The sequence below is a fragment of the Rathayibacter sp. AY2B3 genome (assembly GCF_002931755.1).
Lineage (GTDB): Bacteria > Actinomycetota > Actinomycetes > Actinomycetales > Microbacteriaceae > Rathayibacter.
Window position 1 is genome coordinate 114122 of record NZ_PSUG01000001.1, and the last position, 57671, is coordinate 171792.

The window sequence follows — 57671 nt, forward strand, 5'->3', positions numbered from 1 at the left end:
CGGGACGGACGCGCCAGGGGGGATCGACGACGCCTCCCTGCAGAAGAAGGCGAAGGACCATCTCTGGATGCACTTCACGCGTCAGTCGACGATGGACTCCGGCGCAGGCGTGCCGATCATCACGCGCGGCGAGGGCCACCACATCTGGGACAGCACCGGGCGCAAGTACTTCGACGGCCTGTCCGGCCTCTTCGTCGTCAATGCCGGACACGGGCGGCGCCGACTGGCGGAAGCCGCGGCGAAGCAGGCGTCGGAGCTCTCCTTCTTCCCGCTCTGGTCCTACGCGACCCCCTCGGCGATCGAGCTGGCCGACCGGCTCGCCGACCACGCGCCGGGCGACCTGAACCGGGTCTTCTTCTCGACCGGCGGCGGCGAAGCGGTGGAGACGGCGTTCAAGCTCGCCAAGCACTACTGGAAGCTGCAGGGCAAGCCGGGCAAGCACAAGGTGATCTCCCGCTCGGTCGCGTATCACGGCACCCCCCAGGGAGCGCTCGCGATCACGGGCATCCCCGGGATGAAGTCGATGTTCGAGCCGCTGGTGCCGGGCGGCTTCCGCGTCCCCAACACCAACTTCTACCGGGCTCCCGAGCACGGCGACGACCTGGAGGCGTTCGGCCTGTGGGCGGCGAACCGCATCGAGGAGATGATCGAGTTCGAGGGGCCGGACACGGTGGCCGCCGTGTTCCTGGAGCCCGTGCAGAACTCGGGCGGCTGCTTCCCGCCCCCTCCCGGGTACTTCCAGAGGGTCCGCGAGATCTGCGACAAGCACGACGTGCTGCTGGTGTCCGATGAGGTGATCTGTGCGTTCGGCCGCATCGGGCACATGTTCGCCTGCGACGAGTACGGCTACGTGCCGGACATGATCACCTGCGCGAAGGGGATGACCAGCGGCTACTCCCCCATCGGCGCGACGATCGTCAGCGATCGGATCTACGAGCCCTTCCGCCACGGTCAGGTCGTCTTCCCGCACGGCTACACCTTCGGCGGCCATCCCGTCTCGGCCGCGGTCGCGCTCGAGAACCTCGACATCTTCGAGGAGGAGGGCCTGAACGAGCGCGTGCGCGAGAACTCCCCCGTCTTCCGGTCCACGCTCGAGAAGCTGCTCGACCTGCCGATCGTCGGCGACGTCCGGGGCGACGGCTACTTCTTCGGCATCGAGCTGGTGAAGGACAAGGCGACGAAGGAGACCTTCGACGAGGACGAGTCGGAGCGGCTGCTGCGCGGATTCCTCTCGAAGGGGCTCTTCGACGCGGGGCTGTACTGCCGGGCGGACGACCGAGGCGATCCCGTCGTGCAGCTGGCGCCGCCGCTCACCATCGGCCCGCGCGAGTTCGACGAGATCGAGCAGATCCTCCGGAGCGTCCTCACCGAGGCCTGGTCGCGGCTCTAGCACCCTCACGCGGCGCGCTCCCGCCGAGCGGCGGCGAGCGCGGCCGCGACTCGGCGTGCACCCGCGTGGTGCGGATCGAGCGCGACGGCCTCGTCGGCGAACCGCCCGGCATCCTCGGCACGGCCCTCGCCGGCGAGGAGCCGCGCGAGGAGGACGAGCACTCCGGCTCGCTCGCTCGCGGGTGCGACGACGGCGGCACGGCGGAGCAGCGGAGCGAGCGCTCCCGCCACGCCGGGGTCACCGCTCCGCGCCGACCGCAGCACGCGATCCGCACCGCGGCCGCGCTGCACGGCCACGATGAGCGCGGCCAGGCCCGCTGGCCGGACGTCGGGATCGGGACTGTCGAGAGCTCGCCGGACGAGGTCGTCGACACCGTGCAGCAGGACGTCGGGCAGTTCGGCCCGCGGGTGGCGGTCGAGGAGGCGATCGACCGCGGCGGCCACCGCTCGCGAGTCGTCCCGGTCACAGGCCTCGCGACCGGCATCGCGGCCGGACGACGGGAGCACGGCGACACGGAGGGCGAGGCCGGGGAGCCCGCGCGCACGCTCCTCGAGGGCGGCGACGAGACCCTCGCACGACTCCGGACCCGCCTCGCCGGGATGCACCAGCGCGAGTGCTCGCTGCACCCGCCCGAACCGGCCGAGCGCACCGAGGCAGGCCCGCGCGACGAGGGACGGATCAGCTCCCGTCAGTTCGAAGCGGAGCGAGCCGCTCGGCGCTCCGGAGCGGAACGGGACGAGCACGAGAGTCGCCTCCGACCTGTCCTGTCGGGACCCGTGAGCGGCAGGGAGCAGCGCGGCGTCGTCGGGCGGAGCCGGCACGCGCGAGGCGGGAGTGAGACGGAGGAGGAGCGCTGAGGAGGTCATGCCGCGATCCTGCCGACCACTGCACTCGCCGGGATCGACGCTCTCCCGTGATCATCAGAAGGATCCCGGGATCGACGCCTGTGGAGGGAGAGGTCGCGGCCGACACCGGATCACCGGCGCGCGGAGCACGCCCTCCGACCAGGGGTCCCTCCACAGGACCCGAGCCGCCGAGTTCTGCACCGGTGTCCGATTCCCGCCGGTCGGTCCGGAGTCCCGCGGATACTCTCGACGCATGAGAACGACTCCCCTCCACGTCCGACGGACGACGAGCCCCCTCGGCCGCATCGAGGTGGGCAGCGACGGCGATGCGATCGTCTCGCTCGCCATCGAGCAGGCCGGCCTGCTCCCGCACGAGCACCTCGCGGAATCGGATCTCCCGGTGCTCCTGCGGGCCGTCGAGCAGCTGGACGAGTACTTCGACGGGACCCGCCGCTCCTTCGATCTGCCGGTCGCTCTGCGCGGCACGCCCTTCCAGCTCGAGGTCTGGCAGCGGCTCCAGGCTCTGAGGTTCGGGGAGATCACCTCCTATGGCGCACTGGGCGCGGCCGCCGGTCGCCCCCGAGCGGGCCGGCCGATCGGCGGGGCGGTCGGCGCGAACCCGGTGCCGATCATCGTGGGCTGCCATCGCGTGCTCGCGAGCGACGGACGGATCACCGGCTTCAGCGCGGGCGAGGGCGTCGCCACGAAGGCCTGGCTTCTCGATCACGAGGGGATCCCCCACCGATGAGCACGGCCGACGGGCTCGTCGAGGGAGAGGACGGCCTTCTCCGCTGCGCCTGGAGCGGCGCGGATGCGGAGTACCGCCGCTACCACGACGAGGAATGGGGCACCCCGCTGCACGGGGATCGCCGACTGTTCGAGAAGATCTCCCTCGAGGCGTTCCAGTCCGGCCTCTCCTGGATCACGATCCTCCGCAAGCGGCCGCGGTTCCGCGAGGTCTTCGACGGCTTCGATCCGGCACTGGTCGCACGGTACGACGACGCCGATGTCGAGCGGCTGATGGAGGACAGCGGCATCATCCGGAACCGGGCGAAGATCATCGCCACCCGGGACAACGCCCGGGCCGTGCTCGCGCTCCTCGAGCAGGGCGGAGAGGGCGCGCTCGACAGGCTCGTGTGGTCCTTCCACGATCCGGACGACGAGGATCGGGTGGTCCGAGCCGCCGACGTCCCTGCGACGACGCCCGCGTCGACGGCGCTCGCGCGAGCGCTGAAGGCCGCCGGGCTCCGCTTCGTCGGACCGACCACCGCCTATGCCCTGATGCAGTCGGCCGGAGTCGTCGACGACCACCTCACCGGCTGCTGGCGCCGACGCTGACGCCTACGACTCCGGCACGACGAGGTCGAGCTCTCCCGTCTCCCGGTTCTCGGCGAGCAGGAACCCGCGCCCGGCTGCCCACGCCGAGAGCTCGCCGAGCGACTCCGTCGCCACCCGGTCCTCGGCCAGGGCCCTGACGAAGCGGCCCTTGCCCTGCTTGTTGAAGTGGTTCAGCGACCGGAGGGCACCGTCGGCTCCGCGCGAGCGGACACGGACGAAGAACCGCCCCTCGCCCGCAGGTACCGGTCCGAGCGCCGCGTACGCCTCGCTCCGCAGATCAAGGACGAGCCCGTCCAGCGCGCTCAGCACCCGCCCGGCCTCCGCCGCCCACCAGCGCTTGAGCGGCATCCCGGGGACGCGGGAATCGTGCGAGAGCCGGTACGCGGGGATCGAGTCCAGCGCCCGGATCGGCCCCCAGAGCGCGGACTGCACGATCGCCGTCCGGCCGAGCGTCTCCCGAGCACCGGAATCGAGGCTGCGCGCGTCGAGCGCATCGAAGAGCACCCCGTCGAAGCGGTCGACCGCGGGGAGGCCGACCGCCGTCGCGAGGGCGGCGTTGCGATCGATCTCGACGAGCTGGCGCGGACCGAGCTTCAGCGCCCGCGCCGAGAGCTCGCGGTCTCCGGCCAGGGCGATCAGCGCCTCCGCCAGCTCGCGCCGCTTCGCATGGAGCTCGGGGAAGGCGAGCGACTCGAGCACGAACGGCTCGTCGCCTCCGTCCCGCTTCGTCTCGGACGGTGGGAGCAGGACGTGCACAGGACTCCTTCGGACAAGAGGGGAGGACGGCACGACGGAGGGGCCGGACGATCGCGATGATCGTCCGGCCCCTCCGTGCCGCGGTGGGCGGCGGTGTACTAGACCAGCGAGGCCTGACGGGCGACCACGGTCACCACGTCGTTCTCGACGGACAGGAAGCCGTCGTCCGCCTGAGCGGTGAGACGCGTGCCGTCCAGGGCCGTGACGCGCACCTCGCCGGTGGCGAGGATCGCGAGCATCGGCTCGTGGCCGGCGAGGATGCCGATCTCGCCCTCGACGGTGCGAGCCGTGAGCTGCTTCGCCTCTCCGGACCACACCTCGGCGTTCGCGGACACGACGCTGACCTTCAGGGTCCCGGCCATGATCAGCCGTTCTCCTTCTGGATCTGGGTCCACTTCTCCTCGACGTCCGAGATCGAGCCGACGTTGAAGAACGCCTGCTCGGCCACGTGGTCGAACTCGCCCTTGGTGATCGCGTCGAACGACTCGATCGTGTCCTTCAGCGGGACGGTCGAACCCTCGACACCGGTGAACTTCTTCGCCATGTAGGTGTTCTGCGAGAGGAACTGCTGGATCCGGCGCGCACGCGACACCGTGATCTTGTCCTCCTCCGACAGCTCGTCGACACCGAGGATCGCGATGATCTCCTGCAGCTCCTTGTTCTTCTGCAGGATCTGCTTCACGTTCGTCGCCACGCGGTAGTGGTCGGCGCCCAGGTAGCGGGGGTCGAGGATGCGCGAGGTGGACGTGAGCGGGTCGACGGCCGGGTAGAGACCCTTCGACGCGATCTCGCGGGAGAGCTCGGTGGTCGCGTCGAGGTGGGCGAAGGTGGTCGCCGGCGCCGGGTCGGTGTAGTCGTCGGCGGGCACGTAGATCGCCTGCAGCGAGGTGATCGAGTGTCCGCGCGTCGAAGTGATGCGCTCCTGGAGCACACCCATCTCGTCGGCGAGGTTCGGCTGGTAGCCCACCGCGGAGGGCATGCGGCCCAGGAGGGTCGACACCTCCGAGCCGGCCTGCGTGAAGCGGAAGATGTTGTCGATGAAGAGCAGCACGTCCTGCTTCTGCACATCGCGGAAGTACTCCGCCATGGTCAGCGCCGACAGGGCGACGCGCAGACGCGTTCCCGGCGGCTCGTCCATCTGGCCGAAGACGAGCGCGGTCTTGTCGAAGACGCCCGCCTCCTCCATCTCGGCGATGAGGTCGTTGCCCTCACGAGTGCGCTCGCCTACGCCGGCGAACACGGACACTCCACCGTGGTCCTGCGCGACGCGCTGGATCATCTCCTGGATGAGGACGGTCTTGCCGACGCCCGCGCCGCCGAACAGGCCGATCTTGCCGCCCTGCACGTACGGGGTCAGCAGGTCGATGACCTTGATGCCGGTCTCGAACAGCTCGGTCTTGGACTCGAGCTGGTCGAACGCCGGCGGCTTGCGGTGGATGGGCCAGCGCTCGGTGATCTCGAACGACTCGCCGTTGATCTTCCCGTCGGCGTCGGCGTTGAGGACCTCGCCGATCACGTTGAAGACCTTGCCCTTGGTCACGTCGCCGACCGGCACCGAGATCGGCAGGCCGGTGTCGTGGACCTCCTGGCCGCGGACGAGTCCGTCGGTGGGGTTCAGGGAGATGGCGCGGACGAGGTCGTCGCCCAGGTGCTGCGCGACCTCGAAGGTCAGCTTGCTCGAGACGCCCTCGACCTCGACGTGCGTGTAGAGCGCGTTGTAGACCTCGGGGATCGCGTCGTGGGGGAACTCGATGTCAACGACGGGGCCGGTGACGCGGGCGATGCGGCCGATGGCCCCGCCCGACGTCCCGGTCGCCGCCTCAGGTGCGGTCAGTGTCATTGCTACTTCCTTCTGTGGTCTCACCGCTCCCGGAGGGCGGAGTCGAAACTGTGTGGAGCGGAGCCCTCTTACTTGGAGGAGGACAGGGCGTCGGCGCCGCCGACGATCTCGGCGATCTGCTGCGTGATCTCGGTCTGGCGGGCGTTGTTGGCGAGACGCGTGTAGGTCTTGATCAGCGTGTCCGCGTTGTCGCTCGCCGACTTCATGGCCTTCTGGCGCGCCGCGTGCTCCGAGGCCGCCGACTGCAGCATCGCGTTGAAGATGCGGCTCTCGACGTACACGGGCAGGAGGCGGTCGAGGACCGTCTCGGGGTCGGGCTCGAACTCGTAGAGCGGGTACAGCTCGCTGTTCTGCTCCTCGGCGCCCTCGACGACCTCGAGCGGCAGCAGCCGGACGACGGTCGGCTGCTGGGTGACCATGCTGACGAAGCGGTTGTAGACGAGGTGGATCTCATCCACGCCGCCCTCCTCGTCATCGAGGTTGTACGACTCGACGACCGCGTCCGCGATCTCCTTCGCCGTCTCGAACACGGGCTGGTCGGTGCCGCCCGTCCAGACGCGGACGCTGGCCCGCTTCCGGAACGAGAAGTACGCGTTCGCCTTGCGGCCGACCAGGTAGAAGACGACCTCCTTGCCCTCGCTGCGCAGCAGCGCGGCCAGCTCCTCGGCCTCCTTGAGCACGCTCGAGGAGAAGGCGCCGGCGAGGCCGCGATCGGAGGTGAAGATGACGATCGCGGCCGTGTCCAGCTTCTCGCGCTCGGTCGTGAGCGGGTGCTCCACGTTCGAGTAGGTCGCGACAGCGGACACGGCGCGCGTGATCGCGTTCGAGTAGGGCGCCGCGGCAGCGACGCGGTTCTGCGCCTTCTGGATGCGCGAGGCCGAGATCAGCTCCATGGCCCGAGTGATCTTCTTGGTCGTCTGGGCCGAGCGGATCTTCGACCGGTAGACCCGGAGTTGCGCTCCCATGTGTCTCCTGTTGTCCTAAAAGTGGCGAATCGTCGGGGTGCCGCTGGTCAGCGACGGCCCTTGACGATCTTCTCCTGGCCGACCTCGTCGGCCGCGATGGCCTGGTGCTCCTCGCGCCCGACCGAGGCGAGCGGCTTGCCCTCACCGGTCTGGAACTCGAGCTTGAAGCCGTCGACGGCACGGTTGAGCTCGGCGACGGTGTCGTCGGAGAGCACGTTGGTGTCGCGGAGGGTGTTCAGCACCTGGGTGTTGCGGCCCAGGTAGTCCAGGAGCTCGCGCTCGAAGCGCAGCACGTCGGGGACCGGGACCTCGTCGAGCTTGCCGTTCGTTCCGGCCCAGATCGAGACGACCTGCTCCTCGACGGGGTACGGCGAGTACTGCGGCTGCTTGAGCAGCTCGGTGAGGCGGGCACCGCGGGCGAGCTGGCGGCGCGACGCGGCGTCGAGGTCGGAGGCGAACATCGCGAAGGCCTCGAGCGAGCGGTACTGCGCCAGCTCGAGCTTCAGCGTGCCGGAGACCTTCTTGATCGACTTGACCTGCGCGTCGCCGCCGACCCGCGAGACCGAGATGCCCACGTCGACCGCGGGACGCTGGTTGGCGTTGAAGAGGTCGGACTGGAGGAAGATCTGGCCGTCGGTGATCGAGATCACGTTGGTCGGGATGTAGGCCGAGACGTCGTTCGCCTTGGTCTCGATGATCGGGAGACCGGTCATCGAGCCGGCGCCGAGCTCGTCGGACAGCTTCGCGCAGCGCTCCAGCAGACGGGAGTGCAGGTAGAAGACGTCACCGGGGTACGCCTCGCGTCCCGGCGGGCGGCGCAGGAGGAGCGACACGGCGCGGTAGGCCTCGGCCTGCTTCGACAGGTCGTCGAAGATGATCAGGACGTGCTTGCCGCCGTACATCCAGTGCTGGCCGATGGCCGAGCCGGTGTAGGGGGCGAGGTACTTGAAGCCGGCGGGGTCGGAGGCGGGGGACGCGACGATGGTCGTGTACTCCATCGCTCCGGCGTCCTCGAGCGCGCCCTTCACCGAGGCGATGGTCGAGCCCTTCTGGCCGATGGCGACGTAGATGCAGCGGACCTGCTTGTTCGTGTCGCCCGACTCCCAGTTGGCCTTCTGGTTGATGATCGTGTCGATCGCGATGGCCGTCTTGCCGGTCTGGCGGTCGCCGATGATGAGCTGGCGCTGGCCGCGGCCGACCGGGATCATCGCGTCGATGGCCTTGATGCCGGTCTGCAGCGGCTCGTGGACCGACTTGCGCGACATGACGCCGGGAGCCTGGAGCTCGAGGGCGCGGCGGCCCTCGGAGGCGATCTCGCCGAGTCCGTCGATCGGGTTGCCGAGCGGGTCGACGACGCGACCGAGGTAGCCGTCGCCGACGGGGACCGAGAGGACCTCGCCGGTGCGGGTGACCTCCATGCCCTCCTCGATGCCGGAGAACTCGCCGAGGACGACGACGCCGATCTCGTTCTCGTCGAGGTTCTGGGCCAGGCCCAGGACGCCGTTGGAGAAGCGGATGAGCTCGTTGGCCATGACGCCGGGGAGGCCCTCGACGTGGGCGATGCCGTCGGCGGCGTCGATGACGTAGCCGACCTCGGTGGTGGAGGCCTTGCCCGGCTCGTACGACGAGACGAAGTCCTTCAGCGCGTCGCGGATCTCATCCGGGCTGATGGTGATATCTGCCATGGGAATTCCTATTCGTTGGGTCCGTGCGAGCCGAAGAGGTCGTCGGGGCCTGACCTGGATGGTGCGGGGGTCGAGGGCAGTGCCCTCTGAGGATACGTGCGCCCGTCAGGACGCGAGCTGGAGCTTCAGGTCGGACAGCCGTGCGGAGACGGTTCCGTCGATGACCTCGTCGCCGACGTGCAGGCGCATCCCACCCAGGAGGGAGGGATCGACCACGACGTTGACGGAGACCGGTCGGCTGTACTGGCGCGTGAGCGCCGAGCGGAGCCGGTCGAGCTGCTCGGGAGCGATCGGTGCGGCGACCGAGACCGTGGCGAGGATGAATCCGCCCTGGTCGGCCACCACGCCGGCGGCGAAGCGGACGAGCTCCGGGATGCGGCGACCGCGCGGGTGCGCGATCAGCTGCCGGAGGATCGCCAGCGTCTCGGCCGCGGCCTTGCCCTCGAGGAGGCGCTGCACGAGCGCGACCTTCGAGTCGGCGGCGGCGAGCTTGCTGCCGAGCGCGAGCTCGAGCTGGGCGTCGGAGGCGACGACCTCGCCGAAGGAGTGGAGCTCCTTCTCGAGGTTGACGCCCTCCGGAGCGGAGGACGCGATCGCGCGGACCCCGACCTCCTCGACCCCGGCGACCATGTCGCTCGGGCTCGACCAGCGGTGACCGACGATCACGGTGAGCAGGCGCTTGGCCGGCTCGCCGAAGGGACCGAACACGCGGGCGACGAGAGCCTGCTTGCTGCTCGAGTCGGCGCTCGGGTCGGCGAGGGCCGCGCGCAGCTGCGCCTGGCCGTCGATGACCCGAGCGGCCTCGAAGAGCTGCTGGGCCGTGTCGAGGGACGCCTGACCGGCGAGGGCGGAGAGCTCCGCCTTCGCCGATGCGAGTGCCTGCCTGGACGCGCTGCCCATCAGTTGTTCGCCTTCTCCGAGGCCTCGAGGTCGGCGAGGAAGCGGTCCACGATCGCGGACGCCTTCGCGTCGTCGTTGAGGCTCTCGCCGATCACGCCGGAGGCGAGGTCGATGGCGAGGGTTCCGACTTCGGAGCGGAGCGAGACCACGGCGGCCTGACGGTCCGCCTCGATCTGGGCGTGCGCGTTGTGGAGGATGCGCTCGGCCTCGACCTGCGCCTGCTCCTTCTTCGCCGCCACGATCGCGTTGCCGTCGGCGTTCGCCTTCTCGCGGATCACTCCGGCCTCGGCGCGCGCCTCTGCCAGCTGAGCGGTGTACTTCTCGAGGGCCGCCTCGGCCTGTCGCTGGGCCTCGTCGGCCTTCGCGATGTTCCCCTCGATCGCAGCGGACCGCGCATCGAGCATCTTCTGCAGGCGCGGCAGGACCAGCCTCCAGAAGAAGAACAGCAGGATGAGGAAGATCACCCCCGACCAGAAGAAGTCGTAGAACTCCGGGATCAGAATGACCGCGGGGACGTCACCTTCTTCCGCAGCGATGTTCACAGCGGTGCTGAGCACGACTAGACCGCGAAGATGAAGTAGGTGGCGAGGCCGATGAGCGCGAGCACCTCGGTGAACGCGATGCCGAGGAACATCGTGGTCTGGAGGCGGCCGGCCATCTCGGGCTGGCGCGCCATGGCCTCGACGGTCTTGCCCGCGACGATGCCGACACCGATGCCGGGGCCGATCGCTGCGAGGCCGTAACCGACCGTCGCGATGTTGCCGGTGAGTTCGGCGAGAACGGTGACTGAGTCCACGAGTGGGTCCTTTCAGTGGGGTGATCGTGAGAACGGGCGGGAGCCCGTGAGTAGTGGGGTCAGTGCTCCTCGGCGACGGCCAACTGGATGTAGACCGCAGCGAGGAGGGTGAAGATGTAGGCCTGGAGCACGGCGACGAGGAGCTCGAAGAGCGTGAACGCACCGCCGAAGGCGAAGGTCACGACGCCGAAGAGCTTGAAGCCCGGGTCGATCTGGGAGCTGAAGAGGAAGAACTGCGTGGCCGAGAAGCACAGCACCAGCAGGAGGTGGCCGACGATCATGTTCATCACGAGCCGCAGCGCGAGCGAGAGCGGACGGATGATGAACGTCTGCAGCAGCTCGATCGGCGTGAGGATGAAGTAGATCAGGAACGGCGCTCCGGGCGGGAACAGGGCGTTCTTGAAGAAGCCCATTCCCCGGTCCTTGATGCCCGCGTAGATGAACGTGACGTAGGCGACCAGGCCGAGGAAGAGCGGCATGCCCACCACGGACGTCCCGGCGATGTTCAGGAACGGGACGATGCCGGTCAGGTTCATCGAGATGATCGCGAAGAAGATCGTGACGAGGATCGGGAGGAACCGGCGCGCGTCCTTCTCGCCGAGGATGTCCTTGGCGATGGTGACGCGGACGAAGTCGAACGCGAGCTCGACGACGTTCTGGAAGCGGCCGGGGACGAGGCGCAGCTTGCGCGTCCCGAGCCAGAAGAACAGCATCAGTGCGATGACCGCGATGAAGCGGACCAGCATGACGCGGTTGATCTCGAAAGGGGTTCCCTCGAAGAGGAAACCGGGCGGGAAGAACTCGGAGATCGACGGGGTGTGGAAGTCACTCTCACCGGTCGAGGACGAGACCAACAGGGTCACAGCGTTAGCAAACAGCGCTAGCTCCTGGAATTCGGGGCGTGGCACGTTGCAGCCGACCGAATCGAATCATTCGGACGCAACGCTCTCGCGACGACGAAAGGTGGGTTTTCCGCTCGGACGGCGATCGTGCTCGACGACCGCCATCAACGATGAGACGATCTGAGGACACGTTCGCCTGCGGGATTCGTCCCTACTGTAGCAACAGAACGGCCTGAGAGCCGAATCGTGGTCCTTTCAGGAACCGTTCGGCTCGTCCTCATCGAGCGATGTCGCTGACGTTCGGCATGCGCGAGCGCGAGACGACGAGGACGTCGATCACCAGGGACCCGAGGACGGCGACGATGATCGTGACGAACATCGCCGTGCTGTTCAACCACGGCTGATCGCGCAGCACCAGAGCGGCGATCACGAACAGCACGAACTTGGCGAGCCACGTGCCGAGGACGACCGCGAAGAACCCGCCGATGTCGAGGCGGTTGGCGACGAGGATGCTCGCGGCGGTGAGGAGCACCATCGCACCGCCGACGATCGCGCCGAGGAGGGCGCCGATCGCGCCCTCTCCCCCGGCCGCGATCCCGCCGACGACGGTGCCGAGAACGGCCAGGGCGAGCACGAAGAGGCCGCCCACAACCAGCGCGCGGCGCAGGACGGGGACGGACGCGGGCTGCGGACGGGGGGTGGCCGGGGAGGCTCCGGTCATGATGCTTCCTTCCGCGCCGTGGTCGGCGCTGTCGTGTCCCGGTCGATCGGGAGTCCGGCCGGCGGACGGAGCAGCTCCGTCGAGGACGCGCGGTCGAGGGGGTCGAGCACGGGTGAGGCCTCCGCGGACTGCGCCGCCGCCTCGAGCCGCTTGCGGCGGCTGAGCGGGGCGAGCGTGACGACGGTGCAGACCAGCAGTCCGACTCCGAGGAAGACGAGCGGGACCCACAGCACGTCGACCACGAACATCAGCAGGCAGCTGACGGCGACGACGGCGGTCCACGCGTAGAAGATCAGCACGGCGTGCAGGTGGGAGTGCCCCATGTCGAGCAGGCGGTGGTGCAGGTGCTTCCGGTCGGCGCTGAACGGTGACTTGCCCGCGCGCAGACGCCGGATCACGGCCAGGCCGAAGTCCATCAGCGGCACCACGAGGATCGCGAACGGCAGGATGATCGGGATGAACGCGGGCAGGAGCTCCTTCGCCGCGAGCTGGGCCGGGTCGATCTGGCCGGTGACGGCGATCGCGGAGGTGGCCATCAGCATCCCGATCAGCAGTGCGCCGCTGTCGCCCATGAACATCCGCGCCGGACGCCAGTTGATGGGGAGGAATCCGGCGCAGGCGCCGACCAGCAGGACCGCGATGAGCGAGGCCAGGTTGAAGTAGTCGGTGGGCGAGGTCTGCTGCACCAGCAGGTAGCTGTAGAGGAAGAAGACTCCGTTGGCGATCAGGGCGACGCCCGCCACGAGGCCGTCCAGGCCGTCGATGAAGTTCAGGGCGTTGGTGACCAGGACGATCGCGAGCACGGTGATGATCAGCGACATCCACGGCGAGCCGACGGTCAGGCCGCCGATCGGCAGGGAGACGATCTGCACGCCCTTCCAGGCGATCAGGCCCGCGGCGATCAGCTGACCGGCCAGCTTCGTGGTCCAGTCCAGATCCCAGATGTCGTCGGCGACGCCGATGAGCACGATGAGCAGGCTCGCGCCGAGGATCGCGAGGATCGGCTCGGGATTGGCGAACACCAGCCGGAAGTAGGGCAGCTGGGAGGCGATGCCGAAGCCGACGAGGATCCCGAGGAACATCGCGATGCCGCCCAGGCGGGGGGTCGGCCGCGTGTGCATGTCCCTGACGCGGATCTTCGGGTAGAGCCGGTACTTCAGGCTCAGCTTCCAGATGACCCACGAGAGCGCTCCGGTCACGAGCGCGACCGCGAGCGAGACGAGGGCGAAGGTGATCACCGGTTACTCACCCGGAGCGGGGTCGGTGCGGGCGGCGCCGGCGCCGGTGCCGGGCGTCGGCGCGTCCGTGCTCGACGGGTCGGCGTCCGGCGCATCGGCGGAGTCGACGGGCGCGGAGTCGTCCTGCAGGCGCGCGCCGGAGGCCCAGTCGGGACGCGCTGTCGGGGTCCGCTCGAAGGCGTAGGGGTCGCCGGCGGTCGCGGCCTCGTCGGGCTCCTGCTGGTCCCCGGCCTGCGCCGCGCCGACCGCAGAGGCGTCGGGCTCCGACGTCTCGGCACGGGGCGCGTCCGGATCCGGGAGCAGGTCGCCGACGACCTCGCGGATCCGCTCGGCCGACACGACGCCCTGGCGCAGGATGCGCAGGGTGCCGCCCTCGAAGCTCAGCGCGGTCGCGTCGACGATCGTCGAGGACTCGCTGGCGCCCGTGGGGCGGTCGCTGTAGCGCGATCCGGCGGCGCCGGCGTCGAGGTAGACGTCGACGGAATCGCCGAGCTGGTCGAACGCCTCCTGCGCGGTCGTGGCCGAGGGCGCTCCGGTGCGGTTGGCGGAGGAGACCGCCAGCGGGCCCGTCTCGGCGAGGAGCTCGATCGTGACCGGGTTGTCCGGCATGCGCAGCGCCACGGTGCCGCGCGTCTCGCCCAGGTCCCAGACCAGGGAGGGCTGGGCGTGCAGGACGATGGTGAGCCCGCCGGGCCAGAACTCCCGCGCGAGGTCGCGCACCGCCTCCGGCACGTTCTCGGCGAGGGCGTCGAGGGCGGCCACGTCCCCGATCAAAACGGGCGGCGGCGACTGCCTCGTCCGTCCCTTCGCGTCGAGCAGGCGCTGGACCGCGGCCGCGTCGAACGCGTTGGCCGCGACGCCGTAGACGGTGTCGGTGGGGATCACCACGAGCTCGCCGCGGCCGATGGCCGTCCGCGCGAGACGGGTGCCGGTCAGGAGGTCCGTGTCGACGGAGCAGTCGTAGATGCGTGCCATAACGGGTCGATGATACCGGCGCGCCCGTCGTGCCTGCCGCGGATCGCCCGGATCCGCTCGACGGTCCCGTCCGCCGCGCGATCCGGGACTGGCGCGATATGCGGCCGGAATTGGCGCCTTTCTCTTCTCTGTCGCGTTATGAATGCGAAATGGCGGCTTTTGAAATGCGAGTTGTAGCATCCGAAAGCCCGTTCATCCGGGACGCCTTCTTCGTCGCTGATCGACTCTCCCCTGCCGCCACGCACTGCGCGCGGTCGGCCCCGGGACGAGACGTTCTTCGTCGTGCAGAGGCGTCCCCTTTCACTGCATCTCTCTGCGACGACATCGATCCGGGCCGCGGAGAGGAGAGAAGAGGAATCGATGAGCGGAGTCATCGTCCACGAATGGATAGAGCCCTTCGGCGGCGCGGAGAAGGTTCTCGACGCCATGGCCGACTCGTTCAGCGACGCCGAGATCCTGTGCCTGTGGAACGACGCCCCCGACCGCTATCCGGACCACGTGGTCCGCGAGACCTGGCTGGCGCGCACGCCCCTCCGCTCGCACAAGGCGCTCTCCCTCCCCGCCATGCTGCCGACGTGGAGGTCGCAGCCGTTCCACGACTACGACTGGGCGCTCGTCAGCTCGCACGCGTTCGCGCACCACGTGCGCTTCCGCAACCAGCCGGACGGCTTCCGCAAGTACGTCTACGCCTACACGCCGGCCCGCTACGTGTGGAATCCCGAGCTCGACTCTCGGGGGGACGGCGCCGCCGTGCGCGCGGTCGCTCCCGCGTTCCGCGGCATCGACCGCAGGCGCGCGCAGGAGGCGACGTCGATCGCCGCCATCAGCGAGTACGTCAAGGAGCGGATCGACCGGGCGTGGGACCGCGACTCGATCGTCATCCATCCACCGGTCGACGTCGAGCGGATCCACGCGGTCGCCGACTGGTCGACGCACCTCACTCCCGAGGAGGAGCGGATCGTCGAACGGCTCCCCTCCGACTTCGTGCTCGGAGCCTCCCGGTTCATCGCCTACAAATCCCTCGAACTCGTCATCCGCGTCGCGGAGGCCATCGGCACGACCGCCGTGCTCGCCGGCTCAGGTCCCGAGAAGGAGAGGCTCGAAGCCGCAGCGGCCGCCTCCTCGGCGCCCGTCGTCTTCATCCCCCGGCCTTCGGATGCACTCCTCTTCACGCTCTACGAGCGCTCGCTCGCCTACGTCTTCCCACCGGTCGAGGACTTCGGGATCATGCCGGTCGAGGCGATGGCCGTCGGCACCCCCGTGATCTGCAGCGACACCGGCGGTGCGACGGAGACCGTCGTGGACGGAGTCACGGGCGTTCACATCCACGACTGGGACTCCGCGGACCTGGCCGACGAGGCGATCCGAGCTCTGTCGCTCGATCCCGAGGCCGGCAGACGGCACTCCTGGATGTTCGCACGCTCCCGGTTCGAGGAGCAGCTCGCCGACTGGGTCCGGTCGTGACCACCAGAGGTGAACCCGCCGGAGCGGCACCGGCATCCACCACTACGGAGGAACCGTCATCAGCGTCCACGTCCTGATCGTCAACTACGCGTCCGCCGAACTCGTCAGAGCGCTCGTCGCCTCGCTCCGCGACGAGCCCGTGGACTCGATCCGCGTGCTGGAGAACGGCTCCGGTCCCGAGCAGGTCCGGATCCTCGAGGAGGTCGCCCGCTCCGACGAGCGGATGCAGGTCTCGGTCAGCCCGACCAACCTCGGATTCGGCGCAGGAGTGAACAGACTCGCCGACAGCGTCGAGGCTCCCGACGAGGACGTGCTCTGGATCCTCAACCCCGACACGGTCGTCGCGCCCGGGTGCGTGGCCGTGCTCGAGGAGCATCTCGCCACGCACCCGAGGACCATCGCCTCTCCTCTGATCCTCGATGCGACGGGAGGGGTGTGGTTCGCCGGCGGCGAGCTCTCCCTCCCGTCCGGCCGGTCGACCCACTCGGGCTACGGCCGATCGCCGGACGGCCTTCCGACCCGGGCGTTCCCCACCCGGTTCATGACGGGAGCGGCGATGACGACGACCATGACGACCTGGCACGCCCTCGGCGGCTTCCGGGACGACCTCTTCCTCTACTGGGAGGACAGCGAACTGTCGGTGCGCGCCTCACGGTCGGGCATCGAGCTGACGGTCGTTCCGCAGGCGCGCATCATGCACCTCGAGGGCGGGTCGAGCTCGGCCGGAATCGGCAGGAGCACCACTTACTACTACTACTACGCGTTCAATCGGATAAGAGTCTGCTCGCAGTACACCCGGAAAGCCGATCTCCTTCTGGGCCGGGGGCTCATCGAGACTCTACGGAGTGTCGTCAAGCCGCTGTTCAAGGAGAAGAGCGGCCGAGTGGCGAAGACTCGTGCCTCTCTTCGGGGAATGCTCTCCGGAATCAGAGCGCCGCGCCTGCATCCGAACGATCGATAGGACGTGCGACAAGAGCCCCCCGGTTCTTCGATCAGAGGAGAGTCTTCTCCCGATATGTGGGCCGGCCGACCTCGACGGGAACCTGCCATCGAGAACGGGCGGGTCAGGACACCCGGGTCCGTCCCGGGTGAGTGCGGAAGACGGGCCTGCGCTTCCGCGCGCCGACCATCCCGGAGCGCCCGGCGCGGAGCTCAGTGCTGGATCATCCAGGCGGCAGCGTCCAACCGGGTGTCCTGAGCCGGCAGCGAAGCGAGCACCTGCGACACGGGCAGAGGCCGCTCGAGAGCGGCGCGGATCGCGTGTGCGAGTGCTGCCGGATCGGCGTCGGCATCGAGGACCGTGTGCCCGCGGGCGCGCAGCCAGTCGGCGATACCCGTCTCGGTGGACGCGACGACGGTGCACCCGTGCGACAGCCCTTCGAGGATCGGGAGGCCCACCTGCTCGCGCCACCGCGGGGTGCGCTGCGAGAAGAGCACCAGCACGGAGGCCTCCGCCAGCCGCGCATGGATCGTCTCCCCCGGCGGGTCCTCGAGGAACTCGACCCTGTCGTCGGACTCGGCGAGGTCGGACACGCGTGGAGCCAGCTCGCCTTTGCCGAGGATGCTGGCGCCGTCGGCGCCGTCGGCGATCGCCGGCCAGGCTCTGAGGAGGTGCTCGACGCCTTTGCGGGCCTCGAGGGAGCCGAGGAAGACGAGCCGCCGCTGTCGGGTCGGAGGAAGCGGATGCTCGGTGCAGGCCGGAGCCAGAGCGCCGAAGAGCCGGGTCCTCACGCCGTCGAGAGCGGCGCCGGCCAGCCGACGATAGACCTGCTCCGCGGCGGGGATGCCGAACGCGATGCGGTCGTAGCCGCCGACGAGCAGCCGCATCATCGCGGCCGCGATCGGGCGGCACACGGACAGAGGGAGGCGGGTGTAGCCCGCGATGTTCGCAGCGAGATCGTCGTTGCCGATGGCGTACGCGCTCACGACGGTGTGCCTGCGGCGCAGCGCGTCGGAGGTCCGGATCGCGGCGAGGTGCAGGAGGAGTCCCGGCCAGGCGTTCAGCTGGAACGGCTCGTTCAGTTCCACGGTCCTGTACGGGGTCCGGAGGAGGTGCACCGCGGTCCGGACGCGTCCGAGCCGACGGTACGAGGCCCGACCTGCGACGGCTTCGTCGAAGTCGTAGTTGCGGGCGCGGAAGACCAGCCGGACTCCGAGGTGGGCGAAGCGCTCCAGGTGCACGGTGCGCGCACGGTCGTACACGGCGATGCTGTCGCTCGAGCGCGTCATCGCCGGTCACCCGTGAGTACCGGTCCATCGGCGCGCAGCACCCGCTGCAGCTCCTCCGCGATGGAGTCCCAGGAGAACAGCGTCGACGCCTTCTCGACAGCTCGACGCGCCATCGCGGGATAGCGGTCCGACAGCGCCAACCCCACGATCGCCTCGGCGAACTCCTGATCATCGGCATCGGGTGGCAGCAGGCGACCGTCCACCCCGTCATCGATGATCTCGGGGATGCCGCCCCGGGCGGGAGCGACGACCGGCGTCCCGACCGACATCGCGTCGACCAGCACCATGCCGAACGGCTCCTCCCACCGACAGGGGTAGAGCAGGACGTCCGCTCGTGCCATCTCCTCGAGCAGGACATGGGGGTTCACGAAGCCGTGGACGCGCACCCGCTCGACGCCGCACTCCTCGTTCACGCGCCGCGCCTCCTCGCGGACCCGCCGGATGTAAGGAGACTCCCCGGTCGAGCTCCCCGTCGCTTTGCCGCCGTAGACGTCGAGGGTAGTCGGGGCGATCCGATTGGCTGCACCGCACACGCGCACAGCTTCCACCACTCCCTTCTCGGCGATCAGGCGCCCGGCGAACAGCGCCGAGACCACCTCGGGACGCCCACGATCCGACCGGGCCCCCGCCACCACGGTGGCTCCGTTGTAGAGGACGCTCGACCGGTCCCCGGGCACACCGAGCAGGTCGACCGCCCTGCGCCTCAGGTACCCGCTGCAGAAGGCCCAGTCGTCGACCGAGCGGAGGACTTCATCGACTCCGCGGCGAGCGCCGAAGCCGCGGCGGACCCAGCTCTCCACCGAGTCGACCGCGTCGTTGTGCATGTGCAGGACGATCCGGCCGGCGTACCCGGACCGTCGCAGCTGGACCGCGTAGCCGGGACGGTTGTGGATGTGGACCACGTCCGCGCGCGCGAGGGAGGGCGAGCACCACCAGACCCAGACGACGCCCTGGAGCGTGAGGAGGCGCAGGACGCCGTGGGGATTCCGCCGCGTCAGAGCGCCCGCCGCGCGGCTCGCCCTGCGCAGAATCCGGTCCAGAGCGGAGTACGAGCGCAGCGGTGCGAGGGGCACCCCTGAGGCGAAGTCCGGGGAGGCCGCCGGGCAGAACACCTCGACGGAGAGGGTGGACGAGAGGGGGCGGTAGGCGTTGCGGACCCAGCTCGCGACGGCGCCCCCGGTCCCGTCGAACCGCTCCTCGACGGGAAGCAGCACGGCGACCGTGCGAGCAGGCGCGCGGGACGACCGCGCCCTCGCCGTGCCCACCAGCAGAACGACGGTGGCGTCGCGCGAGAGGACGAGGGTGATCAGGAGCGCGAGCACTGCGGCCACGACCTGCGCGGCGAAGCGGAGCACGGTCGGCGACGACTGCAGGAGCAGTCCGACCGCCACCACGGCGAGCGCGAGCGGCACCGAGTGGAGGAACGGCGAGAGCGTCGAGGCGAGGTACTCGCGGAGGGTGGCGCGCGTGATGCGGCGCAAGCAGAGGAATCCGATCACGTAGCTCATCGCGCCCATGGCGACCATCGACCAGGCCGCGCCGAGGACTCCCCCGGTCATCGTGGACACGATGACCAGGGGGATGTTGACAGTGGTCCGGACGAGATTGAAGGCGAGGCCGAGCCGGACGTTGTCCGTCGCCTGCAGCAGCGATCCGAGCGGGTTCCCCAGTGCTCGGAGCATTCCGACGACCGCGAGCAGGGCCAGGACTTCGCCGTACCCGGCCCAGGTGCGCCCGAAGACGAGGACCATGACGTCCTCCGCGGTGAGTGCGACACCGACGAGCAGCGGGATGCTCGCCAGACCGCAAAGGGTGACCATGCGCAGATAGTTCTGCCGGATGCGGCCGAGATCGTCCTGGATCAGTGCGAAGTAGGGGAAGAGGACCCGCGTGATGATCGGATTGATCCGCCCGGGGATGCTCACGCCGACGTTGAAGGCCAGGTTGTAGCCGCCCAGAGCGGCGGTGCTGACGAACCGGCCGGTCGAGATGGAGCTGAGGGTGTTGCCGATGTAGTTGAGGACTCCGTCGAGGGACTGGAGCACGCCGAAGCTCAGGAATCTGCGGGTATCGGACCACCGGAACCGCCGGCGGAGGCGGAAGTAGCGTCGTCCCGCCACGAGGAAGACCGCGGTCCGCCCGGCGGAGGCGACGACGACCGCCCAGGCGGCGCTCGCCGCGCCCGCACCGGCCAGTGCCAGTACGAGCGACACCGAGAGGAGCAGGGCGGCGAAGAGCACGTCGGCGATCCCGAGCGGCTTGAACAGCAGACGCTTCTCGAGCATGGCCCGTGCCGCCTGTCCCCAGGAGGTGATGAGGAACGCGGAGGAGCCGATCACGAGCAGGGGCCAGGCCCCCGCGGCGTGGAAGAACGCGGCGACGGCCGGGCTCGCACCCGCGACGATCAGCACGACGAGAGCAGAGAACCCGACGTTCAACCAGTGCACCGAGGACAGCTCGGACGACGTCACCGAGCGGCGCACGATCAGCGCGTTCGTCAGGCCGAGGCCGATGAAGACGTCGAGCAGGGAGTTGAGGATGGTGATCATGGCGACCAGGCCGAACTCCTCCTGACCGAGGATCCTGGCCAGGACGAAGATCTGCAGGATCTGCCCGAGGCTCCCGCCGACCACCGAGAACGCCGTCCACTTCGCACCGGCCACCGCGCGGCTCTCATGGGTCTGCGCGCCCGGGCGGGAGCGGGCGTCGCGGCGCGGTCGGTCCCCCCGGTGCCCTTGTTCCGCGTCAGGCACGGGGATCGTCCCGGATCGCGGCCAGGTCGGCGTCGGAGTAGGTCGCCCTGAGCTGCCGGTCGTTGCCGCCCTGCTCGATGTTCGCCGACATGAGCGAGACCCGCTGAGCGCCGGGGATCCCCGGCACGTCGAGCGCACGAGCTCGGACCTGCCGGGAGACCGCTCCGGCGCGGAGGGTGCACCGGTGCAGCCACAGGTCGTCGCCGTCGGGGCAGTGGTCCATGAAGGCGGTGCCGTGCCGCCGCGCCTCCTCGAGGACCGCCACGGGATAGAGGACGCCCGCGACTCCCGTGTTGAAGACTCGGGAGGACGCCTCGGTCGACGCTCTCATCGGCCACGAATCATAGGGGCGCACCCGGCCCTCGCGGTCGAACGTCATCTCCTTCGACCGGTAGGCCACGACGTCGTCAGGATGGGCCGCGCCGACTCGGACGAGCCCCGCCAGCCAGTCGCGCCCGTAGTGGACGTCGTCGTCGGCCGTGACCAGCGGGAGCTCGATCCGCTCGGCCTCCACGGCGTAGGGGTAGTACTTCTTGTGGGAGCGGTAGTCGGGGCATGCGGCGATCTCGAGTCCTCGCCGCTGCAGGCGGAGCAGGCGACGGGGCAGGGGGCGTGACAGGTCGGACTCGCTCAGCCACAGCACGAGCCTGCGCGGGCGGGTGTAGCCGGAGCCGATCGACTCGATGACGAGGTCGACGTCCGGGATGCGCGGCCCGAACGAGGTGAGGGACACGGCCACCGGCGCGGTGCCCGTGAGCGGCGACGACCGCACCGCGCCGGTGGCCCGCCAGAGGGCGAAGCGCGCGCGCTTCGCAGCGGCGCTCGCCGCATGGCGCATGAAGGGCAGGATCGGCACGGGATCTCCTCGTTCTGTCGTCTGATCGGCCCGGGAACGCATGGTCGCGCGCTCGGCGGCATGCCGGCCGGAGGGCGCCGGCCCGGCCGCGGGACCGCACGGCGAGCGCCTCCTCGACGAGGAAGCCCGCCCAGCGTAGGAGGCCGCAGCCGCCTCGCGACCGATCGCGCACGTCCGACGCACAGAACGCGCCACCGACCGTCTCAGGGCACCGCAGCGCGCCTACACTCGCCGCAGTGCGGACGGCGGACGCTCGAAGCCGGATGCCGCCTCCGCTGCACGGGAGGCGCCTCTCGGCTGGATCCGAAGGAGACGATCGATCGTGACCGCCCGGACCGTCCCGCCCACCGGACGCGGACCCGCAACGCTCGGTGCCGCTGCTCCCGCGGACCTCGCCGAGGCGAGAGATCGACGGAGACGGCGTGGCCAGGTCCTCGTGATCGCGCTCGTCACCTTTGCGCTGGGGTCCTCGAGAAGCGTCGTGAACCTGCTGGTCGGCGGACGGGCCGCAGCTACCGCCACCTCGACCGGCACCGTGGTCGCGACAGGTGCGGGCGAGCTCGCCGGGAACGTCGCCGCCGCCGCCTTCGTCCTGGCCTGCCTCGGCGTCGTCGTCGCCAACGTCGCGCAGGTGCGGCGCTTCCCGCAGCTGACAGCTCTCATCCTCTTCCTCGTCTTCTTCGCGGTCGTCACGGTGGCCGACTTCGTCGCGAACGAGGCGTCCGGCCTCCGCTTCTCCTACTACGCGATCGCCGTCCTGCTCGTCGTCGGATGGAGCGTGCAGCCGCGCTTCGAAGACCTCGGGATCATCGGCGCCGTCGGGCTGCTCGTCGCCGTCGCCAGCCTCGCGCTCATCCCCTCCGGCACCGGGTGGATGTCCGAGAGCTACGCCACCCTCAACGAGAAGGCGCTGATCGGCGACAGGACGCTCGGCGGCATCTACCCGCAGGGGAACATCCTCGGCATGGTCCTGAGCTCGACCATGCCTCTGATGCTCCTCTTCAAGCGGAGGCTTCTCGGCCTCGCCTCGTTCGCCGTGGGTCTGTGGGCGCTCCTGCTGACCGCGAGCCGCACCTCCTGGGCAGGCCTCGCCGTGAGCACCGCCGTCGTGCTCGTCCTGCTGGCCGCGCGGAAGGGCCGGGTCCTCCGGATCCTCACCGTCCTCGGTGCCGTGGCGATCACGTCGGTGGTCGTGGCCCTCCCGATCCTCACGACCGATCCACTGGCCTTCACCGCACGGGGCCAGATCTGGATCTACTCGAGGGAGCACTGGGGGTCTCCGACGGCGCTCCTGTTCGGCAGCGGGCTCGATGTCTACGGGATCGGCGGTGCCATCGCCACGGCCCTCGGCGCTCCCTCCTATCACGGTCACAACGAGTTCGTGACTCTGATGACGACCTCGGGTCTCGTCGCCGCCGTGCTCTTCGCCGTCCTGTTCGGACTGGCTGTCGCTCGCGTCCTGATGCTCCCGATCGGACGCCCGATGCGCACGGTGTCGTACTTCCTGCTGACCCTGATCGGCATCTCGATCGCGGAGACGCCGCTGCGGATCGACACGGTCGACCTGCTGGCCTGGTGCACCTGGCTGCCGCTGGTGCTCTGCTTCTTCGCCGTGACCGGATCCGAGGGTCCGCTCGTCGCCGGCACTGCCGACAGAAACCGTGCTCGTGCGGTCACGCCGCCGCTCGCCCTTCATCGCCTCGACCCGCCGCGCACCCCGAGCGAGCCGTCCGGGCGGCGCGCCGCCCCCTGGCGGTGACTCCGACCGTGCCCTGGTCATGGCGGATCTCCGACGACGCCGCATGGGTCCGGACGGAGGACGCCGTGGTGGCGCTTCTCATCGTCGGCGCCGCCGAGCCGCTGGTGCTGAGCGACACAGCCGCCTCGATCTGGTCGGTGGTCGCGGCGGCGGACCCGCGCCACTGCACGACCGAGCTCGTCGTCGACGCGCTGGCAGACGCCTACCGCGTCGCGAGCGAGCAGATCGCCGGAGACGTCGAGCGCTTCCTGGCCGAGCTCCTCGAGCACGGGCTCCTCGAGCGCAGCTCCGCGTGAGGCGGTTCAGCCCGCGACGCGTTCGAGCAGCTGCGTCCAGGCCTCGCCCACTCGAGCAGGAGAGTGCGCAGAGGCCGCCCGCCGCATCCGCGCCGACCGATCCGCCCACTCGTCGTCATCGGACAGGAGCAGGGAGCACGCCCGAGCGAACTCCTCCGGGGTGTCGGCCACGAGCGCGGCCGACTCGAAGGACCCGAGGCCGCGAACCCCGTGGCGTGTCGACACGACCGGCTGGCCGGCCGCACCCGGTGCTCCCATCTTCATGTTCACTCCACTGCCCGAGAAGATCGGATTGACGAACACCCTCGCGGCGTAGAACGGGCCGGGATCATCGACCTCCCCGGCGAAATCGACTCCGGGAGTCTCGCGGAGGAAGGAAGCGAGGGAGCCGGAGGCTCGGCGGCCCGCGACCAGGAGCCGGACGTCGGGGCGGATCCGGCGGATCCGAGGGAGGACCTCCGCGATGAACCAGCGCAGCCCCGTCTCGGTGTGCGACTGGTCGAGGGATCCCACGAAGGCGACTCGGTCCTCTGCAACGACCGTGGGGCCCACCGGAAGCCGCGCGTCGTCGAAGACCGGAGGCAGGTACTCCACAGGGCCGCGGAACCGACGGTAGGCGCCGGAGTCCTCCGGCGAGATGACTCCGACCGCGGCGACGGCGTGGAGCAGGCCGGCGCGGACGGAGAGGCCGAGGCGGGCCGCCTCGGCCCGGAGATAGAGAGCGTGTCCGCCTCCTGTGTGGCGGGCGAGGGACCGGAGGAACGCCTTCTCGTCGTTGTGGCTTCGGAGGAGGACCGGTGCCCCGGTGCGCCGGCTCCAGGTGCGGGCGGCGCGCAGAGTCCACTCGTGGGAGGCCACGATGACATCGGGGTGGTACTCCGGGACGGGGCGCGGAGCACGACGCGATGCGAGCTGGTAGGGCTGTGACGGCCGGCGGAGACTCGTGTGACCGAGCCCGCCACGCGGAACGAGCACGGCACCTGGAACCAGTGCCGTATGCAGGTCTCGGACAGCGGAGTCGACGGGCTCCCGGTGGAAGACCACCAGGTCGAGCTCGTGGCCCGCCTCGACCAGGCACCGGATCTCTCCGAGCAGCTCGACGCGTCCGCCGTTGGTGGTGGGGAAGAGCAGGTCGTCCGCGAGGAACAGGATGCGCATGGTGGCCTTTCCGATCAGTGCGCGCTCAGCGGCGCGGTGGAGCGAGGAAGTAGTGGACGACTTCTCGCAGCGACCCGCACAGGTGCGTGAGCGCTCGGGACCATCGCTGGAGGTTCTTGACGGCGAGCGACCGCAGTGAAGCGTCGGCGCGGAGGTCGGTGATGCGCACGACCTCGAGCGGGGCGAACACGGAGTGGAGGACCAGCCGCGGCTTCTCCCGCCACGGAGCCTGAAGTACGGCGATGATGCGCCGAGCCGAATCCGAGCTCGTACGGGTGTGCCACCGCCAGTTCCGCGAGAGGCGCGGATAGACGACGCCCTGGCTCTCAGGGAGCAGCTCGAGCACCTGGCGGAGCGGACCGACGGCTCCCGTCCCGAGCGCGAAGTCCAGCAGCTCGTGCGGGCGCTCCACTGCGAGGTCCCGGATCTCGTCGAGCTGGGCGGAGCCGTCGGACCGCGAGCGGAGCTCGTTCAGCAAAAGGATCCCGAGGTGGTCCCCGGACGACGGCACGGTGATCGCGCGGTGCGCGACATCGACCCTCGTGCGTCGCGACCACAGACGGTCGAACACCGCGCCCCACTCCTCCTCCATCCCGGGGAACCGGAAGTGCAGGTCGATGTCGCAGGGCCAGCTCGGGCTGTACAGCGTGATGGAATGCGGCTGCAGGAAGGCCTTGTCAGGATCCTCGGGGCGGACGAGCCATCCCCTGCTGCTGAGCTCGGCGACCAGGGCTGACAGGCTCTCCTCGGGGACGAGGACGTCCGTGTCGGACGAGATCCTCGGGGAGCGCAGACCTTGCAGCTGCGCCGTCGGACCTTTGACGAAGAGCACTCGCACGCCCACCCGGTCGGCCGCCGCCGCGACGAGCGCATGACAGAGGAGGACCGCGGCGGGAAGCGGGACGGCCCGGGGAGACCCGGCCGTCATCGGGACGGCGGGCGGGGCGTGCAGCACGGGTTCGTTCTGACTGTGCGCCGGCGCGAAGCGCACGCGCGCGCGTGTCGGGCAGACGATGCACCGGCGGATCGTGCACCGGCGGATCTGACACCGGCGGATCGCGGACTGATCGGGACCGCCTCCTCACTGGTTCGGGCCGCCTCGCGTCGAGAATGACGGACGGGAGCACAGCGCTCGAAGGCTATTCGCGGGCCCAGGACGGTCCGCAGCAATGGCGCGTTCCGTCAGAAGAGTGGCCCGCTGCGCTCTTTCGCGCCTCCGGGGCGTCGGCTCCTCTCGAGGACCGATCGCCTTGTGTAGCGTTGCGACCGTGCTGCACATCCGACTCCGCGCCGACTCGTCCGCTCCTCGCCGATCGGGGAGCCTGCCGCTCCTCCGTCCCATCGCGGCGGCCCGGGCGGTCGCCTCATGAGGGGCATCGTCCTCGCAGGCGGATCGGGGTCGCGCCTGTGGCCGATCACCAAGGGCATCTCGAAGCAGCTGATGCCGATCTACGACAAGCCGATGATCTACTACCCGCTGTCGACGCTGATGATGGCCGGGATCGACGAGGTCCTCGTGATCACGACGCCCGAGTACAACGACCAGTTCCGCGCCCTGCTGGGCGACGGGTCGAGCCTGGGCATGCGGATCGAGTACGCCGTGCAGCCGTCCCCCGACGGGCTCGCGCAGGCGTTCCTGATCGGTGAGGAGTTCATCGGCGACGAGTCCGTCGCCCTGGTCCTGGGCGACAACATCTTCCACGGCACCGCCCTGGGCACCGCCCTCGCGGCGAACACCACGATCGAGGGCGCCGTCATCTTCGCCTACCAGGTCGCCGACCCGCGCGCCTACGGAGTCGTCGAGTTCGACGAGCACTTCCGAGCCGTCTCCATCGAGGAGAAGCCCGAGCAGCCGCGCAGCAACTACGCCGTGCCCGGCCTCTACTTCTACGACAACGACGTCGTGGCGATCGCGAGGACGATCACGCCCTCGGCCCGCGGCGAGCTCGAGATCTCGACGATCAACGAGCGCTACCTCGAGGCGGGGCGGCTGAACGTCCAGGTGCTCGACCGGGGAACGGCCTGGCTCGACACCGGGACCTTCGACTCGATGATCGAGGCGACGGAGTTCGTGCGCGTGATCGAGCAGCGGCAGGGGTTCAAGATCGGCTGCATCGAGGAGATCGCCTGGCGCAACTCCTGGATCGACGACACCCGCCTCGCCGAGCTCGCCGCACCGCTGGTCAAGAGCGGCTACGGCGCCTACCTCCACCGCCTTCTCAGACTCGAAGGCGTGAACGCGGGCCGCTGAGCCCGGCCTCCCCGACCTCCCCGACCTCCAGGAGAACCCCGTGCGGATCCTCGTCACCGGCGGTGCCGGCTTCATCGGCAGCAACTTCGTCCACCTGACCCTGCGCGAGCGTCCCGACGCGCGGATCACCGTGCTCGACAAGCTCACCTACGCGGGCAGCCGCGACTCCCTCGCCCCCGTCGCCGACCGCGTGCGGCTGGTCGAGGGCGACGTCGCCGACGCCGAGCTCGTGGACCGGCTGGTCGCCGATGCGGATCTCGTGGTGCACTTCGCTGCGGAGTCGCACAACGACAACTCGCTGCACGACCCGACGCCCTTCCTCGCGACGAACGTCATCGGCACCTTCGCGCTCCTCCAGGCGGTGCGCGCGCACGACGTGCGGTACCACCACATCTCGACGGACGAGGTCTACGGCGACCTCGAGCTCGACGACCCCGCGCGCTTCACCGAGCGCACCCCCTACAACCCCTCCAGCCCCTACTCCTCGACCAAGGCCGCCAGCGACCTGCTCGTGCGCGCCTGGGTGCGCTCCTTCGGCGTGCGCGCCACGATCTCCAACTGCTCCAACAACTACGGCCCCTACCAGCACGTCGAGAAGTTCATCCCCCGCCAGATCACCAACGCCATCGACGGCATCCGCCCCAAGCTCTACGGCACCGGCGCCAACGTCCGCGACTGGATCCACGTCGACGACCACAACACCGGCGTCTGGGCCATCATCGACCGCGGCGAGATCGGCGAGACCTACCTCATCGGCGCCGACGGCGAGAAGAGCAACCTCGACGTCGTCACCCGCATCCTCACCGCCTTCGGACAGCCCGAGGACGCCTTCGACCACGTCACCGACCGCGCCGGACACGACCTCCGCTACGCCATCGACTCCACGCGCCTGCGCACCGAACTCGACTGGCGCCCCCGCTACACCGACTTCGACGCAGGACTCGCCGCCACCATCGACTGGTACCGCGCCAACGAGGACTGGTGGCGCCCCGCGAAGGCCGCCACCGAGAAGAAGTACTCCGCTCAGGCCTGACGCGGCCCGCCGGCTCGGATCAGCGCGGACCGACTCCGGTCGACACCCGGCCCGAGGGCCGCGGAGCGTCGCACGGGCCGGGGGTCCGCTTCGCGCGGAAACGACCGGACAGGACGATGCGGAGCAGCTGCAGCGGCTCGAGGAGATAGCGGGCCGCGAGGCGGCGCGGATCGCGGGCCAGACGGAACAGCCACTCCACGCCCAGGGCGCCCATCCACCGCGGGGCGAGCGCCTGGGTGCCGGCGATGTAGTCGAGGCAGCCGCCGACGTTCGCGAACGCCGCTCGCGGGGCGAGCTCCCGGTTCTCCAGGATCCAGCGCTCCTGACGGGGCATGCCCATCCCGACCAGGACGAGGTCGGCGCGGGCGAGCGACTCGGCGAGCGGCCGCTCCTCGCCGGCGCCGTGCCACTGCTGGTCGAATCCGTCGTACGCGAGCCAGGTCATCCGGGAGGTGCGGGCGGCGACCGCCTCCGCCGCTGCGGCCGACGACTCCGGCGTGCCGCCCACGGCGACCACCACCAGAGGCTCGTCGTTCTCGATCAGCGGGAACAGCCAGTCGGTGCTGCCGATGCGGTGCTGAGGCGTCAGAGGCGAGTCGACCGCCGTTCCTCGGGCGAGCGCCAGGATCGGCCAGCCGTCGATCAGCACCGTGTCGGCCTGCTCGCAGAACCGGCGGAAGTGCTCATCGGTCTGCGCCATGTAGAGCCCGTGCAGGTTCAGGTTCCCGATGATGCGGCCCCGGTGCTCGCCGGCGAGGATCTCGGCGATCATCTCCGGAGCGGTCCGGGCGTCCACATGACCGAGGTCGAAGGGGAGCGCGGTGCGCGCAGCGGCTGTCATGCGGTCTCCTTCACGGAGGTGACGATGGTCTCGACGCGGCGGGCCCACGAGTGCTCGGCCCAGACGTCGCGCTGGCGGTCGGCCGCGACCCGGGAGAGCTCCGGCAGCGAGCGGACGCTCTCGGTGAGGACGCTGCGCAGGTCCTTCTCTCCCGCCGAGTCGTAGCAGACGACGGGGTAGCCCTCGCGCTGGAGGCCCGCCGTCACGTCGTGCCGGCTCGCGACCACAGGCTTGCCCGCGGCGAGGTACTCCCAGAGCTTCAGCGGGGAGAAGTAGCTGCCGTTGGCGCTGGAATGGCCGGCGAAGCAGAGGTCGACGCCGGCGAGGAAGGCGGGGACGTCGTCGGGGTGCACCCGTCCGCGGAAGGTGACGCGATCCGCGAGGCCGAGCTCGCGGACCTGCCTCTCCAGGTCGGCGCGGACCGGTCCGTCGCCGGCGATGTCGAGGTGGACCTCGCCCAGGTCCTCCGAGGCGAGCAGCTCGATCAGCGAGGAGACGTTCTGCCACGGGTAGAGCGTGCCGAGGAACCCGATCCGCGGGGTGCGGGTCCCGTCCACGATCTCTGCGGGGCGGTGCACGGTGTGGTCGACGCCGTTGGCGACGACGAGGATGCGCTGCCGGGGGATGCCGTACCGGGCGGTGAGCTGGTCGGCGAGGGCGTCCGTGACGGCGACGATCAGGTCGGCGCGGCGGAGCGTGCGTCCCTCCATCCACTCGGCGAGAACGCGGCTGGTGGTCGCCCGCCGCTCGCTGGTCGCCTCGACGGCGAGGAGGGCGTTGACCTCCAGGACCCAGACGGCCCCGGTGAGGCGACGGGCGAGGGAGCCGAGCTCCTGGAAGAGCGCGTACCGCTCGTAGGCGAAGACGGCGGTCGACCCGGAGACCCGGCGCTTCAGCTGGAAGCGCGAGCGCACCCGGGAGACCAGCCGGAAGACGTCGGTCGCCACGATGGACAGGCGCGAGCCGGACATGCGGCTCTCGGACCCCTGACCGTGCACCGCCTCCGGCATGGTGTCCCCCACGATGAAGCGCTCGACCTCGACTCCGCTCTGCTCCAGGCCGTTGATCACGCCGAGGATGTGCGAGCGCGGGCCCAGACTCTCGGTGGAGGGCTTGGTCGACAGGCGCGGAGCGCCGGATAGATACAGTGCTTTCACGGGGCGATGCTCTCCAGACGGATCACTTGACGGTAACACCGGGCAATTCGGGTCCGAGACCGGTTCGGCTACCCGTTGGGGGGTCATGGGGGCGAGAATCGTTCACCTCGCTCGTGAGTCCGATCGATTAGCCTTCACCTCGGTTCGTCGAGTATTACAGACAGTGCAGGACGGTGGCATGACACCCGTTCGTCCGACCGACAATCATCGGATTCCCAAAGGGGACTTCATATCCTGAACACATTGAAAGGGAATCACGCGTGACCGATCCGGCCCCGAAGAGGAATACCGTCCGAGTCCTCCTCTCCGTCGCTCCGCCGGACGGAACCACGCGATTCGTCGACCAGGTGACGCGCTTCGCTCCCGAAGAGATCGACTTCTCCTTCTTCTCCTGGAGAAAGGCGTTGATCGGCGGATGGGACGTGTTCCACGTCCACTGGCCGGAATTCCTGATGAGAGGGAGATCGAAGCCGATAGCCGCGGCACGGACGGCATTGTTCGCGCTCTTTCTCGCTCGCTTGTCGCTTTCCCGGGGAAAGATCGTCCGCACTCTGCACAACCTCGAGCCGCACGCCCCCGGCGGTCGCATCGAGACGGCGCTCCTGTCCGCTCTCGAGCGCCGCACGGACCTCTTCGTGACCCTGACGGGGGTGACGCCGGTGCCGCGCGGTGCACGCTCCGTCCTCATCCCCCACGGCCACTACCGGGACGTGCTCCCGCTCGAGCACAGCGCTCCGGTGCAGCCGGGACGACTGCTGTACTTCGGCCGCATCGAGCCCTACAAGAACGTCGAGCGCCTGGTCGAGGTCTTCCGGGAGCTGGACGATCCGGAGCTCGTCCTCGGCGTCGTCGGCAAGGCGCCCGCGGCCCTCGCCGAGCGGATCGCGCGGGCCGCCGCTCTCGACGCCCGTGTCGCGACGCGCTTCGGCTTCGTGCCGGACGAGGAGATGGTCGCCGAGATGACCTCGTCGCAGCTGGTGATCCTCCCGTACACCGAGATGCACAACTCGGGCATCCTGCTGGTCGCGCTGTCGCTCGGCCGCCCCGTCCTCGTGCCGCGCACCCCGGCGAACGTCCTGCTCGCCGACGAGGTCGGGCAGGAGTGGGTACGCATGTTCGACGGCGGGATCGACCGCGACGACCTGCTCGCCGCCGTCCGCGCGACCGCCGATCTCCCCGCGTCGGGACCCGTCCTCGCGGGACGCGACTGGAGCGCCGTCGGCGCGTCCTACGCCCGCGCCTACCACCTCGCGGTCGACGCCCCCGTCGCTCGTGCCCGCCGAACAAGAGGGACCTCATGAGCACCCGCATCTTCGTCAATCCGAGCGGCCAGAAGGAGAACCTGGGCGACTCGGTGCTCCGCCGGGCGTACCTCGATGCACTGCGCGACCAGGGACAGCTGCACGTCTACGCCGGCACCCACTCCGCGTACATCTCGGGACTGGGCCTGTCCGCGGAGGACGTCGTCTACCACTCCCGCTCGAGCTGGCTCCGCGCCGCCCTCGCCGTGGGCCCGCGCGGCTCCCGCATGGGCTTCGCGCTGAACGCGGGCGAATGGGTCCTCGATCGCCGCTTCCTCGTCAACTCCGCCTGGCAGACGGCGCTGCTGACCCGCTCGCGCCTCGGCGGCGGCCGTCCCGTCGCCCTCGGCATCGCGCTGCGGCGGGACCAGGGAGCTCTCCCCCGCCGGTGGTTCCGACGCATGCTCTCCCTGACCGGGACGACCAGCTGGCGCGACCCGGACAGCCGGTCCGACCTGGGCATCGGGACCGTCGCTCCGGACTGGGCCTTCGCGCTGGGCAGCGCGCCCGAGCGGTTCCGCCCTGCGGATCAGCGCCGTGCGATCGCCGTCGCGCTGAGGGGCGATCGCCCGGCCCCCACCGGAGTCTGGCTCGGGACGGTGCGCGCACTCGCCCGCTCGCTCGACGCCCGCATCGTCGTCGTCGATCAGATGCAGGAGGACGAGCAGCGCTGCGCCGAGCTCGCCCGCGACCTGGACGGCACCGTCCTGGGCTGGGACGCCTCCGTCTCGCACGCCGACCACGAGGAGCGGGTGCGCGAGCTCTACCGCGACTGCGCCGCGGTCGTCAGCGACCGGATCCACGCCCTCATCCTCGGGATGACCGAGGGCGCCGTCCCGATCGGCTTCACCACGAGCGACCCGGAGAAGGTGCGCCGCACGTTCGCCGCAGTCACGACCCTGCCGGTGGCCTTCGCCGAGAAGGACGTCACCGGCGAGGCGGACGCCCTGGAGCGGGCGCAGGCCCTGCTCGATCAGAGGGACCGGCTCCTGGCCGACCTCGCCGTCGGGCGGGAGCGCCTCGCCGGGCTCCGCGGCTCGCTCGCCCTCTGACCGCCGGGGCACCCGGGCCGGGTGTCCTCCGCGACCGGGGGCGCCGAGGGCGCCTCCGCGCCGTCAGCGCCGGCGGATCGCCAGGACGGTCCGCTGGAGGAGCCGCGCGTCCTCCCGGTAGGCGCGGAGGAGGAGGACGGCGAGCCCGGCGATCGCCAGGTCGATCGCGCCCACGATCAGCAGCTGGCCCAGGGCGCCGAGGCCGGTGGTCAGCGCCAGCGCGGGCAGAGAGACGACGACGATCGCGACACCGAGCGCGAGCGGACGGCAGGCCTGCAGGAGGAGCGCCCTCACGTCGATGCCGGCGCGCGGCACGGCGAAGAACGACAGCACCACCCAGTTCAGGACGAGGCCGGCGGTGCTGCCGATCGCGACGCCGATCGGCCCCCACACCACTCCGATCGCCATGAAGACGACCATGAGCGAGCGCGAGACGATGCTGAACCGCAGCTGGAGCCCGGTCAACGCCTTCGCCAGGAACACCCAGTAGTAGACGAACCCGAGCGCCTGGAAGACGCCGCCGATCGCGAGGATCCGGAAGATCGTCTTCGACTCGTCCCAGCCGGGGCCGAGCGCGATCTCGATGATCGGGTCGGCGAGCGCGGCTGCCGCGAAGAAGACTCCGCCCATGACGTAGGCGAGCACGAGCTGAGCCCGCTGCACGTACCGCTCGAACTCGGGGCTGTCCTTCATCCGCGAGAGCACGGGGAAGGCGACCCTGGTCATCGGCGCGGCGATCTGCTGGAGCGGCATCCGGAAGATCTGGTAGGCACGGTCGTAGACGCCCAGCGCGCCGGCGCCCCAGACCCGACCGATCAGCACACTGTCGGCGTTGCCGCTGATGTAATTGACCAGCTGCACCCCGACCGTGTTCGCGCCGAAGCCGAGGAACGCGCGCATGCCCTGCGTGCGCGAGGGCAGGCCGGGCAGCCAGCCGGCACCGATCACCAGGACGACCAGGGTCGTGACCGCGACCAGCAGCTGCTGGGCGACGAGGGCCCAGTAGCCGGCTCCTGACAGCGCGAGCAGGACCGCGCCGGTGGAGGCGACGAGCTGCGCCAGAACGTCGGAGGCGGCGAGCCAGCGGAACCGGAAGCGGCGGGAGACCTCCGCCTTGAACTGGGCCGTGACGGAGTTGACCACGAACACCGCGGACAGCGCCTGGCAGACCGGGACGAGCTCGTCGCGCCCGTAGAACGCCGCGATCGGCACCGCGAGCAGGAACACGATCCCGCCCAGCACCAGCCCGAGGAGGACGTTGATCCAGAGCAGGTTGTTGCGCTGGGCGTCGGTCACGTCGCTGGACTGGATTGACGCCATGGAGAGCCCGAAGTCGCCCAGGAGCGTCGCGACTCCGGCGATGGCCAGCACCATGGAGACCACGCCGTAGTCGTCCGGGCTCAGGAGGCGCGCGAGGACCGCGAGCGCGCCCAGCTGCAGGACGAAGCGGATCCACTGCCCGCCGAGCGTGGCAGCGGCGCCGCGGGCGGCGTCACCGGCGATCGTCACCGCGCGGCCTCGACGACGCTCCCCCAGAGATCGCGCGGGAAGGCCTCGAGCAGCGCGTCCGGACGCCAGTGCAGGGGCGGCTCGCCCCCGGCCTGGATCGCCTCGGCGACGGTCGCGGCCGGGGTGAAGCCCGCGCGGCCGGAGCCCTCGTAGTAGTCGCGGTACTTGAAGTCGGGCTCGCTCGCCGAGGCCACCAGCCGGGCCGGGATCCCCAGCGACTCCGCCACGACGATCGCGTGCAGAGACGAGCCGACGACGAGGTCGCTCGCCGCGATCGCACCCAGCACCTCGAGGACGGGGCGCGTCGGCTCGACGAGGCCGTCCTCCGCCCGAGGGGCTGTCCCGTCGGCGCGCATCCGGCGGAGATCGTTGAGGTTCGGGAGGACGGTCACCCGGCGGTCGGGAGTGCCGCGGCGCAGCTCCTCGCGGCCCCAGAGGGTGCCGACGAGCAGGCCCGGGTCGCCGTAGACCTCGGGGACGGCGATGCCCCGGGCGCGGAGGAAGCCGCGGGTCAGAGGGCCGCGGACGGCCCGGACGTCGAGGTCGGTGAAGTCGAACCGCGCGTCCAGCGACTTGCCGTTCGCACCGATGCCCCACAGGGTGTCCCCGTCGCGGGCGAGCTTGAGGATCGACCCCACGGCGAGCAGTCGGCGGCGCTCGGCAGCGGAGCCGGGCGAGATCCCCTCGCGCTGCAGGATCCGCTCCACGATCATCGGGCCGAGCAGATCGCCGAAGTTGTCGACTCTCCTGCGGATCGGCACGAATCGGGCCCAGGGGGCGCGACTGATCGGCTGTGCGGGATTCCAGTGGACAACGTCGATCTTCGGCACAGAAGTATGCTCTCCTCGTCCTGCGGCATGCGAGAATCACGACGCCGACCTAGACTAACGGCACTCGGCACAGCTGCCTCACCGCGTGATATCCCCGCTAGCGAGCGGCGCCCGCGCTCTCGACGGAAGACGATCCCATCTCGAACAATCGATCAGCTCTTGTACCCCCCAACGGGCGGCAGAGGGTCGCGCGAAGCGGAATGCCATCGAGCGATCCTCGACGGGCGAGACGACCGCTACTGGTAGGCGCGCTCCTGGGCTCCGCGGCAGGACTCGTCGGAGTCCAGGTCAATGCTCTCGGGCCTTTCCAGGGAGTGAGCATGCTGCTGGTGGGGCTGTCTTTCCTCACGGCACTTCTCTGGAAGGACAGAGCTCTTCTCGCCCGAGTGAGACTGACTTCTCTCGACTACTCCTTCCTTCTCCTCCTCACCGTCTGGGGAATGCTCGAACTCGTGAATTCGGGCGAATTGAGGCATTCGCCTTTCATCGGCGTACTGCTCACTATCGGTGTCTCTTATGCGGCCACCTTCCCGGTCCGGATGGTCGTCCGCGCTCCGTCGGACCTGGCGCCGTTCCTCCGCGGGTTCAGCGCACCGGGCGTGCTCGTCGCGCTGATCGCGATCGCCCAGCTGCTGCGCGTGCCCGGCGTCAACGAGGTGCTGGTGCAGATCACGAGCTCCGGCGGTCTCGCCGAGCGGCTCTCGAGCGGCTGGGACATCCGGGGCACGTCGACGATCGGCCACTGGACCGCTCTCGGCGGGTACCTCGCCTGCGTGATCGCGGCGTCCTGCGTCGACCTGATCATCAGTTCCGCAGGTACGAAGCTCGCCCCCTGGCCGGTCGCGGCCCTCACCGTGCTCTTCGCGGGCGCCGTCACGACGCTGACGTTCGCGACGATCGGCGCCGCAGCGGTCATCCTGGCTCTCACCGCCCTGCGGCTGAAGGCCCGCCCCGTCCTGGTCCTCTCGGGAGTGGCCGTGCTGGCGGCCGGCTGGCTCGTGCTCGGGCAGAGCATCGCCGCGCGCCTGGAGCAGCAGTCCGGACAGTCGCAGTACGCGATCGCTCAGTACTCCTGGCTGCCGCAGACCATCGGCTACCGGGTCAACATCTGGGTGACGGAGACCCTCCCCGCCATCGCGGAGCGTCCGCTCAACGGCTGGGGCACCCAGGTCTACTCGGCCGTCGACAAGGGCTGGCCCGTGCGGCCGTCCTCGCTGGTGTGGGTGTCGCCCGAGTCCGAGTGGATGCGCACGCTGATCGCGAGCGGAGTCCTCGGCCTCCTCGCCGAGGTCCTGCTGCTGCTGGTCGCGTTCGCCGTCGTGCTCCGCTCCCGTCGGATGCTCGGAGCCGCGGCCGTGTTCCCGGTGACGATCCTGATGGTCGTGCTCGTGGTGATCTCCACCATCCACAGTCACTTCTCGAACCCCGGCGTGCCCCTCGCGCTCTGGCCGCTGGTCTTCGCCGTGGCCGTCGCGGCTCGTCGAGCGAAGACGCCTCCGGTGCCGCCGTCGAAGGCCGGATCGCCGAAGCGTAGCCGGCAGTACCTCCCCCGCTGACCCGGTGCACGGTCGGACGTCGGCCGGCCGTGCAGCCCTGCGGCTAGACCGACTGGCGCCAGGCCCCGCCGTCCCAGAACAGCAGCAGCTGCCCGCCCGGATCGACGGCGACGTCCTGGCCGCCGGTGAGCGCAGTACCGCCCGCAGCGCCGTGACGCACGGTGACCGGACGCGCCCCGGCGTGCAGCAGGTGCAGCCGCTGACCGAAGACGCTGCCCGAAGGCAGTGCCGCCATCGTCAGCGTGTTCGTGGACACCAGTCGCACCATGATCACCGGGTCGGGTGAGAGCGGCAGGCGCTTCTGGGTCGCCGTGACCTCGTTGTTGCCCCAGACGAAGACGCCGGAGGTGGCGACCTCGGTCGCTCCGTCGGCGGGCACGTCGCACCGCCACTCGACGGACGACTGCGGCGACAGGTTCTCCCCCGGCATGTAGCGGAACGGGTAGCTGAACCGCACGTTGCGGGCGCGCACCAGGTGGTCCGTTCCGCTGAAGACGCCCCAGGTGCGGGCGACCACGTCGGGCGTGCTGCGCACCTCCAGTCCGTCGATCTCCGTGCGCTGCTGACCCGGGACCGCGCCCGCCGTGCTGCCCGAGCCGATGGGCCGGGGCGTGCCGGAGGTGTTGGCCTCGAAGTCGAGGATGGTGTCGCGGATCCGCAGCAGGCTGTTCTCGGAGTAGATGCCGTGGTAGTCGCCGGTGCCGGGGTTGCTCGCGCCCGCGCGGAACACGCCACCGGCCAGCACGACCGAGGCGTTGTAGCTGACCAGCAGCGCTCCGGTGCGCTCGGCGTAGACGTCCGAGGCCGTCACCGTCGGCGAGGGGTCGAAGACGCCGGCGCTCGGGTGCCCGGCGGGGCGACGGACGACGCGCACCGCGGCTCCCCGGGCGTCGAACGCCCGGAATCCGTTGATCTGGTGCGAGCGCGAGTCCCCGCCCTTGGCCTCGTCCTGCACGATGACGCCGTTCTCGACGAAACGGGCCGTGCAGTCCACGACCCGGTGCCCGATCCCCCGCAGCTGGTAGCCGGACTGCCCCTGGCTGCCCTGGCCGATGCCGGAGGTGGCCGTGCAGCCGATGAAGGTCACTCCCTCCGAGCAGTGGTGGGTGTCGAAGGCGCTCGAGGTGGTCATCAGCGCGTTCACTCCCGAGACGACCGTGCCGTAGGTGCGGCCGTAGCCGGAGAGATCGCTGTTGGCCGCGACGCGGTTGGTGTCGTCGGAGTAGGAGTGGCGCACATGCGAGTACACGCCGCGGTCGACCTGGCCGAAGCTGCTCCCGACGTCGGAGACGCCGTACCCGAGGATCGACGAGCCCGCGTCGTCGGTCGCGAACCGCACGACCGCGTCCTCGACGAGGTATCCGTAGCAGGAGGTGAAGCGGAAGACCGGGCCGGAGGCACGGGTGACCGTCACGGAGCGCAGCTGCGGATAGCGCAGGCGGGAGAAGTAGACGAGGGGCTCGTTCGACGCGGTCGCGCGCGCGGCCGCGACCATCAGGGTGCCCCCCTCGATCGAGAAGGTCTGGTCCGAGATCTGCGCGACGCGGATGTTGGTGCTGTAGGTCTCGCGGAGCACTCCGCCGAGCACCACCGTCGATCCGGAGGAGGAGCGCACGACCGCGAACTCGCCCAGGCGCGACTCGACGACGCCGTCCCCCGGCCGGCGCTCCGGGATCGGGTCGTCCGAGACGATCTTCACGATCGTGCCGGGAGCCCAGTCCGGTGTGCCGCCGACGCTCAGCTGCGACACGGCGGAGGCTCCGGCGGGCGCGGCGATCGTCACCGCGGTGACGGGGAGGACGGTGCCGTACGCCCCGGAGACCGAGAAGATCGGCTTCGACGAGGTGGCGATGAGGGTCGCCCCGTGCGCGCTCACCCGCAGGGACTTGGCGAGCCGAGGGTAGAGCGAGGTCCCGACGAGGTAGGTGCCGGTCGGGATCACCAGCAGGCCGCCCTCGGGGACGGCGTTCATCGCCTTCTGCAGGCCGGCGCTCGAGTCCGTCGCGCCGGTCGCGTCGATGCCCGAGAAGCGGGCGGCGGAGGCGACCACGGCGATCCGGTCGAGCTCGCCCTGCGAGATCGTGACCGCGGCCTCGGCGGCGGGGGCCGCGGCGGCGCTCCAGGCGCCGACCGCGCCGATCGCACCGGCGGCGAGGACACCGCGACGCAGGAGGGAGGCGGGACGCCCCGGGTTCTCGTGAGTGGTTCGGTCGCCGATCAAGGGGGGCCTCCCGGACGTGCGGTCGTGGGCGCGGGGAGAGCCCCGCGCCCCCATTGTCGGAAGGGGTCGCCGACGGGTGGCGCGAGTGAGCCTTATTCGAGGAGACCCCCTCCCACCAGGGGGACATCTGCGCTCAGCGCAGGAGGTGCGCCTCGATCACGGAGCTCTGGGAGCGTGCGTCGTCGATCTCGTGATCGTCGCCGCAGTAGGCCATCAGCCAGCCGCAGTCCGACTTCCGGGTGGAGCCGAAGTAGGTGACGTCGAGGCCGTAGGTGTCGGCGGCCGTGTAGAAGGCTTCGCCGACGTCCGTCCAGGAGCCCGCGCCGCCCGCGGCGAGAGAGAGGCTCTGATCGCTCGGCCAGCCGACCTCGCCGACCGAGCAGTGCACCGAGTACTGCCGGCACCACTGTCCGAAGGTCGTGACAGCCGCCACGAAGACCTCCTCGTCGCTGCCGCCCTGCTTGTCCGAGCGCAGGGTCGTGCCCGTGCCGCCGGGGTAGAAGTGCTGCGAGTACACGATCCGGTCCAGCGGATCCTGGATCCACGGCCCGTCCGGCGCGATCGCGGCGACGGTGCCGGTCGTCGCCTCCCGCATCCCCTCGACCCAGATCGTGTGCCGATCACCGGTCCCCCGGACGGCCGACACCACGGCCTGCGTGTAGGCCTTGTAGGTCTCGACCGGGACCAGCGCCCGCTTCACCTCGTTGAAGAGGTCGTAGGCGGCGATGCGTCCGTCGTCCTGGAACTCCGCCGCGAGCAGGGTCCAGACCCGCTGCGCCTGGGACACCGAGAGCCCGGATCCGAACCAGACCGTCCCCTCGGGCAGATCGCCCTGGCTCGCCGGGTAGGTGCCGTTGTTGTGCAGGTCGAGCACGACCCGCATGCCGGCGGCGCCGATGGCGGCGATCTCGGTCCGGAGCAGCGAGACCGCCGCCGGATCGAGCCCCTTCGCCAGCGCGTCGTCGGTGCTCTCCCCCTCGGCCTGCGGCTGCAGGAGCGACCAGGGCACCGCGAGCCGGACCAGCGTGAGCCCGCGGCCCGCCAGGAACTCGTAGCTCTCGGCCGGGTTCCCGGCGGTGCAGTCGACTCCGACGTCGACGCGCGACTGCAGGTCGAACACGTTCACGCCGCGGAGGGCGGACCGGCCGCCCAGGTAGTCGTCGACCGAGCCGGTGGCGGATGTCCCCGCTGGCGACGCGGAGGCGGACGCCGGCGCGCAGGCCACGGGAGCAGTGCGGTCGCCCCGCTCGAGGAGCCGCACGGCGACGACGACGAGGGCCGCGACCACCACGACCGCCAGGACGATCACCAGCGTGCGGCGGAGCCGACGGCGCGGCCGATCGCGTGCAGGGACGATGCGAGCCTCCCGAGCCTGCCTGCCCGGCGCGGCCACCGGATCGCCGCTGAGGCTAGCAGAGCCCCGCGACGCGTCAGCGCACCGCCACCGTCGCGCGGTCGCGACCGGTGAGATCGCGCTGCGTGGTCGCTCCGCGCCAGCCGTCGGCGGTGAGCAGGTCGCGGATCTCGGCGCCCTGCAGCTCGCCGTGCTCCATCACGAGCACTCCCCCGGGCCGGAGCAGGCGGAGGGCCGTGGCCGAGAGCGAGCGGACGACGTCGAGCCCGTCCTCGCCGCCGTAGAGCGCGGAGGGCGGATCGAACAGCCGCACCTCCGGGTCGCGCGGGACGGCCGCGGCCGGGATGTACGGCGGGTTGGAGACGACCACCGAGACGGTGCCGTCCAGTTCGGGCAGCGCCCGGGCGAGGTCGTCGAAGACGATGCGCGCGTTCTCGAGCCCGAGCCGCTCGCGGTTGCCGCGGGCCCAGATGAACGCCTCGGGAGCGTTCTCCACGCCGATCACGCGCGCGTGCGGCACCTCGTGCGCGAGTGCGAGGGCCAGGGCTCCGCTGCCCGTGCCGAGGTCGACGGCGACCGGCTCCGGGTCGACGACCGCTCGGAGGGCGTCGATCGCGATCTGCGCGACGCCCTCGGTCTCGGGGCGCGGGACGAACACGCCGGGTCCGACCGCGAGCTCGAGCGAGCGGAACGGCGCGATCCCGGTGATGTGCTGCAGGGGCTCGCGAGCGGACCGGCGCTCGATCGCGCTCGCGAACGCTGCGGCGTGCTCGTCGTCGACGCTCAGCCCCGTGATGAGGCGCGCCTGCAGCCGGCCGCGGCCGAGCCCGAGCAGGTGCCCGAGCAGCAGCTCCGCGTCGACGTCCGGCGTGGGGACGCGGGCGGCGGCGAGGCGGGCGACCGCGTCCGCGAGGAGGGTGCGCGCGTCGGCGCCGGTGGTCACGAGGGTCACGCCTCCTCGGAGCCGATGTCGGCCAGGCGGGCCTCCTCGTCGGCCTGGATGGCGCTCTCCACCACGGGATCGAGCGCACCGTTCATCACGCCGTCGAGGTTGTACGCCTTGTAGCCGGTGCGGTGGTCGGCGATGCGGTTCTCGGGGAAGTTGTAGGTCCGGATGCGCTCGGAGCGGTCCATCGTCCGGATCTGCGTCTTGCGCGCGTCGGAGGCCGCCGCGGCGATCTCCTCCTGCTGGCGCGCCAGGATGCGGGCGCGCAGCACGCGCATGCCCGCCTCGCGGTTCTGCAGCTGGCTCTTCTCGTTCTGCATCGAGACGACGATCCCGGTCGGGAGGTGGGTGATCCGCACGGCGGAGTCGGTCGTGTTGACGGACTGCCCGCCGGGACCGGAGGAGCGGTAGACGTCGATCTTCAGGTCGTTCTGGTTGATCGCGACCTCCTCGGGCGCGTCCACCTCGGGGAACACGAGCACGCCCGTGGTGGAGGTGTGGATCCGCCCCTGCGACTCGGTCACGGGGACGCGCTGCACCCTGTGCACGCCGCCCTCGTACTTGAGGTGCGCCCACACGCCCTGCGAGGGATCGGTGGCGTTGCTCTTGATGGCGACCTGCACGTTCTTGTAGCCGCCCAGGTCGGACTCGTCGCGGTCGAGGATCTCCGTCTTCCAGCCCTTCGCCTCGGCGTAGTGCAGGTACATCCGGAGGAGGTCGGCCGCGAACAGCGCGCTCTCGGCTCCGCCCTCGCCGCCCTTGATCTCCATGATGACGTCGCGGCCGTCGTCCGGGTCGCGCGGGATGAGCAGGCGCCGCAGCTTCTCCTGCGCCACCCGCAGCGACTCCTCCAGCTCGGGGACCTCCTCCGCGAAGGCCTCGTCCTCGCGGGCGAGCTCGCGCGCGGCCTCGAGGTCCTCGCCGGCCTGGACCCAGGCGGAGTGCGCCGCCTTGATCTGGCTCAGCTCCGCGTAGCGCCGGTTGACCTTCTTGGCGCGGGCGGCATCGGCGTGGAGGGCCGGGTCGGAGAGCTGCGTCTGCAGGTCCTCGTGCTCGGCGAGGAGGACGCTGACGGATTCGAACATGGGGTCCTGGCTTCCGGAGGTGGTCGGGGTCGGGCTCATCGCCCGGGGACGCGAAAACGTCCGCGGCCGCCCCCGGTGACAGGGGCGACCGCGGACGTCGGGGCGCTAGTGGTGGCCGTTGCCGTGGCCGGCGGTGGCCGGGCCGACGGCCGACTTCGAGACCTGCATGAGGAACTCGACGTTGGACGAGGTCTCCTTCAGGCGCGACAGGATGATCTCGAGCGCCTGCTGCTGGTCGAGCCCGGCGAGGGCGCGGCGCAGCTTCCAGGTGATCTTGACCTCGTCGGCGCTGAGCAGCATCTCCTCGCGGCGCGTGCCGGAGGCGTTGACGTCGACGGCGGGGAAGATCCGCTTGTCGGCGAGGTGGCGGGAGAGGCGGAGCTCCATGTTGCCGGTGCCCTTGAACTCCTCGAAGATCACCTCGTCCATCTTCGAGCCGGTCTCGATGAGCGCCGTCGCGAGGATGGTGAGCGAGCCGCCGTTCTCGATGTTGCGCGCCGCTCCGAAGAACTTCTTCGGCGGGTACAGCGCCGAGGCGTCCACGCCGCCCGAGAGCACGCGGCCCGAGGGGGCCGCCGTCACGTTGTAGGCGCGGCCGAGGCGGGTGATGGAGTCGAGCAGCACGACGACGTCGTGGCCCAGCTCGACCAGGCGCTTGGCGCGCTCGATCGCGAGCTCGGCGACGGTCGTGTGGTCCTCGGCCGGGCGGTCGAAGGTGGAGGCGACGACCTCGCCGCGCACGGTGCGCTGCATGTCGGTGACCTCCTCCGGACGCTCGTCGACCAGGACGACCATCAGGTGGACCTCGGGGTTGTTCTGCACGATCGCGTTGGCGATCTGCTGCAGGACGATGGTCTTGCCCGCCTTGGGCGGCGCGACGATCAGGCCGCGCTGTCCCTTGCCGATGGGGGCGACCAGGTCGATGATCCGCTGGGTCAGCTTGCCGGGCTCGGTCTCGAGGCGCAGGCGCTCGGTCGGGTAGAGCGGCGTGAGCTTCTGGAACTCGACGCGAGCCGCGGCCTCCTCGACGGTCTGGCCGTTGATCGAGTCGACGCGGACGATCGCGTTGTACTTCTGGCGGCCGCCGCCCTCGCCCTCGCGGGGCTGGCGGATGGCGCCGACGACCGCGTCGCCCTTGCGCAGGTTGTACTTCTTGACCTGGCCGAGGGAGACGTAGACGTCGCTGACGCCGGGCAGGTAGCCGGTCGTGCGCACGAAGGCGTAGTTGTCGAGGACGTCGAGGATGCCGGCGACGGGGATGAGGACGTCGTCCTCGCCGATCTCGGGCTCGAAGTCGTCGCCGATCGCTCCGCCGCGGCGCTTGCGGTCGCGGTAGCGGCTGCGGCGGCCGTCCTCGCCCTCGGCCTGCTGGCCGTTCTGGGGCTGCCCGGAGCCGTTCTGCTGAGGAGCCTGCTGGCCCTCGGACTGCGCGGCGCGCGTGCCCTGGCCGTTCTGCGGCTGCGACTGCGCGGCGGGGCTCTGCTGAGCGTCGTTCTGGCGGTCGTCCCCGCGGTTGCGGTTGCGGTTGCGGCGGTTGCGGCCGCGGCCCGTGCCCTGCTGGTCCCCGTTCTGCTGCTGGTCACCGCTCTGCTGCTCCTGCTGGTCGCCGGAGTCGGAGGAGTCGGCGTCGTTCTCGGCGGGCGCCTGCTCGGCCTGCTCGCCCTGCTCGGAGCCGCCCCCGCGGCTGCGGCGGCGTCCGCGGCGCTCGCGCTGGCCGCCCTCGCGGGAGGAGTCGTCCGACTCCGGCCCGTTGGGCAGCTCGATGTCGATGACGGGCCTCGGGGCCTGGTCGGCGTCGCGGTCCTGCTCGATCACGGGGAGGTCGGGGATCAGCGACTCGACGCCGGTCCCGCCGGGGATGTTGAGGTGCTCGCCGGCGGCGACGGTGCCGCTGGAGGCACGGCGCGAGCTGCGGCGGCGGGGCGTGCGCTCGGCGGGCTCGGCGACCGGCTCGGCCGCCGCGGGGAGCTCGAGCTCGACCGGGGCCGACTCGGCGGCCGTCGCGGAGGGCTCGTCGACGGTGGGCGCAGCCTGCTCGAGGACGTCGGCCGTGTCGGCCTCGGTGCTCTCGACGGGCGTCGGCAGCTCCGCCGGCGCCTCGGGCTGCGGAGCGGACTGCTCGGCCACATCGGCCGGCTCGGCCTCGACGCCGGTGGCGTCGACGTCCGGGGCGACCGCTGCGTCGTCCGGAGCGACCGCGTCGGCGATCGCGGCGGGCGCGTCCTCGGCGGAGGCGGCGCGCAGGTCCGAGATGGCCTGGACCAGCTCGCCCTTGCGGAGCTTGGAGGCGCCGCCGAGGCCGAGCCGCGTCGCGAGAGCCTGGAGCTCGGCGACGCGCAGACCCGAGAGGTCGGCGGTGAGGTCCACGGTCGAGCCGTGGGTGTTGACGTCTGTCACTGGAGAGGGTTCCTTCCCCCCGGGAACGAGTGCTCACCGGGAGAGCTCATCGACCGTGCGGTGCCATCGCGTGTTCTGATCCACGCGATGCTCTCGGCCGCCGGGACCGACTGCCGCAGAGAGCGAAGAGAGGGCCCGGAGACCAGGCGCCGGTCTGCAAGAGGAGCAGGGGCGCCCTTCACACGATGTGATGGCCGTGGTTGTCGGGACGATCCGTCGGACAGATTCCGCTCGTTACGCGGTTCCTCGGGATGCGGTCCCCACTGTAGCACCCTTGAAGTCGACGGCCAGCATGTGCGCGCGCCACGGCGTGGGGGCCTCCCGCTCCACCAGATCCGCGGCGGCGAGGCGCTGTGCAGGGTCGCTGCAGAGCACCAGGACGCTCGGTCCGGCACCCGAGACGACGGCCGCGTAGCCGTGCGAGCGCAGCAGCGCGATCAGCGCGGAGGTCTCGGGCATGGCGGCCGCGCGGTAGTTCTGGTGCAGCTTGTCCTCGGTCGCCGCGAACAGCAGCTCAGGGCTCTGGATGAGGGCGGCGATCAGGAGCGAGGAGCGCGAGACGTTGAACACCGCGTCCTCGTGCGGCACGCTCTGCGGCTGCAGCGAGCGTGCCAGCCGCGTCGACATGGTGTGCTCGGGCACGAAGACGACCGGGGACACACCGCGGTGGACCATGAGCTTCTTCGAGCGCGGGCGCAGCGGCGAGTCGTCGGCGCCGGACGCGTGCGGCTCGACCCAGGCGATGGTGAGGCCGCCGAACAGCGCGGGCGCCACGTTGTCGGGGTGCCCCTCCATCTCGGTGGCGATGCGGAGGAGGTCGTCCGAGTCCAGCTCGACGACGCCCTCGAGCAGGCCCTTCGCGGCCATGATGCCGGAGACGATCGCGGCGCCGGAGGATCCCATCCCGCGGCCGTGGGGGATGATGTTGCGCGCGATCACCTCGATGCCGGGCATCTCCTGCCGCTGGTCGGCGAACGTGTACGCGATGGCCTGCACGACGAGGTTCGTCTCGTCGGTCGCCACCTCGCCCTCGCCGACTCCGTGCACGGTGACCCGCGCACCCGTGGCCGCGACGGCCGTCACGTCGAGCTCGTCGTAGAACGACAGCGCCAGGCCGAGCGTGTCGAAGCCGGGGCCCAGGTTCGCCGAGGTGGCGGGGACCTTGACGTGGACGGTGCGGCCGACGGGAACCGCCGAGGTCATGCGCCGGCCAGCCCCAGCACGTCCGCGATCGCGGCGGTGTCGACCGGGACGACGGTCGGCGTGATGTCCGCGCCGTCGGCCGTGCGGAGCGCCCACTGCGGGTCCTTGAGCCCGTGGCCGGTGACCGTCAGGACGACGGTGGCGTCCTTCGGGATCGCTCCGGCCTCGGCGCGCTCGAGGAGCCCCGCGACACTGATCGCCGACGCCGGCTCGACGAACACGCCGACCTCGCCCGCGAGGATGCGGTACGCCTCGAGGATCTTCTCGTCGCTGATCGCGCCGAAGTAGCCGTCGCTGACGGTGCGCGCGTTCAGAGCGAGCTCCCACGAGGCCGGGTTGCCGATCCGGATCGCGCTGGCGATCGTCTCGGGGTGGCGGACCGGCGCTCCGTGCACGATGGGGGCGGAGCCCTCGGCCTGGAAGCCGAACATGCGCGGGAGGCGGGTCGACTCGCCGCGCTCCAGCTCCTCCGAGTAGCCGCGGAAGTAGGCGGTGTAGTTGCCGGCGTTGCCGACCGGCACGATGTGGAAGTCCGGCGCGTCGCCCAGGACCTCGACGACCTCGAAGGCCGCGGTCTTCTGGCCGGAGATCCGGTCCGGGTTCACGGAGTTGACCAGGTGGACCGGGTAGTTCTTCGCGAGGTCGCGGGCGATGTCGAGGCAGTCGTCGAAGTTGCCCTGCACCTGCAGCAGCTGCGCGTTGTGCGCGATCGCCTGGCTGAGCTTGCCCAGGGCGATCTTGCCCTCGGGCACCAGGACGGCCGCGGTGATGCCGGCGTGCGTCGCGTAGGCGGCGGCCGACGCGGAGGTGTTGCCGGTCGAGGCGCAGATGACGGCCTTCGCGCCGTGCTCGACGGCCTTCGAGATCGCCATGGTCATGCCGCGGTCCTTGAAGGAGCCGGTCGGGTTCATGCCCTCGTACTTGACCCACACCTTCGCGCCCGTGCGCGCCGAGAGGGCCGCCGCGGGGATGAGCGGCGTGCCGCCCTCACCGAGAGTGATGACCGGGGTCGCCTCGGTGACATCGAGGCGGTCCGCGTACTCGTGCAGGACTCCGCGCCACTGCTTGGCCATCTCAGGCTCCTTCAACTCGTAGAACGGACGTCACGGCGCCGACGAAACCATGCGAATGGAGGGCGGTGACGGTGGCCGCCAGATCGGATTCCGCCGCGGCGTGCGTGCCGATGACCAGGGTAGCGGTCGGCTCGCGCCGCTCCGCACCGCCCTGCTCCTCCAGCGGGTCGGCGCCGGGCGGGGTCTGCACCAGTGTCTCGACCGAGACGCCGTGGTCGGCGAAGACGCCCGCGATCTGCGCGAGGACGCCGGGGCGGTCGAGGACCTCGAGGGTGACCTGGTACCGGGTCGTGACGTGGCCGATCGGGAGGACCGCGAGCCCGGAGCTCGCGCTGGTCACCAGGCCGGGGCCGCCGACGACGTGGCGGCGGGCGGCCGAGACGACGTCGCCGAGGACGGCGGAGGCCGTCTCGATCCCGCCGGCGCCGGCGCCGTAGAACATCAGGTCCCCGGCCGCCTCCGCCTCGACGAAGACCGCGTTGTTGGCCCCGTGCACGGCCGCGAGCGGGTGGGAGCGGTGCACGAGCGCGGGGTAGACCCGCGCGGAGACGCCCTCCACGCCGGTCTTGGCGTCGGTCAGCCGCTCGCAGATCGCGAGCAGCTTGATCACGTAGCCGGAGTCGCGGGCCTGGTCGACCTGCGCCTTCGTGATGCCGGTGATGCCCTCGCGGTGCACCAGGGTGACCGGGACGTCGGTGTGGAACGCGAGGCGGGCGAGGATCGCCGCCTTCTGCGCCGCGTCGTAGCCCTCGATGTCGGCGGTCGGGTCGGATTCCGCGTAGCCGAGCTCGGTCGCGCGGGCGAGCGCGTCCTCGAGGCTCGCGTGCTCGGTGTCCATCCGGTCGAGGATGTAGTTGGTCGTGCCGTTGACGATGCCGAGGATGCGGTGGACCCGGTCACCGGCGAGGCTGTCGCGCAGCGGCCGGATGATCGGGATCGCGCCGGCGACGGCCGCCTCGTAGTTGAGCTGGGCGCCGACCTGGTCGGCCGCCTCGAAGAGCTCGTTGCCGTGGGCGGCGAGCAGCGCCTTGTTGGCCGTGATCACGTCCGCGCCGGACGAGATCGCGGTGAGGATGTGGCTGCGGGCGGGCTCGAGCCCGCCGATCAGCTCGACCACGATGTCGGCGCCCAGGATCAGCGACTCGGCGTCGGTGGTCAGGAGATGCTTCGGGATGTCGGTGGTGCGGGGCGCGTCCACGTCCCTGACGGCCACGCCCACGAGCTCCAGCGGCGCCCCCACGCGCTGGGCGAGCTCGTCGCCGTGGTCGAGCAGGAGGCGCGCCACCTGGGCACCGACGGACCCGGCGCCCAGCAGGGCGACGCGGAGGCTGCGGTACTCGATCATCGGGAGGTGGCCTTTCGTTCGATGCCGGCGTCGCGGCGGAGGAGGTCCTCCTCGGTCTCGCCGCGCACGAGGACGCGGGAGCGCCCGTCGCGGACGGCGACCACCGGGGGGCGCCCGAGGTAGTTGTAGTTGCTGGCGAGCGACCAGCAGTAGGCGCCGGTCGCGGCGACGGCGAGCAGGTCGCCCGGCCGGACGTCCGCGGGCAGGAAGTCGTCGTGGACGACGATGTCGCCCGACTCGCAGTGCTTCCCGGCCACCCGCACGAGGGCGGGCTCGGCCGAGGAGGAGCGGTCGGCGATCCGCGCCGTGTAGTCGGCGCCGTAGAGCGCCGGACGGGCGTTGTCGCTCATGCCGCCGTCGACGCTGACATAGCGGCGGACCGCGGTCGAGCCCTCGGAGCCGACCGTCACGTCCTTCACGGTGCCCACCTCGTAGAGGGTGACGCCGGCGGGCCCGATCAGCGAGCGGCCGGGCTCGATCGCGATGTGCGGGACCGGGACGCCGCGGGCCGCGCACTGCTCGGCCACCGCGTCGGCGACGGCGGCCGCGATCTCGGCGATCGGGGTCGGGTCGTCGGCGCTGGTGTAGGCGATGCCGAAGCCTCCGCCGAGGTTGAGCTCCGGCACGGGGCCGTCCGCGAGCAGTGCCGCGTGGACGTCGAGCAGGCGCGACGCCGACTCCGCGAACCCGGCGGAGCCGAAGATCTGGGATCCGATGTGGCAGTGCAGCCCGAGGAACCGCAGGGACGAGAAGGAGCGGATGAGGGCGACCGCGGCCGGGCAGTCGGCGAGCGCGAGGCCGAACTTCTGGTCCTCGTGCGCCGTGGCGAGGAACTCGTGGGTGTGCGCGTGCACTCCGCTGTTGACCCGGAGGCGCACCGCCTGCACGCGTCCGTGCCGCTCGGCCGCGGCCGCGACGCGCTCGATCTCGACGAGGCTGTCGAGCACGATCGTGCCCGCGCCCACTTCGACGGCCCGGTCGATCTCGCGGAGCGACTTGTTGTTGCCGTGGAGGCCGAAGCGCTCGGGCTCGATCCCGGCCGCGAGGGCCACCGCCATCTCGCCGCCGCTGGAGAGGTCGAGGTTCAGCCCCTCGTCGCGCATCCAGCGGGCGACCTCGGTCGAGAGGAACGCCTTGCCCGCGTAGTAGACGGTGACGCCGGTGCCGATGCGGCCGAGCTCGCGGGCGAAGACCTCGCGCATCTCGACGGCCCGGCGACGGGCGTCGGCCTCGTCCACCACGTAGAGAGGAGTGCCGTGCTCGCGCACCAGTTCGGCGACGGGCACTCCGGCGATCCGGAGCGCGCCGTCCTCGCCGCGCTCGGCGCTGTCCGGCCACACGCCGTCGGCCAGCGCGTTCGGGTCGGCGGGCGTGTGCAGCCACTCAGGCGCGAGCGGATGCCGGGGGGCGCGGGCGCGGGCGTCGACGGTGTCCACGGGTGAGACCTCACAGGAGAGAGTGGGAGCGTCACTGCGGGGCGAGCGGGTCCGGATTGACCCCTGAAGCCAGCGATGTCAGTGTTCGGCCCGCGGAAGACGCCGGCACAGGGCTCCGATCCTACCGGTCCGGGGCGGCGGCGCCGCGCGGGCTCAGGCGCAGGTGCCCGGTTCCTGCTCGGCGGGGTCGCTGAGGAACGTCGGAGAGAGTGCGAAGCTCGCGTTCAGCGACTCGTCGGCGACCTCGACACCGGTCAGCGTCAGCCCTCGCGGCACCGAGTCCGCGATGCACACGGAGGACGGAGCGAGCAGGTCGCCGGAGACGGCGCCGAAGCGGTCGCGGAAGTCGGTCGCCGAGAAGGTCGCTCCGGCGGCGGAGACCTCGGCCGGGGTCAGCCGGATGGCTCCGTCCACGGCGGCGAGCTCCATCCCGACGCCCGCGCCGAGCCGGAGGCCGAGCACCTCGACGGAGGCGGTCACGCGCACGAGCGGAGCGTCCAGGGTCACCTCGTCGACCGGCACGGCGCTGCGCTCGGTCACGAGCCGCGCGACCGAGGCCGCGTCGATCGCGACCGTCGTGCTGCCGGACTCGACTGCTCCGACTCCGCTCACCGGCACGCCGATCAGGGTCGCGGTCACATCGCCGTCGAGCTCGCCGAAGGTCACGTCCGAGCTGCTCAGGTCGAGCCGGTCCAGTCGCCCCGAGACGAGCTGCGGGAGCACGGCCCAGCCGGCGACGTCGACGTCCACCGCCCGGTCCGCGGGCAGCGCGAGCGCCTCGCGGAGGCTCGCGGCGGCGCGGTCGGCGACGGCGCGGCGAGCGAGCGAGTCGCCCACCACCGCCGCGACCACGAGCAGCACCAGCACCACGACGACCACCACGACCGCGCGTCCCCCGCGCCGGCGCCGCGGCACCGCCACCGACGCGCTCACATCCGGTCCGGAGCGGTGACGCCCAGGAGCGAGAGCCCGTTGCGGAGCACCTGCCCGGTCGCCTCGTTCAGGCGCAGCCGGGTCGAGTGCACGGCCTCGACCGGATCCTCGCCCTGCGGCACGACCCGGCAGTTGTCGTACCAGCGGTGGTAGAGCCCGGCGACCTCCTCGAGGTACCGCGCGACGCGGTGCGGCTCGCGCAGCTCCGCGGCGTGCGCCACGATGCGCGGGAACTCCTGGAGGCCGCCGAGCAGCGCCGACTCGGTCGGGTGCACCAGCGTCTCGGGCGCGAACGGCTCGACGGGGACGCCCGACGCCGCGGCCTTCGCCGCGACCTGGCGGGTGCGCGCGTGGGCGTACTGCACGTAGTAGACGGGGTTGTCGTTGCTCCGCTTGGTCAGCAGGTCGAGGTCGATGTCGAGGGTCGAGTCGGCGGAGGAGCGCACCAGCGAGTAGCGCGCGGCGTCCACGCCGACGGCCTCCGTGAGGTCCTCCATCGTGACGACGGTCCCCGCCCGCTTGGACATCCGGACCGCCTCGCCGTCGCGGAGCAGGTTGACCAGCTGGCCGATCAGGATCTCGAGGTTCACGCCCGGGGTGTCGCCGAACGCCGCGCACATCGCCATCATCCGGCCGATGTAGCCGTGGTGGTCGGCGCCGAGCATGATGATCGCCCGGTCGAAGCCGCGCTCGCGCTTGTCGAGGTAGTAGGCGAGGTCGCCCGCGATGTAGGCCGCCTCCCCGTCGCTCTTGATGATGACGCGGTCGCGGTCGTCGCCGAACGAGGTGGTGCGCAGCCAGGTGGCGCCGTCCGCCTCGAAGATGTGCCCGAGCTCGCGGAGGCGCTCGATCGCGCGGTCGACGGCGCGCGACTCGTGCAGGGAGTTCTCGTGGAAGTACACGTCGAAGTCGACGCCGAACTCGTGCAGGCTCTGCTTGATCTCGCCGAACATCAGCTCGACCCCGATCGAGCGGAAGGTCTCGGCGAGCTCCTCCTCGGGCAGGACGGCGAGGTCGCCCGGGTAGGCGGCGGCGACGCGCTCGGCGATGTCGCCGATGTAGGCGCCGCCGTAGCCGTCCTCCGGGGTCGGCTCGCCGCGGTGGGCGGCGAGCAGGCTCCGCGTGAAGCGGTCGATCTGCGCGCCGTGGTCGTTGAAGTAGTACTCGCGGGTCACCTCGGCGCCCTGCGAGAGGAGCATCCGGGCCAGGCTGTCGCCGACCGCCGCCCAGCGCGTCCCGCCGATGTGGATGGGGCCGGTGGGGTTGGCGGAGACGAACTCGAGGTTCATCCGCACGCCGGCGTAGGCGGATCCGGTGCCGTAGGCCTCGCCCGCCTCGACGACGGCGCCGGCCAGGGCGCCCGCGGCCGCGGCTTCGAGCCGGACGTTGAGGAAGCCGGGACCGGCGACCTCGACCGAGGCGACGCCCTCGGCCGCGCCGAGCCCCTCGGCCAGCTCGGCGGCGAGCTCGCGCGGATTCGCGCCGACCCGCTTCGCGAGCTTCATCGCGATGTTCGAGGCCCAGTCGCCGTGGTCCCGGTTCTTCGGGCGCTCCAGCACGACGTCCGAGAGCTCGACGCCCGCGTCGCTCCCCCGTCGCTGCACGGCGTCGAGGACGAGGGCGTGCAGGGAGGCGGCGAGCTGTTCGGGAGTCACGGGGAGCGATTCTACCGGCCGCCGCGCCCGCGCCCTCCGTCTCTCCTGCACCGCGGAGCCGCTCAGCAGGGCGGCGTTGCTAGGGTGCGACGCATGCGCCGTCCCGCCGCCCTCCTCCTCGTCGCCCTCGCCGCGGCGGCTCTCTGCGGCTGCTCCCCCGCGGCCGATCCGGAGCCCAGCGCGAGCGGTGCCGTCAGCGGCACGCCGATCCCCCTCGCCTGCGAGCAGCTGGTCCCGGCCTCGGCGCTCGCGGGCCTCTGGGGCGGATTCTCCCCGGACGACGGCATCGAGACCACCGCGGTCTCCGAGGAGATCGCCCAGTACGACGGGCTGGTCTGCGGATGGTCCGACGATTCGGGAGCCGAGCTGCAGCTGGCCGTGGCCCACCTCGACCCCGCGGTGATCGAGGCGCTCAAGAACGAGTTCTTCACCACCAGCAAGGCCGTCCCCACCTACGGCAAGCCGCCGGAGATCGAGGGCTACTACCAGGTGGCCGAGGGGAGGGGCGCCGCGGACGCCTTCGTCGGCGAGTACTGGATCGAGGCGTCCAGCGCCTCCTTCGTCGAGCCGGGCGACCCCGAGCCGCTCGTGCGGTCGGCGATCGGCGTCCTCGCCGGCTGACCCCGGCGTCAGCCCAGGCGCACCGGCGAGACGTGGTCGTCGACGAGCGCCGCGTCGCAGTCCGCCTCCACGCTCATCCCGGTCAGGCGCAGGTCCGTCAGATAGCTGCTGAGGAACGCGGTGTCGGCCGTGTCCCGGCCCGACGAGATGCGCAGCATCGACCCGCGCGGAGCCAGCCGGGTCGCGTCCACGACGTGCCAGGCGCCGCCGACCCACGCCTCCGTGACCGCGTGGAAGTCCCGCGGCTCGAGCCCCGGCGCGTAGACCGCCGTCACCCGGGCGGGGATGTCGAGGGCGCGGAGGAGCCCGGCGACCGTGTGCGCGAAATCGCGGCACACGCCCTGGCCGCTCTCGATCACCTGCGCCGCTCCCCCGGTGCCGACCGTCGACCCGTAGACGTAGGACAGGTGGCCGTGCACCCACTCCTCCACGGCCGTCAGCGCCTCGAAGCCGCGGGCCCGCCCGAACTCGCGCCGGGCGATGCCGCCGAGCACGTCCGCCTCGGCGTACCGGCTCGGGCGGAGGTACTCCACCAGCTCGAGCTCGCTCGGCTCGTCCGGAGCGCCGTGCCCGGCGACCCGCGCCCGGTACTCGACACGCAGGTCGCCCTCGTTCCCCGCGACACGGTGCACCCGCGCGCCGTGCCGGGCCGGGAACTCCCGCACAGGCACGTCCTGCCCGTCGAGCCGGACGGTGAACGAGTCCTCGAACGCATCGCCGGTGGGCGTCGCCGCCACCAGGAAGATGAGGTCGGTCGGACCGTTCAGACGCAGATCCAGCGAGGCGGAGACAGTGCGCAGCATGGCTCCATGGTGGCACGCGCGAGGACCGCTCCCGGCGTCGGGGCCCGCCCCGCCCGGGTGCTAATGTGGTCAGGCACTCCTGGCCCCCATAGCTCAGGGGATAGAGCACTGCCCTCCGGAGGCAGGGGCGTAGGTTCGAATCCTACTGGGGGCACATCCGCGGTCCTCCGCTCCTCTTCCCGGCATGCGAGCGCTCGGCTCCGATGCCGGTCGCCCCTCGAGGAGCACCCTCGCCGCTGCGGGCCGAGCAGCGTCACCCGGGATGCGACCGAGTCCGTCACGAGCGCTTCTCGTCCGGTGCCCCCCCCCCCGGACAGCACGAAGGCCCGCGATCGTCGATCACGGGCCTTCGGGACGCTCACCACCGGCGCTCGGCCGGTCGGGCTCACTCGTAGAGGTGGAAGGTGCCGGCGCAGTCGGCCGAGCAGAAGCCGTCGCGACGGGCCGAGGCCGCCCCGCATGCTTCGCAGCGGCGGCGTCCGAGCATCCGCGAGATCAGGCTCTGAGGCGCCGACGCGACCACCGAGACCGGGGTGTCGGAGCGCACGGGGACTCCCGTGGTCGAATCGAGCTGGATCCCAGCGGTGTCGAGCGTGGCGCGAAGCATCCGTGTTCCTTCCGATCGGTGAACCATTTGGGAGCACTGTATTGCCAGTCCCTGAGATTCTGCGAAGGGCTTGACGCGGCTCGCGATCGAGAGTAGCTCAAAGCAACACCTGTCGGTCAGTCGGGATCGACCCGGGAGACGACGAACAGCCGCGCGCCCTCCTGGCGGAGAGCAGCGCGGCTGTTCGGGGTGTCGAGGATCGGCGGGCGGACGACACCGGAGCTCACGGGAGCGCGGCGTCGGACCCGGAACGACCCGGGAAGCGGGGCTAGTACGCGCCGCTGGTGCTCCGGGTGTCGATCGCCACCGTCGATGCGGGCACCGGCACCGGTCGCAGGGCGGGGAGCGAGGCGCTCCTGCCCGTGCGGAACGGCAGCAGGACGAGCATGACGGGGAGAAGGACGATCCACAGGAGGACCGACAGCGCGAGACGCGCCCAGATGGAAAGAATATTGAGCATGTTTGTGCCGCCTTCGGGTGACGGTAGAGGTGAACTTCGCGAACAATATCATCGAGCAGTCGGGGGGAGAAGAGTAGAATTGCGACACTGATCGCGCCTCTCCCGCCACGCCCCCGAGCGGTCTGTCATCCCTCATTCGTCGCCCGGCGCCGATCGGATGGGTCGATCCCGCAACCGATCGACACACGGCCCGCGCAGTGCGTCTTCCTGAGAGCCGGGCCGTAGGGTGAGCGCGTGAAGATCCTTGTCGTCGAAGACGATCCAGCCATGGGTGAGGCCCTCGTCGGCGGCCTCGAAGACGCCGGCTACGAGGCCGTGCTGACCACCAACGGCATCGACGCGCTCGTCGCGTTCAGCAACGCCGAGTTCTCGGCCGCCATCGTGGACGTCATGCTCCCGGCGATGTCGGGCTTCGAGATCTGCCGCCGGATCCGCGAGCTCGGCCGGCCCACGCCGATCATGCTGCTGACCGCGCGGGACGCGATCGAGGACCGCGTCTTCGGCCTCGACGCCGGAGCGGACGACTACCTCACCAAGCCGTTCGCGTTCACCGAGCTCAACGCGCGCCTCCGGGCCCTCCTGCGCCGCAGCCCGTCGCTGATGTCCACCTCCATCGACGTCGGACGCATCACTGTGGACGGATCGAGCATCCGCCGCACCGCCGACGGTTCGCGCATCCACGTCAGCCCGAAGGAGCTCGAGCTCCTCAAGCTCCTCATCACTCCCGTCGGCTCCGTCGTGACCCGGCAGCGGATCCTCTCGGAGATCTGGGGCGGCGGCGAGATCGTCGACAACAACATCGTCGACCAGTACGTCAGCTACCTGCGCAAGAAGCTCCCGACCGAGGACACGGGCGTCAGCATCGTGACCGTCCGCGGCAAGGGCTACTTCCTCCGCCCGGTCGAGTAGCCCGTGTCGCGGATGAGCACGGCACGCCGCCGGGTCGGCGCGCTCTCGATCCGCGCGAGGATCACCGTCGGAACGGTGGCGGTGGCGACCGCCCTCTTCGCGCTCGCGGCGCTGCTCTTCTACCAGGTGGTCACCGGCATCGTCGACCGCAGCGAGCGGACGATCCTGATGTCGATCGAGGACGAGGTGCGCCGCGACATCTCCGCGGGCAACGTCCCGCGCACGCAGGGCTCGTCGACCGGCCAGCTGTTCCTGGCCCTCGCGCCCGACGGGAGCGTCAGCACCTCGACCATGCCCTCGCGCCTGAGCGGCGCAGTGCTGGGCGCTCTGGCGGAGAAGCCCGCCGACACCTCGCCGCGGTACGCCGACGTGACGACGGCGAACGGCAGCTACCTGGTCCGCTTCACGGCCATCGAGAGCGACCGCGGCGTCTGGCAGGTCGCCTCCGCCCGCGACCAGGCCGCCTCGCAGCTCGTCCTCGACGACTTCGCCCACGTGCTGGTCTACGCCGCGATCTTCCTCGTCGTCACGTTCGGGCTCGCCTCGTGGATCCTGACGGGCGCGGCACTCGCCCCGGTGCGCCGGATGCGGGCGCGAGCGGATCAGATCGCCGCCGAGCCCGGGCAGGGCGACCAGCTCCCGGTCGTCGGCACGCGCGACGAGATCGACGAGCTCGCCGTGACGCTGAACGCGTTCCTGACCAAGCAGACCGCGTCGCTGGCCCGCGAGAAGCAGATGGTGTCGGATGCGAGCCACGAGCTCCGCACGCCCCTCGCCGCACTCTCGGCGCAGCTCGAGATCGCCCACCACCGCGTCGACGACCCCGTCGCGGTCGACCGGGTCATCCTCGACGCGCAGAAGAGCGTCGACCGCCTCGTGCGCCTCGCCTCCGCCCTGCTCGACATCTCGCGCATCGAGAGCCGCACCGTCCGCCCGACCGCTCCCTTCGCCGAACTCGTCGACGAGCTGGTGGGCGCCGTGGACCGCACGCGTCTGCTCGCCTCGGAGTCGGGGGTGGAGATCGACTACGAGATCGACGAGCGCGAGCCCGCGCGGCTCTACGCGGTCGCGTCCCAGGACTTCGGACGCGTGATCGACAACCTCGTGAGGAACGCGATCCAGGCCATGAACGGCGGCGGCATGATCGTCGCCTCCCTCTCGCAGGCGGACGGGCGCCTGATGCTCAGCGTCTCGGACGACGGACCGGGGATGCCCGACACCTTCATCCCGGTCGCCTTCGACCGCTTCTCCCGGCCGGACGACTCCCGGACCCTCGCCTCCGGCGGCAGCGGTCTGGGACTGGCCCTGGTGCACACCACCGTGCTCTCGGCCGGCGGGACGGTCGCCTTGGTCAACCGCTCCCCCCGCGGTCTCGCGGTCGACATCGTCCTCCCGCCGGTCGGCTCCGCCTGAGCCGCCCCGCCCGGGAACGACGAAGGCCCCCGGCGGACCGGGGGCCTTCGTGGAGGATCGTCAGCGCGGGTCGTCCTCGGGGCGGACGGGCTGCGGCTGCGGGTCGCCGACCGCGGCGGGCGGCGGAGCCCAGGCCGCCTGCGGAGCCTCTGCCGGGGCGGTGCCGTCGAGCAGGTTGCGCGCGCGGTTGACCACCTCGGGGTCCACGAGCACGGAGTAGCTGGTCGCGATCACCTGCATGGTCGAGGTGAAGTCCCGACGGCGGCGGTTCACGGCGTAGGAGGCGAGCCCGAAGAGCATTCCGAAGCCGGCGCCCAGCAGCACCGCCGCGATGAGGAAGGAGAACTCCGTCGTCGGCGAGAAGATGATGAGCAGGAGGCCCAGGAACACGCCGAGCCACGCGCCGGAGGCCGCTCCGGCGAGGGCGACACGGCCCCAGGTCAGCTTGCCGGTCACCCGCTCGACGCTCTTGAGCTCGTTGCCGATGATGGCGAGCTGGCGCACGGGGAAGTCGGCGCGGGCGAGCACGTCCACGGCGGCCTGCGCCTCCTGGTACGTGTCGAACGTGGCGAGGATCTCCCCGCGCGGGATCGTGGGGAAGGCCGGCCCTCGGCCGTTGAACGGCGTCTGCTGAGTCACCCGGACAGAATCGCACAGGCCTCTTGAAGGTCTCTGAACGGATTCGGAGAACCGGCCGAGGGCGGGCCGGGAACGCTCGGCGTCCGCCCGGCTGCACGGCACTAGGTTTGTAGCCGTGAGTTCCGCCAGAGTCTTCGTCGCGCGCTTGGCCGGATGCAGTGTCTTCGACCCGGCGGGCGACCGCGTCGGCAAGGTGCGCGACGTGCTCCTGGTCTACCGGCAGAACGACGCCCCG

At 70.9% G+C, this 57671-nt stretch carries 53 protein-coding genes and 1 tRNA gene (2 of these 54 running past the window's edge); 18 read left to right on the forward strand and 36 right to left on the reverse strand.

What is annotated here, in order from left to right:
* From C5C24_RS00515 to C5C24_RS00530, 4 genes are all read left to right on the forward strand, one after another.
* Positions 1 to 1390, forward strand: the 3' portion of a protein-coding gene (locus tag C5C24_RS00515) for an aspartate aminotransferase family protein (RefSeq protein WP_104277128.1). The gene continues 56 nt to the left of window position 1, outside the view; the window shows 1390 of its 1446 coding nt (coding positions 57–1446); the start codon falls outside the window, past its left edge; it ends in the stop codon at positions 1388 to 1390.
* 65 nt (positions 1391 to 1455) lie between these two features.
* Positions 1456 to 2247, forward strand: coding sequence for a hypothetical protein (locus tag C5C24_RS17765; RefSeq protein WP_104304040.1), 792 nt, complete (start codon positions 1456 to 1458; stop codon positions 2245 to 2247).
* Positions 2248 to 2488: 241 nt separating this feature from the next.
* Entirely contained in the window at positions 2489 to 2983 is a 495-nt protein-coding gene (locus C5C24_RS00525; RefSeq protein WP_104277126.1) for a methylated-DNA--[protein]-cysteine S-methyltransferase, read from the forward strand.
* Complete coding sequence (locus C5C24_RS00530) at positions 2980 to 3573, forward strand: DNA-3-methyladenine glycosylase I (RefSeq protein WP_104277125.1); 594 nt, start codon at positions 2980 to 2982, stop codon at positions 3571 to 3573. Before C5C24_RS00525 ends, C5C24_RS00530 begins: the two co-directional genes overlap by 4 nt.
* 3 nt (positions 3574 to 3576) lie before the next feature.
* Here C5C24_RS00530 and C5C24_RS00535 read toward each other — a convergent pair whose 3' ends face one another.
* The 12 genes from C5C24_RS00535 to C5C24_RS00590 form a co-directional block, all read right to left on the reverse strand.
* Positions 3577 to 4329, reverse strand: a complete 753-nt coding sequence (locus C5C24_RS00535; RefSeq protein ID WP_104304041.1) for a YaaA family protein — start codon at positions 4327 to 4329, stop codon at positions 3577 to 3579.
* 98 nt (positions 4330 to 4427) lie between these two features.
* A complete protein-coding gene (locus C5C24_RS00540) occupies positions 4428 to 4691 on the reverse strand; it encodes a F0F1 ATP synthase subunit epsilon (protein ID WP_104223026.1) in 264 nt (87 codons plus the stop codon).
* Between the two features lie 2 nt (positions 4692 to 4693).
* Positions 4694 to 6169, reverse strand: coding sequence for a F0F1 ATP synthase subunit beta (atpD, locus tag C5C24_RS00545; RefSeq protein WP_104277123.1), 1476 nt, complete (start codon positions 6167 to 6169; stop codon positions 4694 to 4696).
* A gap of 68 nt (positions 6170 to 6237) precedes the next feature.
* Positions 6238 to 7134: a F0F1 ATP synthase subunit gamma gene (locus C5C24_RS00550; protein ID WP_104223024.1), complete on the reverse strand. Its 897-nt coding sequence runs from the start codon at positions 7132 to 7134 to the stop codon at positions 6238 to 6240.
* A gap of 47 nt (positions 7135 to 7181) precedes the next feature.
* Positions 7182 to 8819 (reverse strand): F0F1 ATP synthase subunit alpha, encoded by a 1638-nt coding sequence (gene atpA / locus C5C24_RS00555; RefSeq protein ID WP_104223023.1) that lies wholly within the window; start codon positions 8817 to 8819, stop codon positions 7182 to 7184.
* Positions 8820 to 8924: 105 nt separating this feature from the next.
* Positions 8925 to 9719 carry a F0F1 ATP synthase subunit delta gene (locus tag C5C24_RS00560; RefSeq protein WP_104232703.1) on the reverse strand — a complete coding sequence of 265 codons (795 nt, stop codon included), beginning with the start codon at positions 9717 to 9719 and terminating at the stop codon, positions 8925 to 8927.
* Positions 9719 to 10276 carry a F0F1 ATP synthase subunit B gene (locus tag C5C24_RS00565; protein ID WP_104304042.1) on the reverse strand — a complete coding sequence of 186 codons (558 nt, stop codon included), beginning with the start codon at positions 10274 to 10276 and terminating at the stop codon, positions 9719 to 9721. The genes C5C24_RS00560 and C5C24_RS00565 overlap by 1 nt, the downstream gene beginning before the upstream one ends.
* A 2-nt stretch (positions 10277 to 10278) precedes the next feature.
* The gene (locus tag C5C24_RS00570) at positions 10279 to 10515 is read right to left on the reverse strand and encodes an ATP synthase F0 subunit C (RefSeq protein ID WP_104277120.1); all 237 of its coding nucleotides are present in this window, start codon (positions 10513 to 10515) and stop codon (positions 10279 to 10281) included.
* Positions 10516 to 10574: 59 nt separating this feature from the next.
* Complete coding sequence (gene atpB, locus C5C24_RS00575; RefSeq protein WP_068254016.1) at positions 10575 to 11378, reverse strand: F0F1 ATP synthase subunit A; 804 nt, start codon at positions 11376 to 11378, stop codon at positions 10575 to 10577.
* Positions 11379 to 11634: 256 nt separating this feature from the next.
* Positions 11635 to 12078, reverse strand: a complete 444-nt coding sequence (locus C5C24_RS00580; RefSeq protein ID WP_104277119.1) for a hypothetical protein — start codon at positions 12076 to 12078, stop codon at positions 11635 to 11637.
* On the reverse strand, positions 12075 to 13316 hold the full coding sequence (locus C5C24_RS00585; protein ID WP_181065442.1) for an MraY family glycosyltransferase: 1242 nt from the start codon (positions 13314 to 13316) through the stop codon (positions 12075 to 12077). The genes C5C24_RS00580 and C5C24_RS00585 overlap by 4 nt, the downstream gene beginning before the upstream one ends.
* 3 nt (positions 13317 to 13319) lie before the next feature.
* Complete coding sequence (locus C5C24_RS00590) at positions 13320 to 14291, reverse strand: L-threonylcarbamoyladenylate synthase (protein WP_104304043.1); 972 nt, start codon at positions 14289 to 14291, stop codon at positions 13320 to 13322.
* A gap of 360 nt (positions 14292 to 14651) precedes the next feature.
* On the opposite strand from C5C24_RS00590, the gene C5C24_RS00595 reads away from it, so the two are divergent.
* Both C5C24_RS00595 and C5C24_RS00600 read left to right on the forward strand, forming a co-directional pair.
* Positions 14652 to 15755, forward strand: coding sequence for a glycosyltransferase (locus C5C24_RS00595; protein ID WP_104277117.1), 1104 nt, complete (start codon positions 14652 to 14654; stop codon positions 15753 to 15755).
* Between the two features lie 76 nt (positions 15756 to 15831).
* Entirely contained in the window at positions 15832 to 16716 is an 885-nt protein-coding gene (locus C5C24_RS00600; RefSeq protein WP_258065000.1) for a glycosyltransferase family 2 protein, read from the forward strand.
* Positions 16717 to 16907: 191 nt separating this feature from the next.
* Here the strand turns inward: C5C24_RS00600 and C5C24_RS00605 are convergent, their stop codons facing one another.
* From C5C24_RS00605 to C5C24_RS17505, 3 genes are all read right to left on the reverse strand, one after another.
* Positions 16908 to 17984, reverse strand: coding sequence for a glycosyltransferase family 4 protein (locus C5C24_RS00605; RefSeq protein ID WP_104280852.1), 1077 nt, complete (start codon positions 17982 to 17984; stop codon positions 16908 to 16910).
* Entirely contained in the window at positions 17981 to 20647 is a 2667-nt protein-coding gene (locus C5C24_RS00610) for an MOP flippase family protein (RefSeq protein WP_146082483.1), read from the reverse strand. Before C5C24_RS00610 ends, C5C24_RS00605 begins: the two co-directional genes overlap by 4 nt.
* Positions 20648 to 20729: 82 nt before the next feature.
* Positions 20730 to 21593, reverse strand: coding sequence for a hypothetical protein (locus tag C5C24_RS17505; protein ID WP_146082484.1), 864 nt, complete (start codon positions 21591 to 21593; stop codon positions 20730 to 20732).
* Between the two features lie 481 nt (positions 21594 to 22074).
* Here C5C24_RS17505 and C5C24_RS00615 point away from each other — a divergent pair, with 481 nt between their 5' ends.
* A complete protein-coding gene (locus C5C24_RS00615; protein WP_181135446.1) occupies positions 22075 to 23352 on the forward strand; it encodes an O-antigen ligase in 1278 nt (425 codons plus the stop codon).
* Between the two features lie 68 nt (positions 23353 to 23420).
* Positions 23421 to 23648, forward strand: coding sequence for a PqqD family protein (locus C5C24_RS17770; protein WP_181135447.1), 228 nt, complete (start codon positions 23421 to 23423; stop codon positions 23646 to 23648).
* A gap of 6 nt (positions 23649 to 23654) precedes the next feature.
* On the opposite strand, the gene C5C24_RS00620 is transcribed toward C5C24_RS17770, so the two are convergent.
* Both C5C24_RS00620 and C5C24_RS00625 read right to left on the reverse strand, forming a co-directional pair.
* Positions 23655 to 24806, reverse strand: coding sequence for a glycosyltransferase (locus C5C24_RS00620; RefSeq protein ID WP_104277113.1), 1152 nt, complete (start codon positions 24804 to 24806; stop codon positions 23655 to 23657).
* A 25-nt stretch (positions 24807 to 24831) separates the two neighbouring features.
* Positions 24832 to 25761: a nucleotidyltransferase family protein gene (locus C5C24_RS00625; protein ID WP_104304045.1), complete on the reverse strand. Its 930-nt coding sequence runs from the start codon at positions 25759 to 25761 to the stop codon at positions 24832 to 24834.
* A 411-nt stretch (positions 25762 to 26172) separates the two neighbouring features.
* On the opposite strand from C5C24_RS00625, the gene rfbA reads away from it, so the two are divergent.
* Both rfbA and rfbB read left to right on the forward strand, forming a co-directional pair.
* Positions 26173 to 27057: a glucose-1-phosphate thymidylyltransferase RfbA gene (rfbA, locus tag C5C24_RS00630; protein WP_104277111.1), complete on the forward strand. Its 885-nt coding sequence runs from the start codon at positions 26173 to 26175 to the stop codon at positions 27055 to 27057.
* Between the two features lie 40 nt (positions 27058 to 27097).
* Positions 27098 to 28090, forward strand: a complete 993-nt coding sequence (rfbB, locus tag C5C24_RS00635; protein ID WP_104277110.1) for a dTDP-glucose 4,6-dehydratase — start codon at positions 27098 to 27100, stop codon at positions 28088 to 28090.
* 19 nt (positions 28091 to 28109) lie between these two features.
* Here rfbB and C5C24_RS00640 read toward each other — a convergent pair whose 3' ends face one another.
* Both C5C24_RS00640 and C5C24_RS00645 read right to left on the reverse strand, forming a co-directional pair.
* Positions 28110 to 28931: a WecB/TagA/CpsF family glycosyltransferase gene (locus C5C24_RS00640; RefSeq protein ID WP_104280855.1), complete on the reverse strand. Its 822-nt coding sequence runs from the start codon at positions 28929 to 28931 to the stop codon at positions 28110 to 28112.
* A complete protein-coding gene (locus C5C24_RS00645; protein ID WP_181135448.1) occupies positions 28928 to 30088 on the reverse strand; it encodes a glycosyltransferase in 1161 nt (386 codons plus the stop codon). Before C5C24_RS00645 ends, C5C24_RS00640 begins: the two co-directional genes overlap by 4 nt.
* Positions 30089 to 30606: 518 nt before the next feature.
* On the opposite strand from C5C24_RS00645, the gene C5C24_RS00650 reads away from it, so the two are divergent.
* Both C5C24_RS00650 and C5C24_RS00655 read left to right on the forward strand, forming a co-directional pair.
* On the forward strand, positions 30607 to 31389 hold the full coding sequence (locus tag C5C24_RS00650; RefSeq protein WP_181109936.1) for a glycosyltransferase: 783 nt from the start codon (positions 30607 to 30609) through the stop codon (positions 31387 to 31389).
* A complete protein-coding gene (locus C5C24_RS00655) occupies positions 31386 to 32441 on the forward strand; it encodes a polysaccharide pyruvyl transferase family protein (protein WP_104304047.1) in 1056 nt (351 codons plus the stop codon). Before C5C24_RS00650 ends, C5C24_RS00655 begins: the two co-directional genes overlap by 4 nt.
* 63 nt (positions 32442 to 32504) lie before the next feature.
* Here C5C24_RS00655 and C5C24_RS00660 read toward each other — a convergent pair whose 3' ends face one another.
* Both C5C24_RS00660 and C5C24_RS00665 read right to left on the reverse strand, forming a co-directional pair.
* On the reverse strand, positions 32505 to 33950 hold the full coding sequence (locus C5C24_RS00660; RefSeq protein WP_181109933.1) for a lipopolysaccharide biosynthesis protein: 1446 nt from the start codon (positions 33948 to 33950) through the stop codon (positions 32505 to 32507).
* A complete protein-coding gene (locus C5C24_RS00665; protein WP_104277105.1) occupies positions 33947 to 34780 on the reverse strand; it encodes a polysaccharide pyruvyl transferase family protein in 834 nt (277 codons plus the stop codon). The genes C5C24_RS00660 and C5C24_RS00665 overlap by 4 nt, the downstream gene beginning before the upstream one ends.
* Before the next feature lie 386 nt (positions 34781 to 35166).
* Here C5C24_RS00665 and C5C24_RS00670 point away from each other — a divergent pair, with 386 nt between their 5' ends.
* The gene (locus C5C24_RS00670; RefSeq protein ID WP_181118438.1) at positions 35167 to 36336 is read left to right on the forward strand and encodes an O-antigen ligase; all 1170 of its coding nucleotides are present in this window, start codon (positions 35167 to 35169) and stop codon (positions 36334 to 36336) included.
* A 43-nt stretch (positions 36337 to 36379) separates the two neighbouring features.
* On the opposite strand, the gene C5C24_RS00675 is transcribed toward C5C24_RS00670, so the two are convergent.
* The 11 genes from C5C24_RS00675 to argS all read right to left on the reverse strand — a co-directional run bounded on the left by C5C24_RS00675 (position 36380) and on the right by argS (position 51984).
* Positions 36380 to 38557: a hypothetical protein gene (locus C5C24_RS00675; RefSeq protein WP_104304048.1), complete on the reverse strand. Its 2178-nt coding sequence runs from the start codon at positions 38555 to 38557 to the stop codon at positions 36380 to 36382.
* A gap of 133 nt (positions 38558 to 38690) precedes the next feature.
* On the reverse strand, positions 38691 to 39866 hold the full coding sequence (locus C5C24_RS00680) for a glycoside hydrolase family 5 protein (protein ID WP_181109925.1): 1176 nt from the start codon (positions 39864 to 39866) through the stop codon (positions 38691 to 38693).
* A gap of 121 nt (positions 39867 to 39987) precedes the next feature.
* Complete coding sequence (prmC, locus tag C5C24_RS00685) at positions 39988 to 40863, reverse strand: peptide chain release factor N(5)-glutamine methyltransferase (RefSeq protein WP_104277102.1); 876 nt, start codon at positions 40861 to 40863, stop codon at positions 39988 to 39990.
* Complete coding sequence (gene prfA / locus C5C24_RS00690; protein ID WP_104277101.1) at positions 40860 to 41942, reverse strand: peptide chain release factor 1; 1083 nt, start codon at positions 41940 to 41942, stop codon at positions 40860 to 40862. Before prfA ends, prmC begins: the two co-directional genes overlap by 4 nt.
* Before the next feature lie 105 nt (positions 41943 to 42047).
* Positions 42048 to 44339, reverse strand: coding sequence for a transcription termination factor Rho (rho, locus tag C5C24_RS00695; protein WP_104304050.1), 2292 nt, complete (start codon positions 44337 to 44339; stop codon positions 42048 to 42050).
* 234 nt (positions 44340 to 44573) lie between these two features.
* Entirely contained in the window at positions 44574 to 45542 is a 969-nt protein-coding gene (gene thrB, locus C5C24_RS00700) for a homoserine kinase (RefSeq protein ID WP_104223004.1), read from the reverse strand.
* The gene (gene thrC / locus C5C24_RS00705; protein ID WP_104304051.1) at positions 45539 to 46615 is read right to left on the reverse strand and encodes a threonine synthase; all 1077 of its coding nucleotides are present in this window, start codon (positions 46613 to 46615) and stop codon (positions 45539 to 45541) included. The genes thrB and thrC overlap by 4 nt, the downstream gene beginning before the upstream one ends.
* 1 nt (position 46616) lies before the next feature.
* Positions 46617 to 47960, reverse strand: a complete 1344-nt coding sequence (locus C5C24_RS00710) for a homoserine dehydrogenase (protein WP_104277099.1) — start codon at positions 47958 to 47960, stop codon at positions 46617 to 46619.
* Positions 47957 to 49396, reverse strand: coding sequence for a diaminopimelate decarboxylase (gene lysA, locus C5C24_RS00715; protein ID WP_104277098.1), 1440 nt, complete (start codon positions 49394 to 49396; stop codon positions 47957 to 47959). The genes C5C24_RS00710 and lysA overlap by 4 nt, the downstream gene beginning before the upstream one ends.
* A gap of 153 nt (positions 49397 to 49549) precedes the next feature.
* Complete coding sequence (locus C5C24_RS00720) at positions 49550 to 50329, reverse strand: LmeA family phospholipid-binding protein (protein ID WP_104277097.1); 780 nt, start codon at positions 50327 to 50329, stop codon at positions 49550 to 49552.
* Positions 50326 to 51984, reverse strand: coding sequence for an arginine--tRNA ligase (gene argS, locus C5C24_RS00725; protein ID WP_104277096.1), 1659 nt, complete (start codon positions 51982 to 51984; stop codon positions 50326 to 50328). Before argS ends, C5C24_RS00720 begins: the two co-directional genes overlap by 4 nt.
* Before the next feature lie 93 nt (positions 51985 to 52077).
* On the opposite strand from argS, the gene C5C24_RS00730 reads away from it, so the two are divergent.
* The gene (locus tag C5C24_RS00730) at positions 52078 to 52605 is read left to right on the forward strand and encodes a hypothetical protein (protein ID WP_104277095.1); all 528 of its coding nucleotides are present in this window, start codon (positions 52078 to 52080) and stop codon (positions 52603 to 52605) included.
* Positions 52606 to 52613: 8 nt separating this feature from the next.
* Here C5C24_RS00730 and C5C24_RS00735 read toward each other — a convergent pair whose 3' ends face one another.
* A complete protein-coding gene (locus tag C5C24_RS00735) occupies positions 52614 to 53408 on the reverse strand; it encodes a transglutaminase family protein (RefSeq protein ID WP_104304052.1) in 795 nt (264 codons plus the stop codon).
* Between the two features lie 82 nt (positions 53409 to 53490).
* Here C5C24_RS00735 and C5C24_RS00740 point away from each other — a divergent pair.
* Positions 53491 to 53562, forward strand: a tRNA-Arg gene (locus tag C5C24_RS00740).
* A gap of 231 nt (positions 53563 to 53793) precedes the next feature.
* Here the strand turns inward: C5C24_RS00740 and C5C24_RS00745 are convergent.
* Both C5C24_RS00745 and C5C24_RS00750 read right to left on the reverse strand, forming a co-directional pair.
* Positions 53794 to 54015: a hypothetical protein gene (locus C5C24_RS00745; protein ID WP_104304053.1), complete on the reverse strand. Its 222-nt coding sequence runs from the start codon at positions 54013 to 54015 to the stop codon at positions 53794 to 53796.
* A gap of 268 nt (positions 54016 to 54283) precedes the next feature.
* Positions 54284 to 54475 (reverse strand): hypothetical protein, encoded by a 192-nt coding sequence (locus tag C5C24_RS00750; protein WP_104249560.1) that lies wholly within the window; start codon positions 54473 to 54475, stop codon positions 54284 to 54286.
* Between the two features lie 234 nt (positions 54476 to 54709).
* Between C5C24_RS00750 and C5C24_RS00755 the strand changes: the two genes are divergently transcribed.
* Positions 54710 to 55384 carry a response regulator transcription factor gene (locus tag C5C24_RS00755; protein WP_258059273.1) on the forward strand — a complete coding sequence of 225 codons (675 nt, stop codon included), beginning with the start codon at positions 54710 to 54712 and terminating at the stop codon, positions 55382 to 55384.
* A 12-nt stretch (positions 55385 to 55396) separates the two neighbouring features.
* Positions 55397 to 56797, forward strand: coding sequence for a cell wall metabolism sensor histidine kinase WalK (locus tag C5C24_RS00760; RefSeq protein ID WP_146082486.1), 1401 nt, complete (start codon positions 55397 to 55399; stop codon positions 56795 to 56797).
* Between the two features lie 60 nt (positions 56798 to 56857).
* Here the strand turns inward: C5C24_RS00760 and C5C24_RS00765 are convergent, their stop codons facing one another.
* Positions 56858 to 57436: a general stress protein gene (locus tag C5C24_RS00765; protein WP_104277240.1), complete on the reverse strand. Its 579-nt coding sequence runs from the start codon at positions 57434 to 57436 to the stop codon at positions 56858 to 56860.
* A gap of 115 nt (positions 57437 to 57551) precedes the next feature.
* On the opposite strand from C5C24_RS00765, the gene C5C24_RS00770 reads away from it, so the two are divergent.
* On the forward strand, positions 57552 to 57671 hold the start of the coding sequence (locus tag C5C24_RS00770) for a magnesium transporter MgtE N-terminal domain-containing protein (RefSeq protein WP_104225554.1). The gene runs 1224 nt beyond the window's last position; the window shows 120 of its 1344 coding nt (coding positions 1–120); it begins with the start codon at positions 57552 to 57554; its stop codon lies beyond the right edge, outside the window.

Coding starts and splice junctions, on each gene's coding strand:
- C5C24_RS00525 (WP_104277126.1), top strand. CDS start 2,489: ATGAGAACGACTCCCCTCCACGTCCGACGGACGACGAGCCCCCTCGGC.
- C5C24_RS00530 (WP_104277125.1), top strand. CDS start 2,980: ATGAGCACGGCCGACGGGCTCGTCGAGGGAGAGGACGGCCTTCTCCGC.
- C5C24_RS00540 (WP_104223026.1), bottom strand. CDS start 4,691: ATGGCCGGGACCCTGAAGGTCAGCGTCGTGTCCGCGAACGCCGAGGTG.
- atpD (WP_104277123.1), bottom strand. CDS start 6,169: ATGACACTGACCGCACCTGAGGCGGCGACCGGGACGTCGGGCGGGGCC.
- C5C24_RS00550 (WP_104223024.1), bottom strand. CDS start 7,134: ATGGGAGCGCAACTCCGGGTCTACCGGTCGAAGATCCGCTCGGCCCAG.
- atpA (WP_104223023.1), bottom strand. CDS start 8,819: ATGGCAGATATCACCATCAGCCCGGATGAGATCCGCGACGCGCTGAAG.
- C5C24_RS00560 (WP_104232703.1), bottom strand. CDS start 9,719: ATGGGCAGCGCGTCCAGGCAGGCACTCGCATCGGCGAAGGCGGAGCTC.
- C5C24_RS00580 (WP_104277119.1), bottom strand. CDS start 12,078: ATGACCGGAGCCTCCCCGGCCACCCCCCGTCCGCAGCCCGCGTCCGTC.
- C5C24_RS00590 (WP_104304043.1), bottom strand. CDS start 14,291: ATGGCACGCATCTACGACTGCTCCGTCGACACGGACCTCCTGACCGGC.
- C5C24_RS00595 (WP_104277117.1), top strand. CDS start 14,652: ATGAGCGGAGTCATCGTCCACGAATGGATAGAGCCCTTCGGCGGCGCG.
- C5C24_RS00605 (WP_104280852.1), bottom strand. CDS start 17,984: ATGACGCGCTCGAGCGACAGCATCGCCGTGTACGACCGTGCGCGCACC.
- C5C24_RS00620 (WP_104277113.1), bottom strand. CDS start 24,806: ATGCGCATCCTGTTCCTCGCGGACGACCTGCTCTTCCCCACCACCAAC.
- rfbA (WP_104277111.1), top strand. CDS start 26,173: ATGAGGGGCATCGTCCTCGCAGGCGGATCGGGGTCGCGCCTGTGGCCG.
- C5C24_RS00640 (WP_104280855.1), bottom strand. CDS start 28,931: ATGACAGCCGCTGCGCGCACCGCGCTCCCCTTCGACCTCGGTCATGTG.
- C5C24_RS00655 (WP_104304047.1), top strand. CDS start 31,386: ATGAGCACCCGCATCTTCGTCAATCCGAGCGGCCAGAAGGAGAACCTG.
- prfA (WP_104277101.1), bottom strand. CDS start 41,942: ATGTTCGAATCCGTCAGCGTCCTCCTCGCCGAGCACGAGGACCTGCAG.
- thrB (WP_104223004.1), bottom strand. CDS start 45,542: ATGACCTCGGCGGTTCCCGTCGGCCGCACCGTCCACGTCAAGGTCCCC.
- thrC (WP_104304051.1), bottom strand. CDS start 46,615: ATGGCCAAGCAGTGGCGCGGAGTCCTGCACGAGTACGCGGACCGCCTC.
- C5C24_RS00710 (WP_104277099.1), bottom strand. CDS start 47,960: ATGATCGAGTACCGCAGCCTCCGCGTCGCCCTGCTGGGCGCCGGGTCC.
- C5C24_RS00730 (WP_104277095.1), top strand. CDS start 52,078: ATGCGCCGTCCCGCCGCCCTCCTCCTCGTCGCCCTCGCCGCGGCGGCT.
- C5C24_RS00735 (WP_104304052.1), bottom strand. CDS start 53,408: ATGCTGCGCACTGTCTCCGCCTCGCTGGATCTGCGTCTGAACGGTCCG.
- C5C24_RS00745 (WP_104304053.1), bottom strand. CDS start 54,015: ATGCTTCGCGCCACGCTCGACACCGCTGGGATCCAGCTCGATTCGACC.
- C5C24_RS00750 (WP_104249560.1), bottom strand. CDS start 54,475: ATGCTCAATATTCTTTCCATCTGGGCGCGTCTCGCGCTGTCGGTCCTC.
- C5C24_RS00760 (WP_146082486.1), top strand. CDS start 55,397: ATGAGCACGGCACGCCGCCGGGTCGGCGCGCTCTCGATCCGCGCGAGG.